The sequence below is a fragment of the Klebsiella sp. GG_Kp146 genome, assembly GCF_040061975.1.
Lineage (GTDB): Bacteria > Pseudomonadota > Gammaproteobacteria > Enterobacterales > Enterobacteriaceae > Klebsiella > Klebsiella quasipneumoniae.
This window is the reverse complement of record NZ_JBEAHA010000040.1, coordinates 55,049-111,898: the sequence shown is the minus strand read 5'-3', so window position 1 is coordinate 111,898 and position 56,850 is coordinate 55,049. Positions and strand designations below refer to the sequence as shown.

Annotated in this window: 54 protein-coding genes and 1 pseudogene (2 of these 55 only partly in view); 26 read left to right on the top strand and 29 right to left on the bottom strand. The window is 57.0% G+C overall.

Translation table 11 applies throughout. The annotated features are described in order from the left end of the window. The 9 genes and pseudogenes from dusB to msrP all read right to left on the bottom strand — a co-directional run. Positions 1-624: pseudogene (gene dusB, locus ABLU95_RS23450) on the bottom strand (tRNA dihydrouridine synthase DusB); it reaches 385 nt to the left of the window's first position. A 357-nt stretch (positions 625-981) separates the two neighbouring features. Further along, positions 982-1,863, bottom strand: a complete 882-nt coding sequence (gene prmA, locus ABLU95_RS23445; RefSeq protein WP_004144971.1) for a 50S ribosomal protein L11 methyltransferase — start codon at positions 1,861-1,863, stop codon at positions 982-984. Positions 1,864-1,874: 11 nt separating this feature from the next. Beyond that, on the bottom strand, positions 1,875-3,326 hold the full coding sequence (panF, locus tag ABLU95_RS23440; RefSeq protein ID WP_087777188.1) for a sodium/pantothenate symporter: 1,452 nt from the start codon (positions 3,324-3,326) through the stop codon (positions 1,875-1,877). Beyond that, the gene (locus tag ABLU95_RS23435) at positions 3,316-3,558 is read right to left on the bottom strand and encodes a DUF997 family protein (protein ID WP_004206253.1); all 243 of its coding nucleotides are present in this window, start codon (positions 3,556-3,558) and stop codon (positions 3,316-3,318) included. The genes panF and ABLU95_RS23435 overlap by 11 nt, the downstream gene beginning before the upstream one ends. Positions 3,559-3,668: 110 nt before the next feature. Then, positions 3,669-5,018 (bottom strand): acetyl-CoA carboxylase biotin carboxylase subunit, encoded by a 1,350-nt coding sequence (gene accC / locus ABLU95_RS23430; protein ID WP_218810550.1) that lies wholly within the window; start codon positions 5,016-5,018, stop codon positions 3,669-3,671. A 10-nt stretch (positions 5,019-5,028) separates the two neighbouring features. After that, positions 5,029-5,496 (bottom strand): acetyl-CoA carboxylase biotin carboxyl carrier protein, encoded by a 468-nt coding sequence (gene accB / locus ABLU95_RS23425; RefSeq protein WP_004206250.1) that lies wholly within the window; start codon positions 5,494-5,496, stop codon positions 5,029-5,031. Between the two features lie 22 nt (positions 5,497-5,518). Next, the gene (aroQ, locus tag ABLU95_RS23420; protein WP_023291159.1) at positions 5,519-5,971 is read right to left on the bottom strand and encodes a type II 3-dehydroquinate dehydratase; all 453 of its coding nucleotides are present in this window, start codon (positions 5,969-5,971) and stop codon (positions 5,519-5,521) included. A 232-nt stretch (positions 5,972-6,203) separates the two neighbouring features. Further along, complete coding sequence (gene msrQ / locus ABLU95_RS23415; protein WP_023291158.1) at positions 6,204-6,803, bottom strand: protein-methionine-sulfoxide reductase heme-binding subunit MsrQ; 600 nt, start codon at positions 6,801-6,803, stop codon at positions 6,204-6,206. Then, positions 6,803-7,804, bottom strand: coding sequence for a protein-methionine-sulfoxide reductase catalytic subunit MsrP (gene msrP / locus ABLU95_RS23410; protein ID WP_243805795.1), 1,002 nt, complete (start codon positions 7,802-7,804; stop codon positions 6,803-6,805). The genes msrQ and msrP overlap by 1 nt, the downstream gene beginning before the upstream one ends. Positions 7,805-8,034: 230 nt before the next feature. Here msrP and ABLU95_RS23405 point away from each other — a divergent pair, with 230 nt between their 5' ends. The 9 genes from ABLU95_RS23405 to tldD all read left to right on the top strand — a co-directional run bounded on the left by ABLU95_RS23405 (position 8,035) and on the right by tldD (position 20,576). Continuing rightward, entirely contained in the window at positions 8,035-8,226 is a 192-nt protein-coding gene (locus ABLU95_RS23405; protein WP_032429221.1) for a hypothetical protein, read from the top strand. A 79-nt stretch (positions 8,227-8,305) separates the two neighbouring features. After that, positions 8,306-10,246: an RNase E specificity factor CsrD gene (csrD, locus tag ABLU95_RS23400; protein WP_243805797.1), complete on the top strand. Its 1,941-nt coding sequence runs from the start codon at positions 8,306-8,308 to the stop codon at positions 10,244-10,246. Between the two features lie 305 nt (positions 10,247-10,551). Beyond that, on the top strand, positions 10,552-11,595 hold the full coding sequence (mreB, locus tag ABLU95_RS23395) for a rod shape-determining protein MreB (protein WP_002918653.1): 1,044 nt from the start codon (positions 10,552-10,554) through the stop codon (positions 11,593-11,595). A gap of 70 nt (positions 11,596-11,665) precedes the next feature. Continuing rightward, entirely contained in the window at positions 11,666-12,658 is a 993-nt protein-coding gene (gene mreC, locus ABLU95_RS23390; protein ID WP_004206242.1) for a rod shape-determining protein MreC, read from the top strand. Further along, a complete protein-coding gene (mreD, locus tag ABLU95_RS23385) occupies positions 12,658-13,146 on the top strand; it encodes a rod shape-determining protein MreD (RefSeq protein ID WP_002918648.1) in 489 nt (162 codons plus the stop codon). Before mreC ends, mreD begins: the two co-directional genes overlap by 1 nt. Before the next feature lie 7 nt (positions 13,147-13,153). Further along, positions 13,154-13,735, top strand: a complete 582-nt coding sequence (locus ABLU95_RS23380; protein WP_023291155.1) for a nucleoside triphosphate pyrophosphatase — start codon at positions 13,154-13,156, stop codon at positions 13,733-13,735. A gap of 2 nt (positions 13,736-13,737) precedes the next feature. Further along, positions 13,738-15,207 (top strand): ribonuclease G, encoded by a 1,470-nt coding sequence (gene rng, locus ABLU95_RS23375; RefSeq protein WP_004206239.1) that lies wholly within the window; start codon positions 13,738-13,740, stop codon positions 15,205-15,207. A gap of 37 nt (positions 15,208-15,244) precedes the next feature. Then, on the top strand, positions 15,245-19,042 hold the full coding sequence (gene yhdP, locus ABLU95_RS23370; RefSeq protein WP_348880433.1) for an AsmA2 domain-containing protein YhdP: 3,798 nt from the start codon (positions 15,245-15,247) through the stop codon (positions 19,040-19,042). An 88-nt stretch (positions 19,043-19,130) separates the two neighbouring features. Then, positions 19,131-20,576, top strand: coding sequence for a metalloprotease TldD (tldD, locus tag ABLU95_RS23365; protein WP_004206236.1), 1,446 nt, complete (start codon positions 19,131-19,133; stop codon positions 20,574-20,576). A gap of 35 nt (positions 20,577-20,611) precedes the next feature. Here the strand turns inward: tldD and aaeR are convergent, their stop codons facing one another. Next, positions 20,612-21,541, bottom strand: coding sequence for an HTH-type transcriptional activator AaeR (gene aaeR / locus ABLU95_RS23360; RefSeq protein WP_002918641.1), 930 nt, complete (start codon positions 21,539-21,541; stop codon positions 20,612-20,614). A 131-nt stretch (positions 21,542-21,672) separates the two neighbouring features. Here aaeR and aaeX point away from each other — a divergent pair, with 131 nt between their 5' ends. The 4 genes from aaeX (at position 21,673) to ABLU95_RS23340 (ending at position 25,144) form a co-directional block, all read left to right on the top strand. Further along, positions 21,673-21,876, top strand: a complete 204-nt coding sequence (gene aaeX, locus ABLU95_RS23355) for a p-hydroxybenzoic acid efflux pump operon protein AaeX (RefSeq protein ID WP_002918640.1) — start codon at positions 21,673-21,675, stop codon at positions 21,874-21,876. Between the two features lie 7 nt (positions 21,877-21,883). Then, positions 21,884-22,816, top strand: a complete 933-nt coding sequence (gene aaeA / locus ABLU95_RS23350; protein ID WP_023291152.1) for a p-hydroxybenzoic acid efflux pump subunit AaeA — start codon at positions 21,884-21,886, stop codon at positions 22,814-22,816. 5 nt (positions 22,817-22,821) lie between these two features. Further along, positions 22,822-24,789 (top strand): p-hydroxybenzoic acid efflux pump subunit AaeB, encoded by a 1,968-nt coding sequence (aaeB, locus tag ABLU95_RS23345; RefSeq protein WP_023291151.1) that lies wholly within the window; start codon positions 22,822-22,824, stop codon positions 24,787-24,789. Positions 24,790-24,868: 79 nt separating this feature from the next. Then, positions 24,869-25,144 carry a barstar family protein gene (locus ABLU95_RS23340; protein ID WP_002918629.1) on the top strand — a complete coding sequence of 92 codons (276 nt, stop codon included), beginning with the start codon at positions 24,869-24,871 and terminating at the stop codon, positions 25,142-25,144. 50 nt (positions 25,145-25,194) lie between these two features. Here the strand turns inward: ABLU95_RS23340 and yhcN-B are convergent, their stop codons facing one another. From yhcN-B to argR, 3 genes are all read right to left on the bottom strand, one after another. Next, positions 25,195-25,461, bottom strand: a complete 267-nt coding sequence (yhcN-B, locus tag ABLU95_RS23335) for a DUF1471 family stress response protein YhcN-B (protein ID WP_002918627.1) — start codon at positions 25,459-25,461, stop codon at positions 25,195-25,197. Between the two features lie 99 nt (positions 25,462-25,560). Continuing rightward, the gene (gene yhcN / locus ABLU95_RS23330) at positions 25,561-25,824 is read right to left on the bottom strand and encodes a peroxide/acid stress response protein YhcN (protein ID WP_017899932.1); all 264 of its coding nucleotides are present in this window, start codon (positions 25,822-25,824) and stop codon (positions 25,561-25,563) included. Positions 25,825-26,197: 373 nt separating this feature from the next. Next, a complete protein-coding gene (argR, locus tag ABLU95_RS23325) occupies positions 26,198-26,668 on the bottom strand; it encodes a transcriptional regulator ArgR (RefSeq protein ID WP_002918625.1) in 471 nt (156 codons plus the stop codon). Positions 26,669-27,082: 414 nt separating this feature from the next. Between argR and mdh the strand changes: the two genes are divergently transcribed. Beyond that, positions 27,083-28,021 carry a malate dehydrogenase gene (gene mdh / locus ABLU95_RS23320; protein ID WP_023291150.1) on the top strand — a complete coding sequence of 313 codons (939 nt, stop codon included), beginning with the start codon at positions 27,083-27,085 and terminating at the stop codon, positions 28,019-28,021. A 136-nt stretch (positions 28,022-28,157) separates the two neighbouring features. On the opposite strand, the gene degS is transcribed toward mdh, so the two are convergent. From degS to zapG, 3 genes are all read right to left on the bottom strand, one after another. Beyond that, positions 28,158-29,216 carry an outer membrane-stress sensor serine endopeptidase DegS gene (gene degS, locus ABLU95_RS23315; protein WP_002918568.1) on the bottom strand — a complete coding sequence of 353 codons (1,059 nt, stop codon included), beginning with the start codon at positions 29,214-29,216 and terminating at the stop codon, positions 28,158-28,160. Positions 29,217-29,303: 87 nt separating this feature from the next. After that, entirely contained in the window at positions 29,304-30,671 is a 1,368-nt protein-coding gene (degQ, locus tag ABLU95_RS23310; RefSeq protein WP_017899931.1) for a serine endoprotease DegQ, read from the bottom strand. Between the two features lie 174 nt (positions 30,672-30,845). Continuing rightward, on the bottom strand, positions 30,846-31,244 hold the full coding sequence (zapG, locus tag ABLU95_RS23305) for a Z-ring associated protein ZapG (RefSeq protein WP_012540461.1): 399 nt from the start codon (positions 31,242-31,244) through the stop codon (positions 30,846-30,848). A 190-nt stretch (positions 31,245-31,434) separates the two neighbouring features. On the opposite strand from zapG, the gene zapE reads away from it, so the two are divergent. From zapE to ABLU95_RS23270, 7 genes are all read left to right on the top strand, one after another. Then, positions 31,435-32,562 (top strand): cell division protein ZapE, encoded by a 1,128-nt coding sequence (gene zapE / locus ABLU95_RS23300; RefSeq protein WP_023291141.1) that lies wholly within the window; start codon positions 31,435-31,437, stop codon positions 32,560-32,562. A gap of 266 nt (positions 32,563-32,828) precedes the next feature. Continuing rightward, positions 32,829-33,257 carry a 50S ribosomal protein L13 gene (rplM, locus tag ABLU95_RS23295; RefSeq protein WP_002918559.1) on the top strand — a complete coding sequence of 143 codons (429 nt, stop codon included), beginning with the start codon at positions 32,829-32,831 and terminating at the stop codon, positions 33,255-33,257. A 15-nt stretch (positions 33,258-33,272) separates the two neighbouring features. After that, positions 33,273-33,665, top strand: coding sequence for a 30S ribosomal protein S9 (gene rpsI, locus ABLU95_RS23290; RefSeq protein ID WP_000829818.1), 393 nt, complete (start codon positions 33,273-33,275; stop codon positions 33,663-33,665). Between the two features lie 57 nt (positions 33,666-33,722). Next, positions 33,723-34,007: a hypothetical protein gene (locus ABLU95_RS23285; RefSeq protein WP_136070768.1), complete on the top strand. Its 285-nt coding sequence runs from the start codon at positions 33,723-33,725 to the stop codon at positions 34,005-34,007. After that, positions 33,977-34,615 carry a stringent starvation protein SspA gene (gene sspA, locus ABLU95_RS23280; protein ID WP_002918467.1) on the top strand — a complete coding sequence of 213 codons (639 nt, stop codon included), beginning with the start codon at positions 33,977-33,979 and terminating at the stop codon, positions 34,613-34,615. The genes ABLU95_RS23285 and sspA overlap by 31 nt, the downstream gene beginning before the upstream one ends. Before the next feature lie 3 nt (positions 34,616-34,618). Then, on the top strand, positions 34,619-35,113 hold the full coding sequence (sspB, locus tag ABLU95_RS23275) for a ClpXP protease specificity-enhancing factor (protein WP_102001677.1): 495 nt from the start codon (positions 34,619-34,621) through the stop codon (positions 35,111-35,113). A 124-nt stretch (positions 35,114-35,237) separates the two neighbouring features. Next, on the top strand, positions 35,238-35,942 hold the full coding sequence (locus tag ABLU95_RS23270; protein ID WP_348880432.1) for an N-acetylmannosamine-6-phosphate 2-epimerase: 705 nt from the start codon (positions 35,238-35,240) through the stop codon (positions 35,940-35,942). 55 nt (positions 35,943-35,997) lie between these two features. On the opposite strand, the gene gltD is transcribed toward ABLU95_RS23270, so the two are convergent. Next, positions 35,998-37,416 (bottom strand): glutamate synthase subunit GltD, encoded by a 1,419-nt coding sequence (gene gltD / locus ABLU95_RS23265; RefSeq protein ID WP_032454181.1) that lies wholly within the window; start codon positions 37,414-37,416, stop codon positions 35,998-36,000. Between the two features lie 9 nt (positions 37,417-37,425). Then, positions 37,426-41,886, bottom strand: coding sequence for a glutamate synthase large subunit (gene gltB / locus ABLU95_RS23260; RefSeq protein WP_023291138.1), 4,461 nt, complete (start codon positions 41,884-41,886; stop codon positions 37,426-37,428). A gap of 673 nt (positions 41,887-42,559) precedes the next feature. Between gltB and ABLU95_RS23255 the strand changes: the two genes are divergently transcribed. Further along, on the top strand, positions 42,560-43,495 hold the full coding sequence (locus ABLU95_RS23255) for a TIGR01212 family radical SAM protein (protein ID WP_348880431.1): 936 nt from the start codon (positions 42,560-42,562) through the stop codon (positions 43,493-43,495). A 52-nt stretch (positions 43,496-43,547) separates the two neighbouring features. On the opposite strand, the gene ABLU95_RS23250 is transcribed toward ABLU95_RS23255, so the two are convergent. Both ABLU95_RS23250 and ABLU95_RS23245 read right to left on the bottom strand, forming a co-directional pair. Further along, positions 43,548-44,831: an MFS transporter gene (locus tag ABLU95_RS23250; protein ID WP_023291136.1), complete on the bottom strand. Its 1,284-nt coding sequence runs from the start codon at positions 44,829-44,831 to the stop codon at positions 43,548-43,550. A gap of 76 nt (positions 44,832-44,907) precedes the next feature. After that, positions 44,908-45,924: a Zn-dependent oxidoreductase gene (locus ABLU95_RS23245; protein WP_023291135.1), complete on the bottom strand. Its 1,017-nt coding sequence runs from the start codon at positions 45,922-45,924 to the stop codon at positions 44,908-44,910. Positions 45,925-46,221: 297 nt separating this feature from the next. Here ABLU95_RS23245 and uxuA point away from each other — a divergent pair, with 297 nt between their 5' ends. The 4 genes from uxuA to mtgA all read left to right on the top strand — a co-directional run bounded on the left by uxuA (position 46,222) and on the right by mtgA (position 51,383). After that, complete coding sequence (uxuA, locus tag ABLU95_RS23240) at positions 46,222-47,286, top strand: mannonate dehydratase (protein WP_025999212.1); 1,065 nt, start codon at positions 46,222-46,224, stop codon at positions 47,284-47,286. Positions 47,287-47,434: 148 nt separating this feature from the next. After that, positions 47,435-49,774 carry an aerobic respiration two-component sensor histidine kinase ArcB gene (gene arcB / locus ABLU95_RS23235; RefSeq protein ID WP_032454177.1) on the top strand — a complete coding sequence of 780 codons (2,340 nt, stop codon included), beginning with the start codon at positions 47,435-47,437 and terminating at the stop codon, positions 49,772-49,774. A gap of 233 nt (positions 49,775-50,007) precedes the next feature. Continuing rightward, on the top strand, positions 50,008-50,661 hold the full coding sequence (gene elbB / locus ABLU95_RS23230) for an isoprenoid biosynthesis glyoxalase ElbB (protein WP_348880430.1): 654 nt from the start codon (positions 50,008-50,010) through the stop codon (positions 50,659-50,661). After that, the gene (gene mtgA / locus ABLU95_RS23225; protein ID WP_023291131.1) at positions 50,658-51,383 is read left to right on the top strand and encodes a monofunctional biosynthetic peptidoglycan transglycosylase; all 726 of its coding nucleotides are present in this window, start codon (positions 50,658-50,660) and stop codon (positions 51,381-51,383) included. Before elbB ends, mtgA begins: the two co-directional genes overlap by 4 nt. Positions 51,384-51,446: 63 nt before the next feature. Here mtgA and npr read toward each other — a convergent pair whose 3' ends face one another. From npr to kdsC, 9 genes are all read right to left on the bottom strand, one after another. Continuing rightward, positions 51,447-51,719, bottom strand: coding sequence for a PTS phosphocarrier protein NPr (npr, locus tag ABLU95_RS23220; protein ID WP_002918431.1), 273 nt, complete (start codon positions 51,717-51,719; stop codon positions 51,447-51,449). After that, positions 51,716-52,570 (bottom strand): RNase adapter RapZ, encoded by an 855-nt coding sequence (gene rapZ, locus ABLU95_RS23215; protein ID WP_004206208.1) that lies wholly within the window; start codon positions 52,568-52,570, stop codon positions 51,716-51,718. The genes npr and rapZ overlap by 4 nt, the downstream gene beginning before the upstream one ends. 45 nt (positions 52,571-52,615) lie before the next feature. Then, positions 52,616-53,104 (bottom strand): PTS IIA-like nitrogen regulatory protein PtsN, encoded by a 489-nt coding sequence (ptsN, locus tag ABLU95_RS23210; RefSeq protein ID WP_004144926.1) that lies wholly within the window; start codon positions 53,102-53,104, stop codon positions 52,616-52,618. A 70-nt stretch (positions 53,105-53,174) separates the two neighbouring features. Beyond that, positions 53,175-53,462 (bottom strand): ribosome hibernation promoting factor, encoded by a 288-nt coding sequence (gene hpf, locus ABLU95_RS23205; RefSeq protein ID WP_004206206.1) that lies wholly within the window; start codon positions 53,460-53,462, stop codon positions 53,175-53,177. Between the two features lie 22 nt (positions 53,463-53,484). Beyond that, complete coding sequence (gene rpoN, locus ABLU95_RS23200) at positions 53,485-54,918, bottom strand: RNA polymerase factor sigma-54 (protein WP_004206204.1); 1,434 nt, start codon at positions 54,916-54,918, stop codon at positions 53,485-53,487. A gap of 47 nt (positions 54,919-54,965) precedes the next feature. Further along, positions 54,966-55,691: an LPS export ABC transporter ATP-binding protein gene (lptB, locus tag ABLU95_RS23195; protein ID WP_004206203.1), complete on the bottom strand. Its 726-nt coding sequence runs from the start codon at positions 55,689-55,691 to the stop codon at positions 54,966-54,968. Positions 55,692-55,697: 6 nt separating this feature from the next. Continuing rightward, entirely contained in the window at positions 55,698-56,243 is a 546-nt protein-coding gene (gene lptA, locus ABLU95_RS23190) for a lipopolysaccharide ABC transporter substrate-binding protein LptA (RefSeq protein ID WP_002918415.1), read from the bottom strand. Next, positions 56,212-56,787: an LPS export ABC transporter periplasmic protein LptC gene (gene lptC, locus ABLU95_RS23185; RefSeq protein ID WP_002918413.1), complete on the bottom strand. Its 576-nt coding sequence runs from the start codon at positions 56,785-56,787 to the stop codon at positions 56,212-56,214. The genes lptA and lptC overlap by 32 nt, the downstream gene beginning before the upstream one ends. Next, positions 56,784-56,850, bottom strand: partial view of a 3-deoxy-manno-octulosonate-8-phosphatase KdsC gene (kdsC, locus tag ABLU95_RS23180; protein WP_023319211.1) — the 3' portion only. It continues 500 nt past the right edge of the window; the window shows 67 of its 567 coding nt (coding positions 501-567); its start codon lies off the right edge, out of view; its stop codon occupies positions 56,784-56,786. Before kdsC ends, lptC begins: the two co-directional genes overlap by 4 nt.

Below are 56,850 nucleotides of genomic sequence, written 5' to 3'. Positions count from 1 at the left end.
TTTAAGCGGGTCAGTAATGTCGCCATTCGCGATAATCGGAATGGAAACTTTCTGCTTAACTGCCCGAATACTGTCGTATTCAGCGTCTCCGTTAAACAAGCAGGCGCGGGTGCGTCCGTGAATAGTCAGAGCCTGAATGCCACACTCTTCGGCCAGTTGGGCAATCTCTACGCAGTTACGGTGTTCCGGTTCCCAACCGGTGCGAATCTTGAGAGTCACAGGAACGTCCACCGCATTCACGACCGCCGTCAGGATCGACTTCACCTGGTCGGGGTACTGCAAGAGGGCTGAACCTGCAAGCTTGCGATTCACCTTTTTCGCCGGGCATCCCATATTGATATCAATAATCTGGGCGCCGCTTTCCACGTTAATCCGCGCGGCGGCAGCCATCTCTTCCGGCACGCTACCGGCGATTTGCACGGTACGAATACCGGGCTCATCAATATGCACCATCCGTAAACGGGACTTGTCGCTCTCCCACACCTGTGGGTTAGAGGACATCATCTCGGAAACGGTTAAACCCGCTCCCATCTCGTAGCACAGCGTCCGGAATGGTCTGTCAGTAATGCCAGCCATGGGCGCTGCGATCAGGCGATTTCTGAGCTGGTGGTGTCCGATGCGCATGAGTTAAGAAATGACCATACTGTGACTGCAAGGCGGCGTATATTACGCATTTTTTGCACGAGATGAAAGGCCAAACTTTGAGCAATCCTCTGTTGCAGATCAATGAATCCGGGACTAACGTAAAAGGAATGAATAAATACTTATATTAATCATTGATTTAATGGCTGATGGATAATTTGTGTCCATTTATAAAATCATAAAACTTCTCGATTTTTCTTAGAAAAACTCGCTACCAGACGATATAAAACGCTGTTTTTATAGCCAAAAAAGTGCTCTGTAGTGCGATCTGCCTCTCATTTCCTGGCATTATTTGGTGGCTACTGGAAACAAAAATGCGGCCCACAGGCCGCATTGCGCTTAGTTTTTCCGGCCGGTGATCCGGCACCACTCCTCTTTCTCGACCACCGGGTCAAGGGTGAAGAGATCGGCGTAGGCTTCACAGACGCTCTCCGCCTGGCTGGCAAGGATACCGGAAAGCCCCAGCAAACCGCCTGAAACGGGCAGGACGCTGATTAACGGCGCCAGCTCACGTAACGGGCCAGCCAGGATATTGGCGACCACGACGTCGGCTTTCATCGACTCCGGCTGGTCCTGAGGAAGATAGAGCTCCAGACGCTCAGAGACGCCGTTACGCTGCGCGTTATCGCGGCTGGCCTGAATAGCCTGCGGGTCGATATCAATGCCGATCGCTTTTGCGGCCCCCAGCTTCAGCGCGGCAATCGCCAGGATGCCGGAACCGCAGCCAAAATCAATGACCGTTTTTCCGTTGAGGTCGAGTCCATCGAGCCACTGCAGGCACAGGGATGTCGTCGGGTGCGTGCCGGTACCGAAGGCCAGACCCGGATCGAGCATCACGTTGACGGCATTTTCATCCGGAACGTCGCGCCAGCTCGGGCAGATCCACAGCCGCTCACCGAAACGCATCGGATGGAAGTTATCCATCCATTCCCGCTCCCAGTCTTTATCTTCCAGCTGCTCGATCTTATGCGCGAAGCCGGCGCCCAGCAGCGGGTGCTGCTCCAGTTGGGCAACGACCGCTTTCATATCGGTTTCGGCATCGAACAGGCCGATCACGTCGGTATCGCCCCACAGCCGGGTTTCCCCGGGCAACGGCTCAAATACCGGCGTATCGTGCGTATCCTGGAAGGTGATCGAGACCGATCCGGCCTCCATCAGCGCATCGCTAAGATCTTCAGCGTTCGCGCCGGTGGTATTTAGTTTCAGTTGGATCCATGGCATAGCAAAACTCTTTATTTATCAGTAGTCAAAATAGGTGGCTGTGGTGCGGGACGGCCGAAACGGTTCCCTGCCACAAACGCCAGTAAACTCAGCAGCAGCGCGGGAACGATCGGGTGGAAGCCGAGAAACTGCACTTTCAGCGTGGCAAGTACGGCATACAGCACGCCGCCCACGATCATCGCGCTCAGCGCGCCAGCCGCGTTGGCACGTTCCCAATACAGGCCCAGTACCAGCGGCCACAGGAAGACGGCTTCCAGGCCGCCGAAGGCCAGCAGATTCAGCCAGATAATCATCTCCGGCGGTCGCCAGGCCGCGAGCAGCAGCAGAACACCCAACAGGAGCGTGATGCCGGCGGACATGCGTTTTAGCCGCTTTTCGTTTGTCGCCTGATCCGGACGCCAGTTCAGATACAGATCCTTGATGATCGTAGCGGAACTTTGCAGAAGCTGGGCATTGATCGTCGACATAATCGCCGCCATCGGCGCGGCCAGAAAGATCCCTGCCGCAAAGGGCGGGAGCACTTTGACCATCAGCGTCGGGATCACCAGATCCGGTACGGTTAAGTCGGGGATCACCGCCCGCCCTAACGCGCCGGCCAGGTGCATGCCAAACATCAGGATCGCCACTACGATAGTGCCGATAATGATGCCGCGATGCACGGCTTTGCTGTCTTTGTAGGAGATACAGCGTACGGCGGTATGCGGCAGGCCAATGACGCCGAAGCAGACCAGCACCCAAAACGAGGCCATAAAGGTTGGCGAGAGGATATCTTCCGCCCCCTGCGGGGACACCAGCTTGACGTCGATCGACTGCAGGGTCTCTACCGCATGGCTAATCCCGCCGGCGGCGTGGATCACCCCCACCAGCAGCACGATCGTGCCGATCAGCATCACCATGCCCTGCATGGTGTCGTTGAGCACGCTGGCGCGAAAGCCGCCATAGGCGGTATACAGCGCGATGCTGATGCCGAAGATCAGCAGACCGGTATCGTAGGGAATACCCGCAGCCGTCTCCAGCAGGCGGGCGCCGCCAATAAACTGGACGGTCATGGCGCCAACGAAGGCTACCAGCAGGCTCAGGCTGGCCAGCCAGACCAGCAGACGGCTCTGGTAGCGCGCAAACAGCATGTCATTGAGGGTGACGGCATTGTAACGACGCGCAAGGATGGCGAATTTTTTTCCCAGTACGCCCAGCGACAGCCAGATGGCGGGGAGCTGGATCATCGCCAGCAGCACCCAGCCCAGGCCGTATTTATAGGCGGCGCCGGGTCCGCCTATAAATGAGCTGGCGCTGATATAGGTGGCGGTTAGCGTCATGGCCAGCACGAAGCCGCCCATCGAGCGGCTGCCGAGAAAGTACTCATTAAGAAAGCTTCCTGAGGCGCGTTTTCTCATGGCGTAAAGGGATAAGCCGAACACCACCACCAGATAGGCGATCAGGGGAATAATGACCTCAAACTGCATCATCGTCCTCCAGAGGAATGTCGCGGAAAACCAGTTTGACCATCGCCCAGCACAGCAGAATAAACAGCAGCGGAACCAGCAGGCAGGCCATTTCAAACCAGTGGGGCAGGCCGGTAAAACCGATAGCCACCCCCGGCAGATAGGCGGCGGCCAGCCAGGCGGCAAGATAGAGAAGGGTCAGCCACAGCGCCCAGCGCGCTTCTTTGTGGGCCTGAACAAAGCGTTTGTCCATTTTTTGTCCCTTGAGGATAAAGAAAGCGGGGATTGTACCGCATGGTATAGATGAGGAGAGAGAAAAAGAAAAAAGGCCGGAAAATCCGGCCTTTTGCTGAGAGAGCAGAATTATTTATCCTGCAAGCCGAGTTTTTTCTCCAGATAGTGGATGTTGGTGCCACCATGCTGGAAGTTCTCGTCGCTCATAATGCGCATCTGCAGATCGACGTTGGTCTTGATGCCATCGATGATCAGCTCCTGCAGCGCATTCTTCATGCGGGCAATCGCCACGTCACGGCTTTCGCCGTAGCAGATCAGTTTGCCGATCATGGAGTCATAGTACGGCGGTACGGTGTAGCCGGCGTAAATATGGGACTCCCAGCGCACGCCAAAGCCGCCCGGCGCGTGGAAACGGGTAATTTTACCCGGGCTCGGCAGGAAGGTGTTCGGGTCTTCGGCGTTGATACGGCATTCCACCGCATGGCCGCGAACCACCACTTCATCCTGCTTGATGGACAGCGGCTGGCCGGCTGCGATACGCAGCTGCTCTTTGATCAGGTCAACGCCGGTGATCATTTCAGTTACCGGATGCTCTACCTGGATACGGGTGTTCATTTCAATGAAGTAGAACTCGCCGTTTTCGAACAGGAACTCAAAGGTACCCGCCCCGCGGTAGCCGATATCGACACAGGCTTTCGCGCAACGCTCGCCGATGTAGCGACGCAGTTCCGGAGTGATGCCCGGCGCCGGCGCTTCTTCGACCACTTTCTGGTGACGACGCTGCATGGAGCAGTCACGTTCAGCCAGATAGATAGCGTTGCCCTGACCGTCCGCCAGTACCTGAATTTCAATGTGACGTGGGTTTTCCAGGTATTTCTCCATGTAGACCATATCGTTGTTGAAAGCCGCTTTGGCTTCCGCTTTGGTCATGGAGATGGACTGGGCCAGTTCAGCGTCGCTGCGCACAACGCGCATACCGCGACCGCCGCCGCCGCCGGAGGCCTTGATGATCACCGGATAGCCGATGCGTTTTGCATGGGCGCGGTTAGCGTCCATGTCGTCGGTCAGCGGGCCGTCAGAACCGGGTACGGTCGGGACGCCGGCTTTTTTCATGGCGGTGATCGCGGACACTTTGTCGCCCATCAGGCGGATAGTGTCGGCTTTCGGGCCGATGAAGATAAAGCCGGAGCGCTCAACCTGCTCAGCAAAGTTGGCGTTCTCGGAGAGGAAGCCATACCCCGGGTGAATCGCTACCGCGCCGGTGATCTCAGCGGCGCTGATGATAGCCGGGATGTTCAGATAGCTTTTTACGGACGGAGCCGGACCGATACAGACCGTCTCATCCGCTAACAATACGTGTTTTAGATCGCGATCCGCGGTGGAATGCACAGCAACGGTCTTGATGCCCAGTTCTTTACAGGCACGCAGGATGCGCAGTGCGATCTCGCCACGGTTAGCGATGACAATTTTATCCAGCATGTTCGCCTCGTTACTCGATAACTACCAGCGGCTCGTCGAATTCTACCGGTTGGCCGCTTTCGATCAGAATGGCTTTCACCACGCCGGCTTTGTCGGCTTCGATCTGGTTCATCATTTTCATCGCTTCGACGATGCACAGGGTGTCGCCCACGTTAACTTTCTGGCCAACTTCCACAAACGCTTTCGCGTCCGGGCTTGGCGTACGATAGAAAGTACCAACCATCGGGGAACGTACGATGTGACCACTGATTTCCGCTTTTGCCGGCGCTTCTGCTGCTGCAGCTGGCGCGGCAGCCGCGGCGGCAGGTGCCTGAGGCTGCATCATCGGCGCAGCATAAGCCTGCTGCATAACCGGATAGCTTGCGGCCGGTGCAGAGCGGCTGATGCGAACAGACTCTTCGCCTTCAGAAATTTCCAGTTCGGAGATACCTGATTCTTCAACCAGCTCGATCAGTTTTTTAATCTTACGAATATCCATGAGTGGGTTCCGTACTCTTTGTTTAGTGTGATTGTGACAGGCGTTTTACCGCCGTCTGTAAAGCGTATGAATAGCCGTCCGCCCCCAGTCCGCAGATGACGCCAGCGGCGACATCTGACAGATACGAATGCTGGCGGAAGGGTTCGCGTGCATGCACATTGCTCAGGTGAATCTCGATAAACGGGATGTTCACGGCAAGCAAAGCGTCACGGATTGCTACGCTGGTATGCGTGAACGCGGCCGGATTAATCAGGATATAGTCCACGTTGTCTTTAGCCTGATGAATTCGGTCGATTAACGCATGCTCCGCGTTGGACTGCAGGTGATCCAGGCTCACATTCAGCGCCGCCGCTTCAGATGTTAAATGGTTAACAATCTCCGCCAGCGTGAGCGGACCATACTTCTCAGGCTCGCGGGTACCGAGCATGTTAATGTTTGGACCATTCAAAAGCAAAATGTGAAACTTCTTTGCCATCGTGTGGCGATCTCCTGCCATTTTCGGGTAAAAAACAACATATACCTTCAATGCGCCCTTGTCACCTTTTCAGGGTCAGAAAACCCCGTCAGGAAAGCCAAAGTCGCACATTATAACGATTTCGTAGCAATTGGCAGCTAAATACTGGTCTTATCAGGGAAGATTATCAACCGCTATCTTAAAAAGAGTCGCGGTTGATAAAGGATCTGCGGGAAACTGCACATTACGGGATTCAGCGCCACCACTGGCGGAACTTCTTGTAACGCCATGCCAGCAGCGCCACTGCCAGCAGGGCATAAATGATGGGCTGCGGCGAGAGGATCTTCACTGACCACAGGTAGTGAATCGGCGCGAGGATCGCCACCAGATAGACGAAGTTGTGTAAAAGTTGCCAGCGGCGGCCCAGTTTTCGCTGCATCGCCTGCGTCGACGTCACCGCCAGCGCCAGCAGGATCGCCCAGCTGACCATGCCTAACGTCAGATAGGGGCGGTTGATAATCTCCGAGCCCAGCAGCGCCAGATTGTTAATGCCCAGCTCCAGCAGGGTATAGCTGGTCAGGTGCAGCGTCGCCCAGGCGAAACACCATAAACCTAACAGGCGACGAACGCGAATCAATAATGGTTGTTTCGCATAGCGCGCCAGCGGGGAGACCAGCAGCGTCGCCAGCAGAAACTTCAGCGCCATCCTGCCGGTAAAATGCTGGATATCCTTGGCCGGATCGGCGCTAAAGTAGCCCTGATGTCCGGCCCAGAATAGCCAGACCAGCGGCAAAAAACCCGCCAGATGAAGTAAAACCTTCAGCCAGGCGATCTGTTTGACGGTGAAACGCACTAGAAGTTCTCCCGCAGATTCATGCCGCGATACAACGACGCCACTTCGTCGGCATAGCCGTTAAACAGCAGGGTTGGCTGACGCTTGACATCGAGTACGCCGCCGGCGCCGATAAACCGCTCGCTGGCCTGCGACCAGCGGGGGTGATCGACGTGCGGATTGACGTTGGCGAAGAAGCCGTATTCGTCCGGTGCCGCCAGGTTCCAGGTGGTCGGCGGCCGCTCGCGGGTCAGTTCAATGCTGACGATGGATTTAATGCCTTTGAAACCGTACTTCCACGGCACAGTAAGGCGGACCGGCGCGCCATTTTGCGGCGGCAGCGCTTTGCCATACACCCCGACGGTGAGCAGCGTCAGCGGATGCATCGCTTCATCCAGCCGCAGCCCCTCCACGTAAGGGTAAGCCAGCCCCCCGCCGATAAACCGATCTTTCTGCCCGGGCATTTGATCCGGAGCATAGAGGGTTTTGAAGGCCACATAGCGCGCATTGCTGGTGGGCTCCACCAGCGCCAACAGCTTATGCAGCGGGAAGCCGACCCAGGGGACCACCATCGACCAGGCTTCCACGCAGCGCATACGATAAATACGCTCTTCCAGCGGGAAGCGTTTGGTCAGATCGTCATGGTCGAGAGTCAGCGGCTTCGCCACCTCACCGCCGATGGTCAATGTCCAGGGATCGGTGCGCAGGCTACCCGCGTTCGCCGCCGGATCGGCTTTATCGAGGCCGAATTCATAAAAGTTATTGTAGCCGGAGACTTTATCTTCCGGGGTAAGCGTCAGCTTAGCCTGCCATTCAGCGGGTTTAGCAAAGTCCAGGGCTTTGCCCGCCGGGGCTGGTGGACGGTCATGGCCTTTAAACCAGTCCAGCAGGTCGGCCTGCGCGGCGGCGGGAAGCGAAAGGGCGGTCGCGCTGATGCCCAGCATTTTCAGCACCTGGCGCCGCTGGAGCATAAAAACGGTTTCGGCCGTGACGTCGGCTTCCGTCAATTTTTTTCTTTTCATGGTGTCCTCCGTCATGCGTTTCCTTAAGCATGACGGAGGCGGCGATGAATCGCGAATATGTCACGAAAAATTGCACATTAGGAGCATGAGCCGCCGCCGAAGCAGGGGCGCGGTCGTCCAGGAATCATCGGAAAGTGGCGCAAGACGTTTCCTTTACCGCGCCTGACCCGGCATCTTTAGCAGGGAAAAAAGCGGACGGGAGGCTGGCAGGACGGAAAATCGGCAATAATGTGCGCCGCTGGCGCGGGTTTGCCATCCAGCGTCTAAAATTAAAGCGCTTCTGGCGCAGGCCGCAGGCGGGCGGCGATTGGCAAATTTTTTCTGCCGACTATACTCGCTATCGGCATACTTTCGCCGATAATACGCATTCCATTGCCAGACTCGCCATCTTTGATAGTATGCGTCGCGCTTTAAAAGGTTAATGCTAGCGTCAAGGCGCGCGCCGGCACGGGAGCCTGATGGTTCATCGGGCAGTCATTCACTCGCGGAGTTAACACAGGGATGCGATTAACGACGAAGTTCTCAGCCTTTATCACGCTGCTAACTAGCCTGACCATCTTTGTCACGCTGATTGGCGCTTCGCTGAGTTTTTACAACGGCATTGAGAACAAGGTCGAAAACCGGGTTCAGGCGGTGGCGACCATGCTGGATAACCGGCTCATCACTACCTCTTTTGATATGCTTGAGCCGCAGCTGGATGAGCTGATGACGCCGATAGAGATCGTGCATATCGATTTCATGCTTAACGGTAAACCGCTCTACAGCCACTCCCGAACCGACAGCTATCGCCCGCTTGGCAGTCATGAGCAATTCCGTGAGATCACGGTCCCGTCGTTGAAACATCCCGGTCTCTCTCTGCATCTGGTCTACGTTGACCCGATGGTGAACTATTTCCGTTCGCTGTCGATTACCGCCCCGCTGTCGATCTCCATCGGCTTCATGGTGGTGATTATTTTCTTCGCCGTCCGCTGGATCCGCCGCCAGCTGGCGGGTCAGGAGCTGCTTGAGCTTCGTTCCACGCGTATCCTGAGCGGCGAGCGCGGGCCGCAGGTGCGCGGCTCAGTCTATGAATGGCCTGCCAGCACCAGTAGCGCGCTGGATATGCTGCTGTCGGAGCTGCAGTTTGCCAGCGATCAGCGCAGCCGGATGGATACGCTGATTCGCTCCTATGCGGCACAGGATTCTAAAACCGGGCTGAATAATCGCCTGTTTTTTGACAATCAGCTGGCCACACTGCTGGAAGATCAGGAGAAGGTGGGGGCGTACGGCATCGTGATGATGATCCGTCTACCGGAGTTTGATCTGCTACGGGACAACTGGGGGCGGGCGGCGGCCGAAGAACATTACTTCACGCTTATCAACCTGCTCTCTACCTTTATTATGCGTTACCCTGGCGCGCTGCTGGCGCGCTATCACCGTAGCGACTTCGCCGTGCTGCTGCCGCACCGCACGTTAAAAGAGGCGGATAGTATCGCCGGGCTGCTGCTGAAAGCCATGGACGCGCTGCCTCCGACGCGGATCCTCGATCGTGACGATATGATGCATATCGGCATCTGTTCTTTCCGCAGCGGACAATCGGCGGCGCAAGTGATGGAACATGCCGAAGCGGCAACGCGCAACGCGGTGCTGCAGGGCAGCAACAGCTGGTCGGTCTATGACGATACCCTTCCGGAGAAAGGCCGCGGCAACGTTCGCTGGCGGACGCTGATCGAACAGATGCTGAGCCGCGGCGGGCCGCGGTTGTACCAGAAGCCCGCCGTCACCCGCGACGGTCGGGTGCATCACCGTGAACTGATGTCGCGGATGTACGACGGTAAAGAAGAGGTGATTGCCGCCGAGTACATGCCGATGGTGCTGCAGTTTGGCCTGGCGGAGGAGTATGACCGCCTGCAGGTGACGCGCCTGCTGCCGTTTTTAGGCTTCTGGCCCGAGGAGAATCTGGCGCTGCAGCTGTCGGTGGAGTCGCTGATCCGTCCGCGTTTCCAGCGCTGGCTGCGCGATGCTCTGATGCAGTGTGAAAAATCGCAGCGTCAACGGATTATTTTTGAACTTGCTGAGGCAGATGTTTGTCAATATATCGGCCGTCTGCAGCCGGTTATGCGGTTGGTTAACGCGCTTGGCGTTCGGGTGGCGGTGGTTCAGGCAGGGTTAACCCTGGTGGGAACCAGCTGGATCAAGCAGCTGGATGCGGAGCTGATCAAACTGCATCCGGGCCTGGCGCGCAACATCGAAAAGCGCAGCGAGAACCAGCTGCTGGTGCAAAGCCTGGTGGAAGCCTGTAAAGGCATGCCTATGCAAGTTTTTGCGACGGGCGTACGCAGCCGCAGCGAGTGGCTGGTACTGTCCCAATGCGGTGTCACGGGCGGGCAGGGGGAATTTTTTGCCGCCTCACAGCCACTTGACACAAATGTGAAAAAATATTCGCAAAGATACTCGGTTTGATCTGCCGTTTAGCGTGATTTCACGTAGAATAACGCGCGCCATCGTGAAGGGGGTGTGCTTGTCTACCTGCCGGATCATCGCAATGTAAATGCCAGTGACCCTCCTTTGACAGGTTACAAATTCAGGCGTGGAGCGCTGCTGAAGATTTCAGCAATGAACGGAGTCGGAAAAATTTGTAACAAAGGAAATGAACTGCACTAATTTTCACCGCAGCAGGTGATTTTTGCGCCTTGTCGCTGCTGCGTGTGGTTGGTAAAGTAAGCGGATTTTGTTTTCCGCCCCAGCTTTCAGGATTATCCCTTAGTATGTTAAAAAAATTTCGTGGCATGTTTTCCAATGACCTGTCCATTGACCTGGGTACCGCGAATACCCTTATTTACGTAAAAGGACAAGGCATCGTATTGAATGAGCCTTCCGTGGTGGCCATTCGTCAGGATCGTGCCGGATCGCCGAAAAGCGTCGCCGCCGTGGGTCATGAAGCGAAGCAGATGCTCGGCCGTACCCCGGGTAATATCGCGGCGATTCGCCCGATGAAGGACGGCGTTATCGCTGACTTCTTCGTGACGGAAAAGATGCTGCAGCACTTTATCAAACAAGTGCACAGCAACAGCTTTATGCGCCCGAGCCCGCGCGTACTGGTCTGCGTGCCGGTTGGCGCCACCCAGGTTGAGCGTCGTGCTATCCGTGAATCCGCGCAGGGCGCTGGCGCTCGCGAAGTGTTCCTGATTGAAGAACCGATGGCGGCCGCGATCGGCGCTGGCCTGCCGGTTTCTGAAGCGACCGGTTCCATGGTGGTGGATATCGGCGGCGGTACCACTGAGGTAGCGGTTATCTCCCTGAACGGCGTGGTTTACTCTTCTTCCGTGCGTATCGGCGGCGACCGCTTCGACGAAGCCGTCATCAATTACGTGCGTCGTAACTACGGCTCCCTGATCGGTGAAGCGACCGCTGAGCGTATCAAACATGAAATCGGTTCGGCTTACCCGGGCGATGAAGTGCGTGAAATTGAAGTGCGCGGCCGTAACCTGGCGGAAGGCGTTCCACGCGGCTTCACCCTGAACTCAAACGAAATTCTTGAAGCGCTGCAGGAGCCGCTGACCGGCATCGTGAGCGCGGTCATGGTTGCCCTTGAGCAGTGCCCGCCGGAACTGGCGTCTGATATCTCCGAGCGCGGGATGGTTCTCACCGGCGGTGGTGCGCTGCTGCGCAACCTGGACCGTCTGTTAATGGAAGAAACCGGTATTCCAGTCGTGGTTGCTGAAGATCCGCTGACCTGCGTAGCGCGTGGCGGCGGCAAGGCGCTGGAAATGATCGACATGCACGGCGGCGACCTGTTTAGCGAAGAGTAGTCAGCCTGAAGGTCCGGGGTGGCTTCCGCGCTGCCCCTGGTCTTTACTGACACGAGAATACGCATAGCCTATGAAGCCAATTTTTAGCCGTGGCCCCTCGCTACAGATTCGCCTTATTCTGGCGGTGCTGGTGGCGCTTGGCGTGATTATCGCCGACAGCCGCCTGGGTACGTTCAGTCAAATCAGAACGTACATGGATACAGCCGTCAGCCCTTTCTACTTTGTCTCTAATGGTCCCCGGGAACTGCTCGACAGCGTATCGCAGACGCTGGCTACCCGTGACCAGCTCGAACTGGAAAACCGCGCGCTGCGTCAGGAGCTGTTGCTGAAAAACAGCGATCTGCTGATGCTGGGCCAGTACAAGCAGGAGAATGCGCGCCTGCGTGAACTGCTTGGCTCGCCGCTGCGCCAGGACGAGCAAAAAATGGTGACCCAGGTCATCTCAACGGTCAACGACCCCTACAGCGATCAGGTGGTTATCGATAAGGGCAGCGTCAACGGCGTCTACGAAGGCCAGCCGGTTATCAGTGATAAAGGCGTGGTGGGGCAGGTCGTAGCCGTGGCGAAAATGACCAGCCGGGTACTGCTGATCTGTGATGCCACCCATGCGTTGCCAATCCAGGTCCTGCGGAACGATATTCGCGTCATTGCCGCCGGTAACGGCTGCACCGACGACCTCCAGCTTGAGCATCTGCCGGCAAATACCGATATTCGCGTCGGCGATGTGCTGGTGACCTCCGGTCTGGGCGGTCGTTTCCCGGAAGGGTACCCGGTTGGGGTTGTCTCTTCAGTGAAACTGGACACCCAGCGCGCCTACACGGTGATCCAGGCGCGTCCGACGGCCGGTCTGCAGCGTTTGCGCTATCTGCTGCTGCTGTGGGGCGCCGATCGCAATGGCGCTAACCCGATGACCCCGGAAGAGGTCCATCGGGTGGCTAACGAACGCCTGATGCAGATGATGCCGCAGGTGTTGCCTGCGCCGGATGCGATGGGGCCGCAGATGCCGGCGCCCGCCACCGGGCTGACGCCGTCTCAGCCGTCGCAGCCTGCAGGGGGGCAATAGTGGCAAGTTACCGTAGCCAGGGACGCTGGGTTATCTGGCTCTCGTTTCTTATCGCGCTATTGCTGCAAATTATGCCCTGGCCGGCGGACATCAGCGTTTTCCGGCCCAACTGGGTATTATTGATCCTGCTGTACTGGATCCTCGCGCTGCCGCACCGGGTGAATGTGGGAACGGGCTTCGTGATGGGGGCTATTCTTGATCTCATCAGCGGCTCGACGCTGGGCGTTCGCGCGCTGTCCTTAAGCATCGTCGCCTATCTGGTGGCGCTGAAGTATCAGCTGTTCCGTAACCTGGCGCTGTGGCAACAGGCGCTGGTAGTCATGCTGTTATCCCTCGCCGTGGATATCATTGTTTTCTGGGCAGAGTTTTTAGTGATCAACGTCTCTTTCCGTCCGGAAGTATTCTGGAGTAGTGTAGTAAACGGTATCCTCTGGCCATGGCTCTTCCTGCTGATGCGTAAAGTGCGTCAGCAATTTGCAGTGCAATAAGGTTGATATGACAACTCTGTATCTTGCTTCTGGTTCCCCGCGTCGGCAGGAACTGCTGACTCAGCTTGGTCTCGCGTTCGAGCGTCTGGTTCCTGGTATCGAGGAGCAGCGCCAGCCGCAGGAGAGCGCGCAGCACTATGTCGTGCGCCTGGCGCGCGAAAAGGCGCAGGCCGGGGTGGCGCTGGCATCGCGGGATTTGCCGGTTTTGGGAGCGGATACGATTGTTATTTTGAACGGCGAAGTGCTGGAAAAACCGCGCGACGCCGAACACGCTGCAGCGATGCTGCGCCTGCTTTCCGGCCAAACCCATCAGGTCATGACCGCGGTGGCGCTGGCGGATAAGCAGCAGACGCTGGATTGTCTGGTGGTCACGGAAGTGACCTTCCGGCCGCTCAGCGAGCAGGATATCGCCGATTATGTGGCCAGCGGCGAGCCTTTAGATAAAGCAGGTGCATACGGTATTCAAGGGTTGGGTGGCTGTTTCGTCAGGAAGATTAATGGCAGCTATCACGCCGTAGTCGGCTTACCGCTGGTGGAAACGTATGAGTTGCTCAGTAACTTTAACTCACTGCGTAAAGAAAAGGGATAAAGATGACGGCTGAATTATTAGTGAACGTAACGCCATCCGAAACGCGCGTTGCGTATATTGATGGCGGTATTCTGCAGGAAATCCATATTGAGCGTGAAGCGCGACGCGGAATAGTAGGCAATATCTACAAAGGTCGTGTTAGCCGAGTGCTGCCGGGAATGCAGGCGGCTTTTGTAGATATTGGTCTGGATAAGGCGGCGTTCCTCCACGCCTCCGATATCATGCCGCATACCGAGTGCGTTGCCGGTGAGGAGCAAAAGCAGTTTACCGTGCGCGATATTTCGGAGCTGGTGCGCCAGGGCCAGGACCTGATGGTCCAGGTGGTTAAAGATCCGCTCGGTACCAAAGGCGCGCGTCTGACCACCGATATTACCCTGCCTTCCCGCTATCTGGTCTTTATGCCGGGCGCCTCCCACGTGGGGGTCTCTCAGCGCATTGAAAGCGAAGCCGAGCGCGAGCGGCTGAAAAAGGTCGTGGCAGAGTACTGCGACGAGCAGGGCGGATTTATCATTCGCACCGCCGCGGAAGGCGTTCACGAGCAAGAGATGGCCGCCGATGCCGCCTATCTTAAGCGCGTATGGACCAAGGTGATGGAGCGCAAAAAGCGCAACCAGACCCGCTATCAGCTGTACGGCGAGCTGGCCCTGGCTCAGCGCGTGCTGCGTGATTTTGCCGACGCGCATCTCGACCGGATTCGCGTCGATTCGCGGCTGACCTACGAGGCGCTGCTCGAATTTACCGCCGAATATATCCCGGAAATGACCAGCAAGCTGGAACACTACAGCGGCCGTCAGCCGATATTCGATCTCTTTGACGTTGAGAACGAAATTCAGCGCGCGCTGGAGCGTAAAGTCGAGCTCAAGTCCGGGGGGTATCTGATCATCGACCAGACCGAGGCAATGACCACCATCGATATCAACACCGGGGCGTTTGTTGGGCACCGCAATCTTGACGATACTATCTTCAATACCAATATCGAAGCCACCCAGGCGATAGCCCGCCAGCTGCGTTTGCGTAATCTCGGCGGCATTATCATCATTGATTTCATCGACATGAACAATGAAGACCATCGCCGGCGGGTGTTGCACTCCCTGGAGCAGGCCCTCAGTAAAGACCGGGTGAAGACCAGCATCAACGGTTTCTCCCAGTTGGGGCTGGTGGAGATGACCCGTAAACGCACCCGCGAAAGCGTGGAGCATGTGCTGTGCAACGAATGCCCGACCTGCCACGGACGCGGAACGGTAAAGTCCGTGGAAACGGTATGCTATGAGATTATGCGTGAGATCGTTCGCGTGCATCATGCTTATGATTCCGATCGCTTCCTGGTCTATGCTTCCCCTGCGGTGGCGGAAACCCTGAAAGGGGAAGAGTCGCATGCGCTGGCGGAAGTGGAGATCTTTGTCGGCAAGCAGGTGAAGGTACAAATTGAGCCGCTCTATAATCAAGAGCAGTTCGATGTGGTTATGATGTAAAACACTGCGTCATTGTGCGGCTGACAAGGAGAGAGGCGTGAGGCGACTGCCCGGGATTTTATTGCTCACCGTGGCAACACTGATTGTTATCGTCGCGCTGCTGGTGAGTGGCTTGCGTCTCGTGTTGCCGCAGCTCGATGCCTGGCGTCCGCAGCTGCTGGAGAAGATCTCCTCTCTCACCGGCACGCCGGTGGATGCCTCGCAGATCGCAGCCAGCTGGCAAACTTTTGGCCCAACATTAGATGTCCGCGATATTCATGTCGGGCTGAAAGATGGCGGGACAATGGCGGTCAAGCGCGTGACCCTGGCGCTGGACGTCTGGCAGAGTCTGTTGCATATGCGCTGGCAGTTTCGCGATCTCACCTTCTGGCAGCTGCAGATCCATACCAATACCCCTATTCAGACCAATGACGGCGGCGAAAGCCTGAAAACCGACCGCGTCAGCGATCTCTTTTTACGTCAGTTCGACCACTTTACTCTGCGCGACAGCCATCTGAGCTTCCTGACTATTTCCGGTCAGCGGGCGGAGCTGGCGGTCCCGCAGCTGACCTGGCTTAACGGCAGGAACCGTCACCGCGCCGAGGGGCAGCTCAGCCTTTCCAGTCTCACCGGCCAGCATGGCGTCATGCAGGTGCGGATGGATCTCCGCGACGAGGATGGCCTGCTGAACAAAGGCCGGGTCTGGCTGCAGGCTGACGATATTGACGTCAAGCCCTGGCTGGGCCGCTGGATGCAGGACAATATCGCCCTGAAAAGCGCCCGCTTCAGCCTCGAAGGCTGGATGACCATTGAAAAAGGCGATGTGGCCAGCGGCGACGTATGGCTGAAAAAAGGGGGCGCCAGCTGGCAGGGGGATAGCGAGGTTCATCACCTGTCAGTGGATAACCTGACGGCGCATCTCTCCCATGACAAGCAGAGCTGGGGCTTCTACATTCCCGATACGCGGATCGCGATCGACGATAAACCCTGGCCAAGCGGCGCGCTGGCGATGGCGTGGATCCCGGCGCAGGATGTCGGTGGCGACGGTCATCAGCGTAGCGATGAATTACGTATTCGCGCCAGCAACTTAGCCCTCAGCGGTCTGAGCGGACTGCAGCCGTTTGCCGATAAGCTGGCGCCTTCATTGGGCGAACTCTGGCGCACCACGCAGCCCAGCGGCAAAATCAACCTGCTGGCTCTCGATATTCCCCTGCAGGCGACGGAGAAAACGCGCTTTCAGGCGCAGTGGAGCGATCTGGCGTGGAAGCAGTGGAAACTCCTGCCGGGAGCGGAACACTTTTCCGGCAGCCTGAATGGCAGCGTTGAGCATGGGGAACTGCGCGCGCGCATGACGAAGGCGCTGATGCCGTATACCGGTGTTTTCCGGGCCCCGCTGGAGATCGCCGCTGGCGAAGCCACCCTCAGCTGGGTGAAAAATGACAAAGGCTTTATGCTTGATGGCCGCGATATTGACGTGCAGGCGACGGGGGTACGCGCCCGCGGCGGCTTCCGCTATCTGCAACCGCAGGGGGACGATCCCTGGTTGGGCATTCTGGCGGGGATCAGCACCAACGATGGCGGCCAGGCGTGGCGTTACTTCCCGGAAAACCTGATGGGCAAAGCGCTGGTGGACTATCTCAGCGGCGCGATTAAAGCCGGACAGGCACGCGATGCGACGCTGGTGTATGGCGGCAACCCACATTTGTTCCCGTATCCGCACAACGAAGGCCAGTTCCAGGTTTACGTCCCGCTGAAGAATGCCACTTTCGCTTTTCAACCGGACTGGCCGGCGCTGACCGGGTTGAATATCGACCTTAATTTTATCAACAGCGGCCTGTGGATGCGGGCGGAGAAAGCGATGCTCGGCAACGTGACCGCCAGCAATCTCGATGCCGCGATCCCGGATTACGCGCAGGAAAAACTGCTGATTGATGCCGATATCAAAGGCCCGGGGAAAGAGGTGGGACCTTATTTCAACACCACGCCGCTGAAAGAGACCCTGGGAGCGGCGCTGGATTCCCTGCAGCTGGATGGTGATGTAAGCGCTCGCTTACATCTGAACATTCCCCTCGATGGCGAAATGACCACCGCGAAAGGCGATGTGCATCTGCAGAATAACGATCTGTTTATCAAGCCGTTAGATACCACGCTGCAGAATCTGAGCGGTAATTTCAGCTTTGTGAATGGCGATCTTAATAGTCAAACGTTGAGCGCGACCTGGTTTAATCAGCCGCTGAACCTCAATTTTTCCACCCGCGAAGGCGAAAAAGCGTTTCTGGTGGATGTCGGGATGAACGCCAGCTGGCAGCCGTCGCGCACCGGGCTGCTGCCGAAAGCGGTTAATGAGGCGCTGAGCGGTAGCGTTCCGTGGGAGGGTAAAGTCGCTATCGAACTGCCGTACCATGGCAATGCCAGCTATAAGGTTGATATCAATGGCGATCTGAAGAATGTGAGCAGTCACTTACCTTCACCGGTCAACAAGTCCGCTGGCGAACCCCTGCCGGTCAAAATTAACGTTGCCGGCGGTCTGAGCAGCTTCGACCTGACCGGATCCGTTGGCGCGAAGAATCATATCAACAGCCGCTGGTTGCTGAACCGTAAGCTGACGCTGGACAGAGCGATCCTCACGACGGACAGCAAAGGCCCCTCTCCGCTGCCCGACCAGCCCGGCGTTGAGCTCAATCTGCCGCCGATGGATGGCGCGCAGTGGCTGGCGCTGTTCCAGAAGGGCGCGGCGAATGAAGTCAGCAGCAGCGTCCTCTTTCCACCGCGCATTGTGCTGCGTACGCCGTCGCTGGCGCTGGCCGGCCAGCAATGGAACAACGTGAGTCTGATGTCGCAGCCGGTCACCGGCGGTTCACAGGTTGAGGCGCAGGGGCGCGAGATCAACGCCACCCTGACGATGCGCGACAATGCCCCGTGGCTGGCAAATGTGCGTTATCTCTATTTCAACCCGGCCAGCGCCAGCGGCAAGGGCGGAACGGAGAACGTGGCCCCGCAGGCGGAGACGCGGCTGGATTTCCACGGTTGGCCCGATCTGCAGCTGCGCTGCGCGGAATGCTGGCTGTGGGGGCAAAAATATGGCCGTATCGACGGCGATGTGGCGATCAAGGGCGATACCTTAACGCTCTCCAACGGCCTGGTGGATACCGGGTTTGGCCGGCTGACGACCGACGGCGTGTGGGTTAACGCCCCTTCCGGGGTGCGCACCTCGCTGAAAGGCAGACTGCATGGCAATAAAACGAATGAATTTGCGGATTTCTTTGGCGTTTCCACACCGGTGAAGGATTCGCCGTTTGATATCGACTACGATCTGCACTGGCGCGCGCCACCCTGGTCACCCGATGTCGCGTCGCTCAATGGGATCATTAAAAGCCACCTCGGCAAGGGTCAGTTTACCGACCTGAGTACCGGACACGCAGGCCAGCTGCTGCGTTTGCTGAGCGTCGATGCCCTGCTGCGCAAACTGCGCTTCGACTTCAGCGATACCTTTAGCGAAGGATTTTACTTCGACTCGATTAACAGTACGGCCTGGATTAAGGATGGTGTACTGCATACCGATGATACGCTGGTGGATGGCCTGGAGGCGGACATTGCCATGAAAGGGTCGGTCGATCTGGTGCGTCGTCATCTGGACCTGCAGGCGGTGGTGGCGCCGGAGATCTCCGCGACCGTCGGCGTGGCGGCGGCCTTCGCCGTCAACCCAATTGTCGGCGCGGCGGTGTTTGCCGCCAGCAAGGTGCTGGGGCCGCTGTGGAACAAAGTCTCGATACTGCGCTATCGCATCACCGGCCCGATTGACCAGCCGCAGATCAATGAAGTGCTGCGCCAGGCGCGCAGCAACAAAAAGCAATGATTTGACGATTGCCGGGAATTGCCGCAATCTCAATAGATAGCCTTCTGTATTTCCGCCTGTCAGGCGGCAACAAACGAGTAGCATAACGATGAGTCTGAACCTGGTAAGTGAACAATTACTGTCGGCAAATGGCCTGAATCATCAGGACCTGTTTGCCATTCTTGGTCAACTGACCGAGCGCCGCCTCGATTACGGCGATCTCTATTTTCAGTCGAGCTATCACGAATCCTGGGTTCTGGAAGACAGCATCATTAAAGATGGGTCGTACAATATCGACCAGGGCGTAGGCGTGCGCGCCGTCAGCGGCGAAAAAACGGGCTTTGCCTACGCTGACCAGATCAGCAAGCTGGCGCTGGAGCAGAGCGCCCAGGCGGCGCGGACCATTGTGCGCGAGACTGGCAATGGCAAAGTACAGACCCTCGGTGCCGTAGAGCACAGCGCCCTCTATACCAGCATCGACCCGCTGCAGAGTATGAGCCGGGAAGAGAAGCTGGATATTCTCCGCCGGGTAGACAAAGTCGCCCGCGCGGCGGACCAGCGCGTGCAGGAGGTTTCGGCCAGCCTGAGCGGGGTCTATGAGCTGATTCTGGTGGCCGCCACCGACGGCACTCTGGCCGCCGACGTTCGTCCGCTGGTGCGCCTCTCGGTCAGCGTGCTGGTGGAAGAGGACGGCAAACGCGAGCGCGGCAGCAGCGGCGGCGGCGGGCGTTTTGGCTATGACTATTTCCTCGCCTCTCAGGAGGGCGAAGTACGGGCCGACGCCTGGGCGAAAGAAGCGGTGCGCATGGCGCTGGTTAACCTCTCGGCGGTCGCCGCCCCGGCGGGGATGCTGCCGGTGGTGCTCGGCGCCGGCTGGCCTGGCGTTCTGCTGCACGAAGCGGTCGGTCACGGCCTGGAAGGCGATTTCAACCGTCGCGGCACCTCGGTCTTTAGCGGCCATATGGGGGAATTAGTCGCCTCTGAGCTGTGCACCGTCGTGGACGACGGCACCATCGTCGACCGTCGTGGCTCGGTGGCCATCGATGACGAAGGCACGCCGGGTCAATACAATGTGCTGATCGAAAACGGCATCCTGAAAGGCTACATGCAGGATAAACTCAATGCGCGTCTGATGGGCGTCGCGCCGACCGGCAACGGCCGCCGTGAATCCTATGCCCATCTGCCGATGCCGCGTATGACCAACACCTATATGCTGGCGGGCCAGTCCACGCCGCAGGAGATTATCGAGTCGGTGGACTACGGTATCTTCGCGCCTAACTTCGGCGGCGGGCAGGTGGATATCACCTCCGGTAAGTTTGTCTTCTCCACCTCCGAGGCCTATCTGATCGAAAAAGGCAAGGTCACGAAGGCGGTGAAAGGCGCTACCCTGATCGGCTCCGGGATTGAGACTATGCAGCAGATTTCGATGGTGGGTAACGATCTGCGTCTGGATAACGGCGTCGGCGTCTGTGGCAAAGAGGGCCAGAGCGTGCCGGTGGGCGTTGGCCAGCCGACCCTGAAGGTCGATAACCTTACCGTCGGCGGCACTGCCTGATCCTGAGCGGGTTCCCGGCGTCGCCGGGAACCGCTTCAGCGGGCGATCCCTCTGCCGTGCATCCCCTGATAGATCTTCGCCACGTCGACAAAATACTCCGTCAGATAATTGATACAGACCTGCACTTTCAGCGGCAGTTTATCCTTTTCGGTGTACAGGGCGTAGACCGGACGCGGATCGGACTGGTAGCTCGGCAGCAGGATCTCAAGCTCACCGCGATTGATCTCTTCGATCGCCCACATCAACGGCACATAGGCGATACCCACCCCGGCGGTCAGCCAGCGCACCAGCGTCATGGGGTCATTGGTCACAAAGCGCCCCTGCGGGGTCAGGCGGGTTGAGATCCCTTCCGGCGCGATAATGACAAACTCATTGTCCGGCCGCACGCTATATTCCAGCCAGGCATGCCCGGCAAGATCGGCCGGTTTCTCAGGATTGCCAGCCTGCGCCAGATAGCTTTTCGCGGCGCATAACACCATCGGCATTGAGCCCAGACGGCGGGAAAAAAGACTGGAATCCTGCAGGGCGCCCACGCGGATCACCACGTCAAGACCGTCGGCGATCAGGTCCGGCGCAGGTATGCCGGTGACCAGATTGACGGAGAGCCCGGGGTATTCTTTCAGCATTTTCGCCGTTATGCGCGCCAGAACATTCTGTGCCATAGTTGAAGAGCAGCCGATACGCAGCGTTCCGATAGGGGTGTTGTTAAATGCGTATAATTGCTCATGGACATCCTGTGCTTCAAACAGCATCCTACGGCAGCCCTGATAGTAAATTTTACCCGCTTCCGTTAAGCCAAGGCTGCGGGTGCTGCGGTTGAGCAGCTTCACCTGCAGTTCATCTTCCAGTTTGGCGACGGTCTGACTGATCGAGGAAACGCTCATCTGAAGCTGGCGGGCCGCTGCGGTGAAGGAACCTAATTCGACCACTTTGGCGAAAACGGACATGCGCTTTAATCGTTCCATTATTCACTCTGGCTTAAAAGTGATTTAGATCACACATTGTAGATAATGCGGCAATCGTTACGTTAATATATTGTTAGCTACATAATAAACGCATCTGCTCACTACCTGTACGCTTCTTATTCAAGGTCATCATGAGTCTGTTTCCTGTCATCGTGATTTTCGGCTTATCGTTTCCGCCGATCTTCTTCGAGTTGCTTTTGTCGCTGGCCATCTTCTGGCTGGTGCACCGATTGCTGGTTCCGACCGGCATTTACGATTTTGTCTGGCACCCTGCACTGTTTAATACGGCGCTATATTGCTGCCTTTTTTATTTGATATCGCGCTTGTTCGTTTGAGGTTGATGTGAAAACACTAACAAGAAATATCCTCCGTACCGCTATTACCGTGATACTGGTCATTTTGGCCTTCGTGGCGATTTTCCGCGCCTGGGTTTACTACACCGCCTCGCCGTGGACGCGGGATGCGCGCTTTAGCGCCGACATTGTGGCCATTGCTCCCGACGTCTCCGGGCTGATTTCCCAGGTAAACGTCAAGGATAACCAACTGGTTAAGAAAGACCAGGTATTGTTCGTTATTGACCAACCTCGTTACCAAAAAGCGCTGGCGCAGGCGGAAGCCGATGTCGCCTACTATCAGACCTTAGCCCAGGAAAAACGTGTCGAAGCCGGTCGGCGTAATAAGCTTGGCGTCCAGGCGATGTCGCGGGAAGAGATTGACCAGGCGAACAACGTGCTGCAGACCGTTGAGCATCAGCTGGCGAAAGCGGTGGCCAGCCGCGACCTGGCCAGACTGGACCTGCAGCGCACGGAGATTCGCGCCCCCGCGGATGGCTGGGTGACCAACCTTAACGTCTATACCGGGGAATTTATCACCCGCGGCTCCACGGCGGTGGCGCTGGTCAAAGAGAATACATTTTACGTCATGGCCTATCTGGAAGAGACCAAACTGGAAGGCGTCCGCCCTGGATACCGGGCGGAAATTACCCCGCTTGGCAGCAGCAAAACCATTAAAGGCACGGTGGACAGTATCGCTGCGGGGGTAACCAACGCCAGCAGCAGCAGCGACTCGAAAGGGATGGCTTCGGTGGATTCCAACCTTGAATGGGTGCGTCTGGCGCAGCGTGTGCCGGTTCGTATTCGCCTTGACCACCAGCAGGGGAATCTGTGGCCATCGGGCACGACGGCGACGGTGGTGATCACCGGTAAAGAAGACCGTGATACCAGCCAGGCCAACTTCTTCCAGAAACTGGCTATGCGCCTGCGCGAATTCGGTTAATCGCTATGGGGACATATACTATTGCTCCCCAGCATCTCCGCTTTGCTATTAAGCTTGCATGCGCGGTGGTGTTGGCGCTGTTCGTCGGCTTCCATTTTCAGCTCGAAACGCCGCGCTGGGCGGTGCTGACCGCGGCGATTGTCGCCGCTGGCCCGGCCTTTGCCGCCGGGGGAGAGCCGTACTCCGGCGCGATCCGCTATCGCGGCATGTTGCGTATTGCCGGGACCTTTATTGGCTGTATTGCGGCGCTGGTCATCATCATCCTGATGATCCGCGCCCCTCTGCTGATGATGCTGGTCTGCTGCCTGTGGGCCGGGTTTTGTACCTGGGTTTCGTCGCTGGTCAAGGTCGAAAACTCCTATGCCTGGGGGCTGGCCGGATACACCGCGCTGATTATCATTATTACCATCCACACCGATCCAATGCTGGCGCCGCAGTTTGCCGTTGAGCGCTGCAGCGAAATCGTCATCGGGATTGTCAGCGCCATCGTCGCCGATCTGCTGTTCTCCCCGCGTTCGATTAAAAAAGAGATCGACCTTGAGCTGGATAACCTGCTGATTGCACAGTATAAGCTGATGCAGTTATGCGTTGCGCACGGCGAAAAAGATGAAGTGGATCAGGCCTGGGGAGCGCTGGTGCGTCGCACCACGGCGCTGGAAGGAATGCGCAGTAACCTGATTATGGAGTCCTCTCGCTGGGCTAAGGCGAATCAACGCCTGAAGGCGATCAATACCCTCTCGCTAACGCTTATCACCCAGGCTTGCGAAACCTACCTGATTCAGAACTCGCGCCCGGAAATGGTGACGGACGACTACCGCGAGCTGTTCGCTGAGCCGGTTGAGACGGTGCAGGATGTTCACCAGCAGCTGAAGCGTATGCGTCGCTTCCTGACCTGGAAAGGCGAGCATAATACGCCGGTCACCATCTACAGCTGGGTAGGCGCAGCCACCCGTTACCTGCTGCTTAAGCGTGGCGTGGTGGGCAACACCAAAATCAGCCGCATCGAAGACGGTGTATTGCGCGGCGAAACGGTGGTTAAAGTGGAGTCCGCCGAGCGTCACCACGCGATGGTGAACTTCTGGCGTACCTCTGTCTCCTGTATCCTTGGGACGCTGTTCTGGCTGTGGACGGGCTGGACCTCAGGCAGCGGCGCGATGGTGATGATTGCCGTGGTTACCGCGCTGGCGATGCGCTTGCCTAACCCGCGAATGGTGGCGATAGACTTCCTCTACGGTACTCTGGCGGCGTTACCGCTGGGTACCCTGTACTTTCTGGTGATCATGCCGGCGACGCAGCAGAGTATGCTGTTGCTTTGTATCAGCCTGGCGGCGATGGCGTTTTTTATCGGTATCGAAGTGCAGAAAAGGCGCCTCGGATCGCTGGGGGCGCTGGCGAGCACCATCAACATTCTGGTGCTGGATAACCCGATGCAGTTCCAGTTCAGTCAGTTCCTCGATAGCGCGCTGGGGCAGATCGTCGGTTGTTTCCTCGCCCTGATGGTTATTCTCATTGTCAGGGATAACTCCCGGGCAAGAACCGGTCGGGTGCTGCTGAACCAGTTTGTCTCCGCGGCGGTCTCTTCGCTGACCACCAACTCGGCGCGTCGCAAAGAGAATCATCTGCCCGCGCTCTATCAGCAGCTGTTTTTATTGCTCAACAAATTCCCTGGCGATGTCGCCCGTTTCCGTCTGGCGTTGACGTTAATCATTGCCCACCAGCGCCTGCGCGATGCGCCCGTGCCGGTGAATGAGGATCTGTCGGCGTTCCATCGCCAGCTGCGACGTACCGCGGATCATGTGATCTCCGCCGGGAGCGATGATAAGCGTCGGCGCTACTTTACCCGGCTGCTGGCGGAGCTTGATGTTTATCAGGAGAAGCTGCGGGTCTGGGAGGCTTCGCCGCAGGTGACCGAGCCGGTACGGCGACTGGTTGAGATGTTGCACAAGTACCAGCATGTGCTGACCAGCAGTTAACCCATAAACCGACGCCCAGGCGTCGGTTTTTTTATCGCTATACTTAACGGCGACAGGAAGAGAAGCGGGAGGGGCTGCCATGACCACCTATACGTTTGATTTTGACGAAATCGCCGAGCAACAGGATTTCTACCGGGAGTTTTCCCGCACCTTCGAGCTGGCACAGGATAAGGTCAACAACCTTGATTCGCTATGGGACGCGGTGACCGGTGGGCTGCTGCCGCTGCCGCTGGACATTGAGTTCATCCATTTAAATGACAAGCAGCGTCGGCGCTTTGGGGCGTTAATTTTATTATTTGATGAAGCAGAGGAAGAGCTGGAGGGGGAGTTACGTTTTAACGCCCGGCAGGCATAAAAAAGCCCCCGGCAGGCGGGGGCAAGTCGTCGAAATAAGACGACGAGGGTTTATTTGTACAGCTCAGCGGTGGCGTGCCAGCTATCGCCGGTACGTGCTTCAATAATACGGTAGCTGCTGGCGCCTTCTTTCTCGGCTTTAGCGGCCAGTTCCTGACGCATGTCCATTGGCGCACTACCTACCTGGGAAACCGAGATGGTGCCCATGGACTGCAGGTTCTGGGCTTGCTCAGCGTTCACTTGCTGAACGGCCGCGCTAGCGCCGAAAGAGAGAAGGGAAGCCAGGCCAAGGGATGCGATGATCATTGCGCGTTTCATAATCTTTACTCCAGTCTTTGTTTTGCCGCGGCGGGGCGATGAATGAGGCCGGGCCGCGGTAGAGAATTTTTGTCGGGTTAATCGTTGACGATCTAAAACTTATTTATACAGCTCAGCAGTGGCATGCCAGTGGTCGCCAGTGCGGGCTTCGATAATGCGGTAAGAAGAAGCCCCTTCTTCCTGCGCTTTTTTGTTCAGCATTTCATGCATATCCATCGGGGAAGAGGCTACCGCGCCGACGGAAACTGTACCGATGGCCTCGCGGCCCTGGGCTTGCTCGCTGTTGATAACATCAGCGGCGAAAGCGCCAAACGACATGACGGACAGGATGCTGAGAGCTGCTACAGTGGTTTTGATTTTCATGATGTTCACCTCGTCGAATCTTTTTGTTGAGGGTCTTTGTTTCGTGACCCTCATCACAAAAACAAGTATACACTAATCACCAAAAATATTAATACCATGCTAATTGTTTTGTGCGTTAATAGTTACAATAAATTGCGCTTTTTATAACCGATAAGAATTAAAAATGACGAGTCACAGACGGAGATAAGTTTTATTTCTAATAAAATCATAAAGGTATACGATTTTGATCTTTCGTGCGTTTTAGGCGTTTCCCTTACGTAAAAGAACGTATAGACAGGCTAAATCACACGAAATGTTAAATTTTTGTTGAGTTGAAAGGGGGGAGGGAGAGAAGAGGGGGAATCACCCTCTGACGGTTGCCAGAGGGGAATGCTCAGAGTTCCTGTTCGAACAGCACCAGGATAGCGTCGTGCAAATCTTTCACTGTGAAACCGCGCGCTGGCGTGGTGAAGATGGTGTCATCCCCGGCGATGCTGCCAAGAATACCTTCCGCCTTGCCCAGTGAGTCGAGAAGACGGGCGATCAGCTGCGCTGCCCCGGGGCTGGTGTGAATCACCACGACGGCATCGTTATAATCGATATCCAGCACCAGATTTTTCAGCGGGCTAGAAGTGGTCGGCACGCCAAGCTCGGCAGGCAGGCAATAGACCATTTCCATTTTGGCGTTACGGGTACGAACCGCGCCAAATTTGGTGAGCATGCGGGAAACCTTCGATTGGTTGATATTCTCGAAGCCTTCTTCCTGCAGCGCCTGGACGATCTCTCCTTGCGAGCTGAATTTCTCTTCTTTAAGCAGCGCTTTAAACGCTTTAACCAGTTCTTCTTGTTTTGCCGAACTTCGCATAAGTCACCCAGATTATGGTGGTAAAATCAACATCATTATGCATAACCGTGAATTTTTATGCAAATAATCCGCGAGGGGATAGGTCAATAATGTTATGAAGGGGGCATATTTTAGCAAAAAAACCGTATAAGGAACATGTTCTCATCACAACGCTTAAAGGCATGTAAAAGTAAATGAAATGTTATTGAGTTGGTGTTGTTTTGCGCAACTGGCTGGGTGTATTGTAACCAATAGTCGATCCGGTACTTCGCTTTGCTGGATGGTCAGTCAGGAAGCATAAAGTGCGCCGCTGTTCTATTGCTACGCACAATAATGCATTCTTCAGCCATAATCATTGTAATTGTTCATCTTGTGAATTAAGGTCCAGGCGACGGAATAACGAAAGACTAAATTAACCATAATAAGGAGTTTAGGATGAAAGTTGCAGTCCTTGGCGCTGCCGGTGGTATCGGCCAGGCGCTTGCCCTACTACTTAAGACCCAACTGCCTTCAGGTTCAGAGCTCTCGTTGTACGACATCGCTCCGGTTACGCCGGGCGTGGCGGTAGATCTAAGTCATATCCCCACAGATGTAAAAATTAAAGGATTTTCCGGTGAAGATGCTACCCCGGCGCTGGAAGGCGCTGATGTGGTGCTGATCTCCGCGGGCGTAGCGCGTAAGCCCGGCATGGATCGTTCCGACCTGTTTAATGTGAATGCGGGTATCGTTAAGAACCTCGTGCAGCAGATTGCCAAAACCTGCCCGCAGGCCTGCATCGGCATTATTACCAACCCGGTGAACACCACCGTGGCCATCGCCGCCGAAGTGCTGAAAAAAGCCGGCGTGTACGATAAAAACAAACTGTTCGGCGTGACTACGCTGGACATCATCCGCTCCAATACCTTTGTGGCGGAGCTGAAAGGTCAATCGGCAACCGAGGTGGAAGTCCCGGTTATTGGCGGTCACTCCGGGGTCACCATTCTGCCTTTACTGTCGCAGATCCCGGGCGTCAGCTTTAGCGATCAGGAAGTGGCCGATCTGACTAAACGCATTCAAAACGCCGGTACCGAGGTCGTGGAAGCGAAAGCGGGCGGCGGGTCGGCGACCTTGTCGATGGGTCAGGCGGCTGCGCGCTTTGGCCTTTCTCTGGTTCGCGCCATGCAGGGAGAAAAAGGCGTAGTGGAGTGCGCCTACGTGGAAGGCGACGGCCAGTATGCGCGTTTCTTCTCTCAGCCGCTCCTGCTGGGGAAAAACGGCGTAGAAGAGCGTCAGTCTATCGGCAAACTCAGCGCCTTTGAGCAGCAGGCGCTGGAAGGCATGCTGGACACCCTGAAGAAAGATATCGCGCTCGGCGAAGACTTCGTCAACAAGTAACCTCGCACGCTCAAAAAAGCCGGAACCGTTGTTCCGGCTTTTTATTGTCTTGCATTCATGATGACCGGGTTTCTGGTCAGATTCCCGGCCGGTCCGGTATTTAGCGATTAACGTGGCTCCCCAAACGGGGAGCCGCTTAGTTGGTGGCCGGGTATTCCTGGACGGCGATATGGAGCGTGATTTTCTTATCATCACGCATGATGACCACCGGTATTTCCGAACCCGGGCGGATCTCGGCCACCTGATCCATTGTCTCCAGCGCGGAGACTGCGGGTTTGTCATTCACGGAGATGATCACGTCGTTGGCGCGGATCCCCGCCTGCGCGGCCGGTCCGTCCGGCGCGACATCGTTAACGACGATCCCCTGGATCTGATCGATCCCGCCGCCCTGCGCGTGCAGCGGGGCGATCTCCCGGCCGCTAATGCCGATATAGCCGCGGATCACACGGCCATCCCGGATCAGCTTATCCATAATTTTGGTCGCTAACTGGAACGGGATCGCAAAGCCAATGCCTTCAGGCGTTTCGCCGTCGTTGCTCTTATCAAAGGAGAGGGTGTTAATCCCCATCAGCTCGCCGAGGGAGTTCACCAGCGCTCCGCCGGAGTTACCGTGGTTGATCGAGGCGTCAGTCTGCAGGAAATTCTGGCGGCCGGTGGGGTTGAGGCCAATGCGCCCTGTGGCGCTGATGATCCCCTGGGTGATGGTCTGTCCCAGGTTATAGGGGTTGCCAATCGCCAGCACCACATCGCCGATGTGCGGCGTGCGTTTCGGGTTGATCGGGATCACCGGCAGCCCGCCGGTAGCGTTGATCTTCAGCACCGCGAGGTCGGTCAGGGAATCGGAGCCTACCAGCAGCGCTTCGAAGACCCGGCCGTCCTGCAGAGCGACGATAATCTGGTCGGCATCGTTAATCACATGCTTGTTGGTCAGGATATAGCCGCGCTGGTCCATGATCACCCCGGAGCCAAGCGTCAGCTGATTATGGCTGGTGCTGTTCAGGGCGCGGTTATAGACGTTCACTACGGCGGGCGCGGCGCGGCGTACGGCGGCGTTATAGCTCGCCGGGGAGTCGTCTGCCGTATCGTTCTGGGTGGTCGGCGCTAGCTGCCACTGGCGCAGCGAGGGCATCAGGGCCAACAGCAGGCCCCCGACAAGCAAACCGATGAGTACTGAACGTAATAACTTTCCAGGCATGATGCAGATATCGTTAATGAATGGTCAGGCGCAGCATAGCATGAGTTGTCCGGACATCGCACATGGCGGCGATGTCCGGGGAGACAATCAGCGCAGCAGCAGATAGATGCTTTCGTTGCCGCGGATCACGTTCAGGGCGATGACCGGCGGTTTGCCTTCGAGCACTTTGCGTAATTCGGCAATCGAATGAATACGCTCGCGGTTAAGGCCAATGATAATGTCATCCTTATGCAGGCCGACCTGGGCGGCGGCGCTGCCTTTATCGACATTATCGATCACCACCCCTTTGGTGCCATCTTTCATCTGACCGTCGCTGAACGAGGCACCCTGCAGAGCCGGGATAATCAGCTCAGCGCTGGCGGTGGAGGAGGTGCTCTTATCCAGCGTCACTTCGACATCGACCGGTTTTCCATCGCGCAGCAGACCCAGTTTGACTTTGGTCCCCGGCTCGGTGGTGGCGATCCGCGAGCGCAGTTCGGCAAAACTATTCAGCGGTTTGCCGTTCAGGCTAACGATGACGTCGCCGGATTTGATCCCCGCTTTGGCGGACCCGGAGTTTGGCAGCACTTCACTGACGAAGGCGCCGCGCTGAACGTTGAGGTTCATCGCCTTGGCGATATCGGCGCTCATTTCCATGCCTTTAATGCCCAGCAGGCCGCGCTTGATTTCGCCAAACTGAATGAGCTGGTCGGCGAGGGTTTTCGCCATGTTGCTCGGGATGGCGAAGCCGATGCCGATGCTGCCGCCGCCCGGCGCCAGGATCGCGGTGTTGATCCCGATAAGCTCGCCGTTGAGGTTCAACAGCGCGCCGCCGGAGTTGCCGCGGTTGATGGAGGCATCGGTCTGGATGAAATTCTCCAGCCCTTCAAGGTTCAGGCCGCTGCGGCCAAGGGCAGAGATAATGCCGGAGGTGGCGGTCTGACCAAGGCCGAACGGGTTGCCGACGGCGACGGCGAAGTCGCCGACGCGGAGTTTATCGGAGTCAGCAATGGCGATTTGCGTCAGGTTCGACGGCTTAATCAGCTGCAGCAGAGCAATGTCGCTCTGTTCATCGCTGCCGACCAGTTTGGCATCAAATTCACGACCATCGTTCAGCTGGACGCTGATCTTCTGCGCCTGATTGATGACGTGGTTATTGGTCAGCACGTAGCCTTTCGCTGCGTCGATAATGACGCCGGAGCCAAGCCCTTCGAACGGCTGCGCCTGCTCTTGCGGGGCGTTATCGCCAAAATATTTCTTCAGCTCTTCCGGCATATTGAGCGTCGGCGAGGCAGTGCCTTCCACCTGGACGCTGACTACCGCCGGCAGGACCTTTTCCAGCATCGGCGCCAGGCTTGGTAACGCGCCCTGGCCGGGCACCTGAGTCGGTAAGGATGCTGCTGCCGGAGGCAGAACCGACAACGATAACCCAATGCTTAACGCTAACGCACTCAACAGCAAAGTCTGTTTCTTCATTAGATGCTGGCTCTCGTAACCTGAGGTGTATGGAAAAATGTCCTGAATAACCTGATGTTATTGAATTTTTGCGCAGGTAACAATGTGGGGACTGGTTTAAATTGTAGCCGGGAAGTGGGGGAAGGAGCGGGCGCGATGGGCGCGCCCGGAGAATATTTTATCAGAGGCGATTGTTTAATCGCGTTTTGCGCCACCGCGCAGTAATCCGGATGCGCCTTCGGAGTAGTCGCGCGGCATCTGGACCGGCGCCTGATCGTTGCTGGCTTCAGACTCTTCCAGGCGGTTCCGGAACGGGTTGGCGTCTGCCATGGAATCCGGCAGCAGGTTGTTAGAGCTTTTCGCCATATGCTGATACAGCTGACGGTAGTCGTGCGCCATGTTATCCAGCAGCTCGGCGCTACGCGCAAAATGGCTGACCAGCTCTTCACGGTACTCTTCAAGCTCGGCTTTATTCTTTTCCAGTTCGAACTGCAGCGCCTGCTGCTGGCGCAGTTTGCGGTTGCCGAAACGCATGGCGACGGCACCAATGATGATACCGACGACTAACCCAATTAGCGCGTATTCCCAGGTCATGAACATCTCCCGTTGTATTGTGGTTCCGTAGGGTGGCTCTTAGGCTCTCCGCCTGCGCCCGATAGTGCCACTATAACCGCTAATTCCACAGAAGTGGAATCCTGGCGTATCATCGCGTAGTGTAGAACGGCCTTTTTTTCGTCAATCGTGAGCTTCGACATCACGGTTTTCAAGGAATAACAATTAGATCATGCAAAGCCTGTCTCCAACATCGCGTTACCTTTCAGCCCTGAAAGAGGGCAGCCATCAACCCGACGACGTCCAGCAAGAAGCGGTGAGCCGCCTCGATACCATTTACCAGGAACTGCAGACTCAGCCCGCGCCCGTCGCGTCAGGCGGCGGTTTGCGCGCGAAATTCGGCAAACTGCTGGGTAAGCGCGAACCAGCAGCCGAGGCGGCGCCCGTCCGCGGCCTGTATATGTGGGGCGGCGTGGGGCGGGGGAAAACCTGGCTGATGGACCTGTTTTACCAGAGCTTGCCGGGCGAGCGTAAGCAGCGCCTGCATTTCCATCGCTTTATGCTGCGGGTGCACGAAGAGCTGACCACCCTGCAGGGCCATAGCGACCCGCTGGACATTGTCGCCGACCGCTTTAAAGCGGAAACCGACGTGCTCTGTTTCGACGAGTTTTTTGTCTCCGATATTACCGACGCCATGCTGTTGGGCGGGCTAATGAAGGCCCTGTTCGCCCGCGGCATCACGCTGGTGGCGACCTCCAATATTCCGCCGGATGAGCTCTATCGCAATGGCCTGCAGCGCGCCCGTTTTCTGCCCGCTATCGACGCCATCAAGCAGCATTGCGATATTATGAACGTCGATGCCGGCATCGATTATCGCTTGCGTACCCTGACCCAGGCGCACCTGTGGCTGTCGCCGCTGAATAACGACACCCGCGAACAGATGGATAAACTGTGGCTGGCGCTGGCCGGCGCGCCGCGCGCTGCCGGGCCGACGCTGGAGATCAACCATCGCGAGCTGCCGACCCTCGGCGTGGAAAACCAGACGCTGGCGGCGTCGTTCGCCACGCTGTGCGTGGATGCCCGTAGCCAGCATGACTATATCGCGCTCTCCCGCCTGTTCCACACCGTGATGCTGTTCGACGTGCCGGTGATGACCGCGCAGCTGGAGAGCGAAGCCCGGCGCTTTATCGCCCTGGTGGATGAGTTCTATGAGCGCCACGTGAAGCTGGTGGTCAGCGCGGCGGTGCCGCTGTACGACATTTATCAGGGAGAGCGGCTGAAGTTTGAGTTTCAGCGCTGTCTGTCGCGTCTGCAGGAGATGCAGAGCGAAGAGTACCTCAAGCGCCCGCATATGCCCTGACAGGATACTTTTTCCCGGCGAATTCAGGGCCGCAGGGCCGCCCCGGGAGCTGCCTGAAAAATCTCATAAAGGGGTCGATCTTTGACCCCGACTTCTCTATAATCTTGCGACCCCACGTTACGAGAAGGTTTTTTTCCCGAAACTTTCTATGTGCCGGCATAGGCTATTCGAAGGGGTAGGTTTGCTGGACAATGTCGTGTGAACCTCAACTGACTAAACGTTTGGGTGTTCACCAACGTGTAACTTATTATTTGGGTAAGCTTTTAATGAAAACTTTTACAGCTAAACCAGAAACCGTAAAACGCGACTGGTATGTTGTTGACGCGACCGGTAAAACTCTGGGCCGTCTGGCTACTGAACTGGCTCGTCGCCTGCGCGGTAAGCACAAAGCGGAATACACTCCGCACGTTGATACCGGTGATTACATCATCGTTCTGAACGCAGAAAAAGTTGCTGTTACCGGCAACAAGCGCGAAGACAAAATGTACTACCACCACACCGGCCACATCGGTGGTATCAAAGAAGCGACCTTTGAAGAGATGATTGCCCGCCGTCCTGAGCGTGTGATTGAAATCGCGGTTAAAGGCATGCTGCCAAAAGGCCCGCTGGGTCGTGCTATGTACCGTAAACTGAAAGTTTACGCGGGTAACGAGCACAACCACGCGGCACAGCAACCGCAAGTTCTTGACATCTAATCGGGATTATAGGCAATGGCTGAAAATCAATACTACGGCACTGGTCGCCGCAAAAGTTCCGCAGCTCGCGTTTTCATCAAACCGGGCAACGGCAAAATCGTTATCAACCAGCGTTCTCTGGAACAGTACTTCGGTCGTGAAACTGCCCGCATGGTAGTTCGTCAGCCGCTGGAACTGGTCGACATGGTTGAGAAACTGGATCTGTACATCACTGTTAAAGGTGGTGGTATCTCTGGTCAGGCTGGTGCGATCCGTCACGGTATCACCCGCGCTCTGATGGAGTACGACGAGTCCCTGCGTTCTGAACTGCGTAAAGCTGGCTTCGTCACTCGTGACGCTCGTCAGGTTGAACGTAAGAAAGTCGGTCTGCGTAAAGCACGTCGTCGTCCGCAGTTCTCCAAACGTTAATTGTTTTCTGCTCACGCAGAACAATTTGCGAAAAAACCCGCTCCGGCGGGTTTTTTTATGGATAAAACGGCTGTTATCCACAAGCTTACCGCCGGTTCTTGTCACTTTTTCAGCATTTCCAGAATCCCCTCACCACAACGTCTTCAAAATCTGGTAAACTATCATCCAATTTTCTGCCCAAATGCTGGTGATTGTTCATTTTTTGTTTTATTCGTGAACGAAGGTGACATCGCGCTACTGGGGTTTTTACATCTGGCCGGCCATGAGTGGCTGGCAGCAGTACAAAATTCTGAATATACCTGGAGGTTTTCATGGCTGTCGCTGCCAACAAACGTTCGGTAATGACGCTGTTTTCTGGTCCTACTGACATCTATAGCCATCAGGTCCGCATTGTGCTGGCCGAGAAGGGTGTCAGTTTTGAGATAGAGCACGTGGAGAAGGACAACCCGCCTCAGGATCTGATTGACCTCAACCCGAATCAAAGCGTACCGACGCTGGTGGATCGTGAGCTCACTCTGTGGGAATCCCGCATCATTATGGAATACCTGGATGAGCGTTTCCCGCACCCGCCGTTAATGCCGGTTTATCCGGTGGCGCGTGGCGAAAGCCGTCTGTATATGCAACGTATCGAGAAGGACTGGTATTCGCTGATGAACACCATCCAGAGCGGTACCGCAGCGCAAGCTGATGCTGCGCGTAAGCAACTGCGTGAAGAACTGCTGGCCATCGCGCCGGTGTTCACCCAGAAACCTTACTTCCTGAGCGATGAGTTCAGCCTGGTGGATTGCTACCTGGCGCCGCTGCTGTGGCGTCTGCCGGTTCTCGGTGTGGAGCTGGTTGGCGCAGGCGCGAAAGAGCTCAAAGGCTATATGACTCGCGTATTTGAGCGTGATTCCTTCCTCGCCTCTTTAACTGAAGCCGAGCGTGAAATGCGCCTCGGTCGGGGCTAAATAATGGATGTATCACAGCTGACGCCGCGTCGCCCGTATCTGCTGCGGGCGTTTTATGACTGGCTGCTGGATAACCAGCTGACGCCGCATCTTGTGGTGGATGTCACGCTGCCTGGCGTGCTCGTGCCGATGGAGTATGCGCGCGACGGGCAAATCGTTCTCAATATTGCCCCGCGTGCGGTAGGTAATCTTGAGCTGGCGAACGACGAAGTGCGCTTCAACGCGCGCTTTGGCGGCGTGCCGCGCAACGTATCTGTCCCGCTGGCTGCGGTACTCGCCATCTATGCCCGTGAGAACGGCGCCGGCACGATGTTTGAACCGGAAGCGGCCTATGACGAAGACGTCAGCAGCCTCAACGATGATGACGTCGCGCCTGAGAATGAAAGCGAAACGGTGATGTCGGTGATTGATGGCGATAAGCCCGATAATCACGACGACGATCCTGACGACACGCCGCCGCCGCGCGGCGGTCGCCCGGCGCTGCGCGTGGTGAAGTAAATCCCTTCTCTGACAGGCCCTGCGGGGCCTGTTTTTTTGTCTGTCCGCTTTGTTAACTCTGCCACAAACGAGGCGCCCCATGGCTGGTACTGTCATCGCCACAGGTAGCTTTCAGGGAGCCGACATGTCTTTACTCGCAAAACTGGACCAGCATATCCGTCACCATGGCGGATTAATTGTCTCCTGCCAGCCGGTGCCGGGCAGCCCGCTGGATAACCCCGCCATCGTCGCGGCGATGGGGCTGGCGGCGGAGCAGGCGGGGGCGGTGGCGCTGCGCATCGAAGGTCTGGCCAACCTGCAGGCCGTTCGTCCGTTAGTGACGGTGCCTGTTATCGCGCTGATTAAGCGCGATCTGCATGATAGCCCGGTGCGTATTACGCCGTGGCTTGAGGATGTGAATGCCCTGGCGCAGGCAGGGGCCGATATCATTGCGGTTGACGGCACGCGGCGTCAGCGTCCGGCCTCTGTCGCATCGTTGTTGGCGGCAATTCACCGCCAGGGGAAAAATGCGATGGCAGATTGTTCCTCTCTCGACGATGCCCTTGAATGCTGGCAATTGGGCTTCGATATGGTTGGCACCACCCTCTCAGGCTATACCGCAGAGGAGACACCGGTCGAGCCGGATCTGGCGCTGGTGAAAAGCCTGAGCGCCGCGGGCTGCAGAGTGGTCGCTGAGGGACGCTACAATACGCCTGCGCAGGCGGCTGAGGCAATGCGCTGCGGCGCGTGGGCGGTGACCGTCGGCTCGGCGATCACCCGCTTAGAACATATCTGCGGCTGGTATAATACGGCGCTGAAAGCGGCGGTCTGCCCGGCGAATGGGCAATAAAAAAGCCCGATGGCGTTAACCATCGGGCTTTTATGCGCTGAGACTCCGGGCCTAATTAGACTTCAAGGTAGTTGAGGATCCCGTCAGCCGCTTTACGTCCTTCCGCAATCGCGGTGACCACCAGGTCGGAACCGCGAACGATATCGCCGCCGGCGAAGATTTTCGGGTTGCTGGTCTGGAAGGCGTTCTCGCTGCCTTCCGGCGCAATGATGCGGCCCTGGGAGTCCAGCTCGACGCTGTGCTTCGCCAGCCACTCCATGCTGTGGGGACGGAAGCCAAACGCCATGACGACGGCGTCTGCCGGCACCACGTGCTCAGAGCCGGCGACGATCTCCGCGCGACGGCGGCCTTTCGCATCCGGCTGGCCCATCTCGGTGCGCGCCATCTTCACGCCGCACACTTTGCCGTTGGCATTCACTTCCACGCCCAGCGGCTGGACGTTGAACTGGAACTCAACGCCTTCCTCACGCGCGTTTTTCACTTCGCGTTTTGAACCCGGCATGTTCTCTTCGTCACGACGATAGGCGCAGATCACGTGCGCCGCATTCTGGCGGACGGAGGTACGTACGCAGTCCATCGCGGTATCGCCACCGCCGAGCACGACCACGCGTTTGCCTTCCATGCTGACGTAGGGCTCATCGGCGGTTTCGCCAAAGCCCATGATCTGCTTGGTGTTGGCGATCAGGAACGGCAGCGCGTCGTAGACGCCCGGGGCGTCTTCATTGTCCAGCCCACCGCGCATCGACTGATAGGTGCCGACGCCGAGGAACACGGCATCGTACTCTTTCAGCAGGTCGTCGAGCTGTACGTCGCGGCCCACTTCGGTATTGAGTTTGAACTCAATGCCCATGCCGGTGAAGATCTCCCGGCGGCGGGTCATCACCTCTTTTTCCAGCTTGAACGCCGGGATACCGAAGGTCAGCAGGCCGCCGATTTCCGGATGGCGGTCAAACACCACCGCCTTGACGCCGTTGCGGGTCAACACGTCGGCACAGGCGAGGCCCGCCGGGCCAGCGCCGATGATCGCGACGGTTTTACCGGTCGGTTTCACACCGGAGAGATCCGGACGCCAGCCCATCTCGAATGCCTTATCATTGATATAGCGTTCGATGTTGCCGATGGTCACCGCGCCGAACTCATCGTTCAGCGTACAGGAGCCTTCACACAGGCGGTCCTGCGGGCAGACGCGCCCGCAGACTTCCGGCAGGGTGTTGGTCTGGTGCGACAGCTCAGCCGCCTCAAAAATACGCCCCTCGTTGGCCAGCTTCAGCCAGTTCGGGATGTAGTTATGCACCGGGCACTTCCACTCGCAGTACGGGTTGCCGCAGGAGAGGCAGCGATCCGCCTGCGCCTTGGCCTGGCCTTCTGAAAACGGCTCGTAAATTTCCACAAATTCAATTTTACGGATCTTCAGCGGTTTCTTCGGCGGATCAACGCGCTGCAGGTCGATAAATTGATAAACGTTCTGACTCATCTTAACCCCTTACTGCGCCTGCACCCGCAGCTCAGCTGCGGAACGACTACGGTGACCCAACAGTGCTTTAACATCGCTGGACTTCGGTTTAACCAGCGCAAACTTCGCGGAGAAGGCCGGCCAGTTGGCGAGGATCTCTTCGCCGCGTTGCGAACCGGTAAGCTGCACGTGCTCGGTGATTAAACCGCGCAGGTGCTCTTCATGGATGGCCAGAGAGTCAACGTCCAGCACTTCCACCAGCTCCGGGTTCACGCGTTTACGGAAGTCGCCATCTTCATCCAGGACATAGGCAAAGCCGCCGGTCATCCCTGCGCCAAAGTTGACGCCGGTTTTACCGAGCACGCAGACGATACCGCCGGTCATGTATTCACAGCCGTTGTCGCCGATGCCTTCCACCACGGTGATGGCGCCGGAGTTACGCACCGCGAAACGCTCACCTGCGCGGCCTGCGGCGTACAGACGACCACCGGTCGCGCCGTACAGGCAGGTGTTGCCGATAATGCTGGCTTCGTGGCTGCGGAAAGCGGAGCCCACCGGCGGACGAATGGCCAGCAGACCGCCCGCCATGCCTTTGCCGACATAGTCGTTGGCGTCGCCCGTCAGATGCAGTTCCACGCCGCCGGCGTTCCACACGCCGAAGCTCTGGCCCGCGGTGCCGCTAAAGTGAGCGACGATCGGGTCGCCCGCCAGTCCCTGGTCGCCATGGGTCTGGGCGATATACCCGGACAGCGAGGCTCCCACGGAGCGGTCGGTATTGCGGATATCGAACCAGAACGTTTTGCTCTGCTTTTCATCCACGTACGGTTTCGCCTGCTGCAGCAGCTGGGCGTTGAGCACGCCGTTATCGAACGGCGGGTTATTTTCGGTGCAGTACAGCGCTTTGCCAGGATGCGGCTCTGCGGTCTCCAGCAGTTTACCCAGATCCAGTTTCTGCTGCTTGGCGGTGAACCCATCCAGCTCTTTGAGCAGATCGGTGCGGCCAATCAGATCCACCAGGCGCTTGACGCCCAGCTGGGCCATCAGCTCGCGGGTTTCACGGGCGATAAATTCAAAGTAGTTGGTCACTTTGAACGGCAGACCGTGATAGTGGTTCTTACGCAGTTTGTCATCCTGGGTCGCCACGCCGGTCGCGCAGTTGTTCAGGTGGCAAATACGCAGGTATTTACAGCCCAGCGCCACCATCGGGCCGGTACCGAAACCGAAGCTTTCCGCGCCGAGGATCGCCGCTTTGATGATATCGAGGCCGGTTTTCAGGCCGCCATCCACCTGCAGACGGATCTTATGACGCAGGCCGTTAGCGACCAGCGCCTGCTGGGTTTCCACCAGACCAAGCTCCCACGGACAGCCGGCATATTTCACGGAAGAGAGCGGGCTCGCCCCGGTGCCGCCGTCGTAGCCGGCGATGGTGATCAGGTCGGCATAAGCTTTGGCTACGCCGGTGGCGATGGTGCCCACGCCCGGTTCAGAAACCAGTTTGACCGAAATCATCGCTTTCGGGTTGACCTGCTTGAGGTCGAAAATCAGCTGCGCCAAATCCTCGATAGAGTAGATATCGTGGTGCGGCGGCGGGGAGATCAGCGTCACGCCCGGTACCGAATAGCGCAGTTTGGCGATGTACGGAGTGACTTTATCACCCGGCAGCTGGCCGCCTTCACCCGGCTTCGCGCCCTGGGCGACTTTGATCTGGATAACGTCGGCATTGACCAGATAGGCTGGGGTGACGCCGAAGCGGCCGGACGCCACCTGCTTGATGCGCGACACTTTATTGGTGCCGTATCGCGCCGGGTCTTCACCGCCTTCACCGGAGTTAGAGAAGCCGCCGATGCTGTTCATCGCTTCCGCCAGCGATTCGTGCGCTTCCGGACTCAGGGCGCCGATCGACATCGCTGCGGTATCGAAGCGTTTGAACAGCTCCTTCGCCGGCTCCACGTCGTCGATGCTGATGGCGTCTTCGCCCGGATTGAGCGCCAGCAGATCGCGCAGCGTGGCCGCCGGACGTTCGTTAACCAGCTTCGCGTATTGTTGATAATCGCTGTACTCGCCGCTCTGCACAGCCTGCTGCAGGGTACGCACCACGTCCGGGTTGTAGGCGTGATATTCGCCGCCGTGAACGTACTTCAGCAGACCGCCCTGAGCCAGCGGCTTGCGCGCCAGCCAGGCGCGTTTCGACAGATTCAGCAGGTCCTGCTGGAAATCGTCGAAGCCGGCGCCGCCGATGCGGCTGACCACGCCCTGGAAGCAGAGCTCGGAGACATCGCGATGCAGACCGACCGCTTCGAACAGCTTCGAGCAGCGGTAGGAGGCGATGGTCGAGATCCCCATCTTGGACATGATCTTATACAGACCTTTATTGATACCGTTGCGATAGTTCAGCATCACCGCACGGTACGGTTTATCGATAGCTTTGCTGTCGACCAGCTTCGCCAGCGTTTCATAGGCGAGGTACGGATAGATAGCTGTCGCGCCGAAGCCCAGCAGCACGGCGAAGTGATGCGGATCGCGGGCGCTGGCGGTTTCAACGATGATGTTGGCATCGCAGCGCAGACTTTTATCGACCAGACGGGTCTGGATCGCGCCAACGGCCATCGGCGCCGGCACCGGCAGGCGGTCTTTGGCGATGTTGCGGTCAGAAAGAACCAGCAGCACGGTACCATCGCGTACCATTTGCTCCGCTTTGTCGCACAGGGCCTTCACCGTCTCGCTGAGGGAAGCCTCTGCCGGGTTGAAGGTGATGTCGAGGACGTCGGCACGATAGTGCTCTTCTTCCATCGTCGTCAGCTGTTTGAAATCGGAGTACAGCAGGATCGGCGATTTGAAGCTCAGACGATGCGCCTGGCCTTCCGCTTCGCAGAAGACGTTCATTTCGCGACCGATGCTGGTGGCCAGCGACATGACGTGCGCTTCACGCAGCGGATCGATAGGCGGGTTCGTCACCTGGGCGAACTGCTGACGGAAATAATCGTAGATAATGCGCGGCTGGCTGGAAAGGACGGCGAAAGGCGTGTCATCGCCCATTGAGCCGACCGCTTCCTGGCCATTTTCGCCGAGCACGCGCAGCACCGAGTCCAGCTCTTCCGCGCTGTAGTTAAACTGTTTCTGGTAGCTGGCCAGCAGATCGTCGTCCAGCTGGCGGCTGCCAACCTCTTCGTCCGGCAGATCTTCAAATGGCACCAGGCGACGAACGTTTTTCTCCATCCACTCTTTATACGGATGGCGGCTCTTCAGATCGTCATCGGTTTCCGCTGAGTGCAGAATGCGTCCGGCACGGGTATCGATAACCATCAGCTCACCCGGACCCACGCGGCCTTTCTCAACCACTTCGTCCGGCTGGTAGTCCCAGATGCCGACTTCAGAGGCGCAGGTGATGAGCTTATCTTTGGTAATGACGTAGCGCGCCGGGCGCAGGCCATTACGGTCGAGGTTACAGGCCGCGTAGCGACCATCGGACATAACGATGCCCGCCGGGCCGTCCCATGGCTCCATATGCATGGAGTTAAAGTCGAAGAACGAACGCAGCTCCGGATCCATATCCGGGTTGTTCTGCCAGGCTGGCGGCACCAGCAGACGCATGGCGCGCACGATGTCCATCCCGCCGGCCAGCAGCAGCTCCAGCATGTTGTCCATTGAACTGGAGTCGGAGCCGGTTTCGTTAACGAACGGCGCGGCGTCGTGCAGGTCCGGGATCAGCGGGGTCTGGAATTTATAGGTACGGGCGCGAGCCCACTGGCGGTTGCCGGTGATGGTGTTGATTTCACCGTTGTGCGCCAGGTAGCGGAACGGCTGCGCCAGCGGCCAGCGTGGTACGGTGTTGGTGGAGAAGCGCTGGTGGAACAGGCAGATAGCCGACTCCAGGCGCAGGTCCGCGAGGTCCAGGTAGAAGCGCGGCAAATCCGCCGGCATACACAAACCTTTATAGATGTTGACCAGGTTGGACAAGCTACAAACGTAGAAATCTTTGTCTTCCTGCAGGCGTTTTTCAATGCGACGACGCGCAATAAACAGACGACGCTCCATATCGCGCGGGCGCCAGCCAGCCGGGGCGTTAACAAAGATTTGCTCAATACGGGGCAGCGAGGAGAGGGCGATTTCACCGAGCACGCCTTCGTTGGTCGGCACATCGCGCCAGCCAACAATCGACAGGGTCTCAAGCTGAAGTTCTTCTTCAACGATGCGGCGTGCCGCTTTCGCCAGTTCAGGATCTTTATTCAGGAACAGCATCCCAACGGCGTAGTTTTTGGCTAAACGCCAGCCGCGCTCTTCGGCAACGATGCGGAAGAAACGATCGGGTTTTTGCAGCAGCAGACCGCAACCGTCGCCGGTTTTACCATCGGCAAGGATTGCGCCACGGTGCTGCATGCGGGCCAGTGCGTGTATCGCGGTTCGCACTACCTTGTGGCTAGGTTCGCCTTCTATGTGGGCGATCAGGCCGAAACCACAGTTATCCCTCTCAAGGGATTTGTCGTACAACATATCAGTGAACCTCCCCAGGCTCTACGGACCCCCTCCGATACCGATTGCGCACAGGCACAGAAAGAGCATGGCGACGGGGTTTGCACCTCGCATTCGCCCTCTTTAAATCCTTTTTGCATCGGTACACAAGTTTGAGGACTTGCTGTTAAGAGGGAATCTCAATTACTGCATAAATATGATGAGCAGAGTGCTCATCCAGAAAGCTTCCAGCGGATTCCCAACTTATCGGGAATCCACACTTACGTCAAATGGCAATCTTATTAATACAAAAATGTGCTATACAGGTGTTAACTTTTTGTTTTTAAAATAGATAATGCCATTTTTTATGCTTTGGATACGTCTGCAGAGGGTAAGACTAGTGTGATCTGTCTCACTGTGCGCGCGGCTTTGCATTACCGATCTGCGCTGAAATATATTTCATTATTAGCATATTTGACTGCTATAAATTTATGTGGTGGATATTAATACTGTTTTTTACCATAAAGTAGATTAGGGCCGCGCGATGATGAAATATAAGGAAAACTCATTACCCTGTGGGTGAATGAAATTGCAGTAATCATGATTGTTTATGCAATGAAGCGGGGCGCCGCGCTGACGATTGATCCAGGTCATCGCCGTCGGTGACGAAAAGTGGCAGGCTTGGCCCCCTTTGTTGAGGCCGGTCTATCAGATTATGCAGTTACAGAAATTAGTCAATATGTTTGGTGGGGATCTTCTGCGCCGCTATGGCGAAAAGGTCCATAAGCTAACGCTGCACGGCGGTTTTAGCTGCCCGAACCGCGACGGTACGCTGGGCCGTGGCGGCTGCACTTTCTGTAACGTGGCCTCGTTTGCGGATGAAGCCCAGCAGCATCGATCCATCGCCGAACAGCTCGCCCATCAGGCGCAGCTCGTTAACCGGGCAAAGCGCTATCTGGCCTATTTTCAGGCCTATACCAGCACCTTTGCTGAAGTGCAGGTGCTCCGCTCGATGTATCGCCAGGCCGTCAGCGAGGCGAATATCGTTGGCCTCTGCGTCGGCACCCGCCCGGACTGCGTGCCGGAGGCGGTTCTCGACCTGCTCAGTGAATACCACCAGCAGGGGTATGAGGTATGGCTGGAGCTGGGGCTGCAGACCGCGCATGATAAGACCCTGCATCGCATTAACCGCGGGCATGATTTCGCCTGTTACCAGCGCACCGCGCGTCTGGCGCGTGAGCGCGGACTGAAGGTTTGCGCGCATCTCATTGTCGGCCTGCCCGGGGAGACCCAGGAGCACGGCCTCGAGACACTGGAGCGGGTCGTGACCACCGGCGTGGATGGCATCAAGCTGCACCCGCTGCATATCGTTAAAGGCAGCATTATGGCAAAAGCATGGCAGGCCGGTCGTCTCGATGGCATCGAACTGGAGGCGTATACCGTCATCGCCGGGGAGATGATCCGCCACACCCCGCCGGAGGTGATCTACCATCGCATATCGGCCAGCGCCCGTCGGCCCACGCTGCTCGCGCCGCTGTGGTGCGAAAATCGCTGGACCGGAATGGTTGAACTGGATCGCTATCTGAATGAGCAGGGCGCTCAGGGTTCGGCGCTGGGCCGCAGCTGGGTCGCGCCCCAGGCGGTGAAATAGTCTCAGAGGATGCCCGGCGTGATGACTGCGCCGGGCATGGTATTGCTGTCGACTATGCCTGACTGGCTTTCATTGTCACGCGTGGCGTTTTGATCACGAACAGTACCAGCAGGGCGCCGAGCGCGGCGATAGTGCCGGCGAGGACAAAGGCGCTGTCGAATTTACCGGTAGACTGCACGATATAGCCGGTGACAATCGGCCCCACGATGCCGGAGACGCTGCCGATAAGGTGGATAAAGCCGCTGGTGCCGCCGACGCGGGATTTATGCACCACGTCCTGGATAATCGCCCAGTAGATCGCGCCGGTGACATAGAGGAAAAAGATGGAGACCGACATCAGCAGAACGGCAGGAACGACGCTGCTGACGGTACCGGCAAGCCCCACACAGATGGCGGCCATCAGCAGACATACCACCAGCACAATTTTGCGCGACAGCAGCAGGCGTCCGGTGAGTTTAAAAATTTTATCAGAAATATAGCCTCCCAGCGCCAGGCCGACAAAGCCGACTATCCATGGGATCATGGTGGTGAGGCTCATCTGTTTAATATCCAGATGGTGCTGCTGAACCAGATAGGACGGGAACCAGCTGAGGAAGAAAAACAAAATATAGTTGTAGCAGAAGAACGCAAAGGCCGTTACCAGAATAATAGGCTGCTTGAGATAATAACCCAGTGAGTGAGCGGTTTGATTTTCTACGGTTTCCAGGGCGTCCTCCTCTTGCTTCATTTTATTAATGAGCATGAGCTCTTCCTGACTGACATGCTTATGTTTGTCAGGCGAGTTGGCGGCAATAAAAAACCACACGACCATCCACACAATACCGATGGCGAAAATAATCATAAACGCCGGGCGCCAGCCGAATGCGAGGGCCAGATAACCGACGATGGGGCCGGCAACCGCGCCGCCCAGCGGAGAGCCGGCGCTGAGCAGCCCTACGGCGGTAGCCGCTTGCTTCTTAGGAAACCAGCCGTTGATCATCTTGTTCGCCGACGCGCAAATCGGGCCTTCAGCCATCCCGAAGAGGACGCGCAGCATCAGCATGGAATAAAAGCCGGTGGCAAAGGCGGTTAAGCCGCAAAATAGCGACCACATCCCCACCGCCAGCCCCAGGACCAGCGTTGCGCCAAACTTATCCACGGCCAGACCGCCAATAAAATTAAATACCGCGTAGCCGAAGAAAAAACTGCCGAAAATAATACCAAACTGTTCGGCGTTTAGCGCCAGATCCTTTTCAATCATCGGTACCGTAATGGATAACGCCACCCGGTCCAGATAATTAATCATATATACTAAAAATAATAACAGGACGATAATCCAGCGGATATTTTTTCCCATGATGACACCGTGATGAGTATGTTATTGAGCTCTGGCGCGACGGATATCAATATTCACGTCGCCCGTTATTTAGCATTTACCCCAGCTGCAGCAATACCTTGCAGCAGGTTTTCCGATCGTTGGCAAAAATCTCCATAGCCTCTTTTACCTGCTCCAGCGGCATGCAGTGGGTGATTAACGCCTCAGGCTGGATAAGGCCTTTCTCCATCCAGTCGATGACCAGCGGAAAACGTCCGCTGTTCAGCCGGGAGGAGAAAATGGAGATCTCTTTACTGGTGATGCTTTGCTGGGTGAGGGTGGACGCCTCGCCGGAGAAGCCGAGTATGCCGATGCGTGCGGCGGGAGAGGCGAGGAGAATGGCCTCCTGAAGGATCGCCGGGTGGCAGGCGGCATCGATGACCAGCGTGGGGGCTATCTGCCGCTGCGCCAGCTGTTCCGCCAGCGGCTGGTGAGTGTTATCCAGCGTCAGATCGGCGCCATTGTCCCGCGCCATCTGCAGACGTTCGGCAATGCGGTCCACAACGATCACCTGCTTAACGCCATACACCCCCTTCAGCGCCTGGATCACCGTCAGACCCATCGGACCTGCGCCGTAGATCAGGGCGATATCCTGCGCCATGGGCTGCAGCTGGGCGGTAATGTTTGCCGCAATGGTAAAAGGCTCAACCATCGTCGCCTGACGATCGCTGATGGCTTCCGGAATGCGCCAGGCGTTTTTCGCCGGCACGCAGGCGTAGTCGCTGAATCCGCCGTCGCGGTGAACCCCGATGACCTGGAGCTGCGCACAGACATTCGGCCGCCCCACCGAACAGGGATAACACTGGCCGCAGCTGACGACAGGGTCGACTGCGACGCGCTCGCCGATGCGTGCCGGAGAGACCTGTTCGCCGACGGCATCGATGATGCCGAAGAATTCATGGCCGATCACGCGGGGATATTTCGCGAAGGGGTTGTGGCCCTGATAGATATGCACATCGGAACCGCAGATCCCGGCAAAGGCGATTTTCACCCGGACTTCGTGGGCGCCCGGAGCGGGAACCGGACGTGATTCGATGTTCAGTTGGCCTGGCTCTTTGACAACGACGCTTCTCATTTTTGTTCCTTCCCTTGTCTGTTTTCTGAACAAATATCGTGACTTTTATTACCATACAAGTATGCAATTGATCATAACTAGCTCTGGATCACATTTGGCGAAGGTCGTCAGAAAAAGCCCGGCAATGATTAATCTATTGAAATAAATTGAGAAAAATTATGAATGTAGCGAAAGCGACCTCACCGGCGAGCCGGTCAGCAGGAATGTGATCGCCATCACGACAGTTAAGGCTCAATCAATTATGATTACTGGTATGGTAGTAGGGTGAAATTAAACTATGTTGAGCAGGTGATGACGATGCAGATGACAATGCGCTGGTTTGGACCAGAGGAAGATAAGGTTTCATTAGAGCATATACGCCAGGTCCCCGGCGTGGAGGGGGTGGTCGGCGCGCTCTATGACGTCGCGGTGGGCGAGGTATGGCCGGAGGATAAAATTGAGCGTCTGGTCAGCCAGGCCCATGCCGCAGGCCTGAAAATGGAGGTAATAGAGAGCGTCAACATCCATGACGATATCAAAATCGGCCTCCCTTCTCGTGACCGCTATATTGCCAACTATCAGCAGACCATTCGCCACCTTGCCCGCTTCGGCGTCAAAGTCATCTGCTATAACTTCATGCCGGTGTTCGACTGGATGAAGACGGATATGAACTACGTCCTGCCGGATGGCTCGTTGACGATGGCTTTTGAGAAGAAAGATATCGATAAGCGGCTGGAAGACGTGGTGAAGGAGGTGCTTGAGAATTCAAACGGCTTCGCGTTGCCGGGCTGGGAGCCGGAACGGCTGGCGGAAGTGCAGACCCTGTTTGCCAAATATAGCGCGGTGGATGACCATAAGCTGCGGGAGAACCTGGTCTATTTTCTGCAGGCGGTGATCCCGGTTTGCGAAGAGGTGGGCGTGAAAATGGCGATCCACCCTGACGATCCGCCGTACTCGATATTTGGCCTGCCGCGGGTGGTCAAAAACCGCGACGATCTGGACTGGATCTGCCGGGCTGTCGATTCACCCGCCAACGGCATCACCCTCTGCACCGGCTCGATTGCCGAAGATCCGGATAACGACGTATACGCTATTCTGGCTGAGTTTACCCGCCGCAAGCGGATCCATTTTGCCCACGTCCGCAATATTAAACTGATGCAGGATAAAGACTTTTACGAGTGCGCCCATCCGTCAGAATACGGCTCCCTGGATATGTACAAGGTGATGCAAGCGTTGCACGACAACGGCTTCGACGGCTATATACGTCCGGATCATGGCCGCTTTATCTGGGGAGAGACCGGACGCCCGGGCTATGGTTTATACGATCGCGCACTCGGGGTGACCTACCTCAAAGGTCTCTGGGAGGCGCTAAGCAAGCGCTAACCCCTTCCTGACCATGCCTCTTTTTCGCGGCTGGTTCGCCTCGGCGGCCAGCCGTCATATCGGCTCCTTCCCGCATTTTTTGCACAACTTACAGCGCATTGCTCAGAATTGAGTATTATTGTGCGGAGTTGTCGTGAAGGAATCCCCTATGAAGCAAATTCGTATGCTGGCGCAGTATTATGTCGACCTGATGATGAAGCTGGGTCTGGTCCGCTTTTCAATGCTGTTGGCACTTGCGCTGGTGGTGCTGGCCATCGTGGTACAGATGGCGGTCACCATGGTGCTGCATGGCCAGGTTGAAAGCATCGACGTTATCCGCTCTATCTTCTTCGGTCTGCTGATCACCCCGTGGGCGGTCTATTTTCTCTCGGTGGTGGTGGAGCAGCTTGAAGAGTCCCGCCAGCGTCTTTCGCGGCTGGTGGAGAAACTGGAGGAGATGCGTGAGCGCGATCTGAAGCTGAACGTGCAGCTGAAAGACAATATCGCGCAGTTGAATCAGGAGATTGGCGAACGTGAAAAGGCGGAAGCCGAGCGTGAGACCACCCTCGAGCAGCTGAAGATCGAGATGAAAGAGCGTGAAGAGACGCAGATCCAGCTCGAACAGCAATCCTCCTTTCTGCGCTCTTTCCTCGATGCCTCCCCGGACCTGGTCTTCTACCGCAATGAGGATAAAGAGTTTTCCGGCTGTAACCGGGCGATGGAGCTGCTGACCGGCAAAAGCGAGAAACAGCTGATCCACCTCAAACCGCAGGATGTCTATAGCGAAGAGGCGGCGGAAAAGGTGTTGGAAACCGATGAGAAGGTGTTCCGCCACAATGTATCGCTGACCTATGAGCAGTGGCTGGACTATCCCGATGGTCGTAAAGCGTGCTTCGAAATCCGCAAGGTCCCGTACTACGATCGCGTCGGTAAGCGTCGTGGTCTGATGGGCTTCGGACGCGATATCACCGAACGAAAACGCTATCAGGACGCCCTCGAACGCGCCAGCCGGGATAAAACCACCTTCATCTCCACCATCAGCCATGAGCTGCGTACCCCGCTGAACGGGATTGTCGGGCTGAGCCGAATTTTGCTGGATACCGAACTGACCAGCGAGCAGGAAAAATACCTGAAAACCATCCATGTCTCAGCGGTGACGCTGGGGAATATCTTCAATGATATTATCGACATGGATAAAATGGAGCGCCGTAAGGTGCAGCTCGATAACCAGCCGGTGGACTTCACCAGCTTCCTTGCCGACCTGGAAAACCTTTCCGGTCTGCAGGCGCAGCAGAAGGGACTGCGCTTTGTGCTGGAGCCGAGCCTGCCGCTGCCGCACAAGGTGATCACCGATGGCACCCGCCTGCGGCAAATCCTGTGGAATCTTATCAGCAACGCCGTGAAGTTTACCCCACAGGGCGGAGGGGTGAACGTCCGCGTGCGCTATGACGAAGGCGATATCCTGCACTTCGAAGTGGAAGACTCCGGGATTGGTATTCCTGAAGCGGAGCAGGACAAAATATTCGCCATGTATTACCAGGTCAAAGACAGCCACGGCGGCAAACCCGCCACCGGCACCGGGATTGGCCTCGCCGTATCGCGTCGCCTGGCGCGCAATATGGGCGGCGATATCAGCGTCACCAGCCAGCCGGGTAAAGGGGCGACCTTTACGCTCACCGTCCATGCGCCTGCCATTGCGGAAGAAGTGGAAGATACGCTGGCGGAAGACGACATGCCATTACCGGCGCTCAACGTGCTGCTGGTGGAAGATATTGAGCTCAACGTCATTGTGGCGCGCTCGGTGCTGGAAAAGCTGGGCAACAGCGTGGATGTCGCGATGACCGGCAAAGCCGCGCTGGAGATGTTTGAGCCTGGCGAGTACGACCTGGTGCTGCTGGATATCCAGCTGCCGGATATGACGGGACTGGATATTTCTCGTCAGCTAAAACAAAATTTTGCCGCGGATGAGCTGCCGCCGCTGGTGGCCCTGACCGCCAACGTGCTGAAGAATAAGAAAGAGTATCTGGATGCCGGCATGGACGATGTGCTGAGCAAGCCGCTATCGGTGCCGGCACTGACGGCCATGATTAAAAAATTCTGGGATGCGCCGGAAGAGGAGGCGCAGGAAGCGCCGGCGGCCGATCGGCATAAAGCCGATGCGGTGCTGGATACCGATATGCTTGAGCAATATATCGAACTGGTGGGACCGAAGCTTATCAACGATGGCCTCGCGGTGTTTGAGAAGATGATGCCGGGCTATATGTCCGTCCTTGAGTCTAATCTCACCGCCCGGGATCAAAAAGGGATCGTTGAAGAGGGGCATAAGATCAAAGGGGCTGCGGGCTCTATTGGCCTGCGCCACATCCAGCAGCTGGGTCAGCAGATCCAGACGCCGGACCTGCCTGCCTGGTCTGATAATGTCGCTGAATGGGTTGAAGAGATGAAATCCGAGTGGCAAAACGACGTGGCGGTTCTGAAGGCGTGGGTGGCGAAGGCCGGGAAAAAATGACCCCGGACAGACCGGGGTGCGCGAATACTGCGCCAACACCAGGGAACTGGTGGTTGAGCCAGTGTGATTTGAGTGATGTTGTTACGTGGCGCAACCTGAGAAGTGGATTGCTCGCTCATTAAGATAGCAAAGCTTAACTAATTTGTTACATGAATCAGTAAAATATGTGAAGCATAGCGAGTAAATCGACATTTTTGACTGGTTTCAGCGAGTTGCATGGAGGAGCGAAGGCGATGAAAAAAATTGGTGTGGTACTGAGCGGCTGCGGCGTGTACGACGGCAGTGAAATTCATGAGGCAGTGATTACCCTGCTGGCGATCGCGCGCAACGGCGCGCAGGCGGTCTGCTTTGCGCCCGATAAACCGCAGCGCGACGTCATCAACCATCTGACGGGCGAACCGTTGACCGAGCAACGCAACGTGCTGGTTGAAGCGGCGCGCATCGCCCGCGGCGACATCCTGCCGCTGGCGCAGGCGCGTGAGGAGACGCTGGACGCGCTGATCGTCCCCGGCGGCTTCGGCGCGGCGAAAAACTTAAGCAGCTTCGCCGCCGAGGGCAGCGAATGCGAGGTGGACCGCGACCTGCGGGCCCTGACGCTGGCGATGCATCAGGCCGGCAAGCCGCTGGGCTTTATGTGCATCGCTCCGGCGCTGCTGCCGAAGATCTTTGCGTTTCCGCTGCGGATGACTATCGGGACCGATCTCGACACCGCCGATGTGGTGGAGGAGATGGGGGCGGAGCATGTGCCTTGCCCGGTCGACGACATCGTGGTGGATGAAGAGAACAAAGTGGTTACCACTCCGGCGTATATGCTGGCGGAGAATATTGCGCAAGCCGCTACCGGGATCGAAAAACTGGTCGCCCGCGTGCTGGCGCTGAGCTCATGAAGCTCCGCATTGCGCCCTTCGCGCTGCTTAAACGACTGGCGCTGCGTCTGCTGCTGATCGCCGCCGTCTTCTGGGGCGGGGGGATTGCGCTGTTTAGCGTGCTGCCGGTGCCCTTTTCGGCGGTCATGCTTGAGCGGCAGGTTAGCGCCTGGCTGTCCGGAGATGTCCACTATCTGGCGCACTCCGACTGGGTCGCCATGGATAACATCTCCCCGTGGATGGGGCTGGCGGTGATTGCCGCCGAAGATCAGAAGTTCCCGGAACACTGGGGGTTTGACGTCCCGGCGATAGAAAAGGCGCTGGCGCACAATGAGCGTCACGATACCCGCATTCGCGGCGCATCAACGCTGTCGCAGCAGACGGCGAAAAACCTGTTTCTGTGGGATGGACGTAGCTGGCTGCGCAAGGGGCTGGAAGCCGGGTTGACCGTCGGCATGGAAACCGTGTGGAGTAAAAAGCGGATCCTGACCGTCTACCTGAATATTGCTGAGTTTGGCGATGGGATTTTTGGCGTGGAAGCGGCCGCCCAGCGCTATTTTCATAAGCCCGCCAGCCAGTTGACGCCGGGGGAAGCGGCTCTGCTGGCCGCGGTGCTGCCAAACCCGATCCGCTATCGCGCCGACGCGCCTTCGGGCTATGTGCGCAACCGCCAGGCCTGGATCTTACGTCAGATGCGACAGCTGGGTGGGGAAGGGTTCATGCGTGAGCATAAGCTCTATTAGCGGGTTAATCCGGCGCCGGGGCTGGTACAGTCGCCAGTCGTCCGTCGCCGGGAAGCTTCACGTTTAATCTTCGTCAAACCCGGCATTAAACAGGGCAATCACCGCGGCGAGGGCTTCCACTTCCTGCGGACCGCTGGCCTCCACCTCTATCTGCCGTCCTTTCGCCGAGTCCAGCATCAGCAGGGCAATCACGCTGTTGGCTTCCGCCTCCGTGCCTTCATCGTTGCGCAGCAACACCTCGGCATCGAAATTCTGCATTAGTTCGAACAGCTTCATCGCCGGGCGGGCGTGCATGCCCAGCTTATTGGTGATTTCAACGGTCTGCTTTACGGTCATGATTTACGTTTTTCCAGCGTCCGATGACGAGACTGTACGTTTTTGCCGCGCGAGCGGAAGTAGTCAGCCAGTTGTTCAGCAATATAAACCGAACGATGTTTACCGCCGGTACAGCCAATGGCCACCGTCAGATAGCTGCGATTGTTGGTCTCCAGCATCGGTAACCATAGCTCAAGATAGCTCCGGGTCTGGTAAATAAAGTTGTGCACTTCGGTGTGCCGATCGAGGAAGGCGGCCACCGGTTTATCCAGACCGGTCATAGGACGCAGCTTCGGATCCCAGTGCGGGTTTGGCAGAAAGCGCACGTCAAAGACGTAATCGGCATCGATCGGGATACCGTGCTTAAAGCCGAAGGATTCGAAGACCATGGTCAGTTCGCGTTCACGTTTACCCAGCAGCCGGGTGCGCAACATTTCCGCCAGCTCGTGAACCGACATCTCCGAGGTATCGACAATCAGGTCGGCCCGCGAGCGCAGGGGCTCCAGCAGATCGCTCTCTTCGTCGATGGCGCTTTCCAGCGACAAATTCTTGCTCGACAGCGGATGCAGGCGACGGGTGTCGCTGTATCGACGGATCAGCGTGTTGCGATCGGCATCGAGAAACAGCAGCTGCGGCGAAAAGCACTCCGGCAGGTTTTTCATGGCCTGCTCGAAGATCTCCGGTGATTCCGGCATGTTCCGCACGTCGATGCTGACGGCCGCCGAAATATTGCGGTCAGCCAGCGACCGTGCCAGATCGGGCAGCAGCACGACCGGCAGGTTATCCACGCAGTAAAAGCCCATATCTTCCAGCGCTCGCAGAGCGACGGATTTACCCGAGCCCGAGCGGCCGCTGACGATCATCAGTACCATGTACCGTTTCTCCTCAGTACGATAAAGGATAAGGTGCGACTGCCGTTATGCGTCATCGCTGCTTCCTGCTTCGGTGATGATCTCATACAACTCTTCATCGCTCTGCGCCGCGCGCAGGCGACGACAAATAGCTTTGTCGGCCAGCCGTTTGGCCACCAGGGAGAGCGTATGCAGGTGGGTTTTTGTCTGATCGGCCGGCACCAGCAGCGCGAACAGCAGGTCGACAGGCTGATTGTCGATCGCGTCGAAGGCGATGGGGGTTTCCAGCTGGACAAAAACGCCGACAGCACGCAGCGTATCCTCTTCCAGTTTTCCGTGGGGAATGGCGATACCATTGCCAATCCCGGTACTGCCCATTTTTTCGCGGGTGAGGATCGCTTCGAACACCACCTGCGGCGGCAAACTTAACTGTTTGGCGGCCAGTTCGCTAATGATTTCCAGAGCACGCTTCTTGCTCTGGCAGTGAACCTGGCTACGGGTACATTCCTGGTTCAGGACGTTGCTCAGTTGTAGAGCCGAATCGTTGTTCATCATAATTTCACCTGAGCGCCCCCGCGCCCGTCGCCGATGTTAACTGACGGCGGACGCAGGGGGGCCCGGACAATTAGTGTTGTTTTAGTTTATCTTTATGCTTCGTTAACTGCCTTGCCAGCTTGTCGATAAGACCATCGACAGCCGCATACATATCCTGCCCTTCCGCACTGGCATGGATTTCGCCACCGTTGACATGCAGATTCGCGTCCGCAATTTGCGTCACTTTCTCTACTTTTAACACAATATAGACCTGATTGATCCGGTCGAAAAATTGTTCCAGCTTGCTGAACTTCGCCGTGACGAAGTCGCGCATCGCGGGAGTGATCTCGACGTTGTGTCCTGTAATGTTGAGCTGCATAGTGTCTTCCTTATCGGTTGTGTCAGACCAGTTGTTTACGCTGGTTTGACGGCGGGATGGATAAAGACTCTCTGTACTTCGCGACAGTGCGGCGCGCGACCATGATACCCTGCTCGGACAACATGGAGGTGAGCTTACTGTCGCTCAACGGCTTCGCGGGGTTTTCCGCGGCGATGAGTTTCTTCACCAGCGCGCGAATCGCCGTCGACGAGGCTTCGCCGCCGCCTTCGGTATTAACATGGCTGGAGAAGAAATACTTCAGTTCAAAAATACCGCGCGGACTGTGCAGATATTTTTGCGTGGTGACACGGGAAATTGTCGATTCATGCATCTCGACGGCCTGGGCGATATCGGCCAGCACCATCGGCTTCATATACTCTTCACCCTGTTCGAAAAAAGCCTGCTGCTGTTCTACGATGCAGCGGCTGACGCGAAGCAGGGTGTCGTTGCGGCTTTCAAGACTTTTGATCAGCCAGCGGGCTTCCTGAAGATTGCTGCGAATGAACTGGCCGTCGGCGTCATTGCGGGCGCTGTTGCCCATTGCCGCATACTGCTGATTAATTTTCAGCCGTGGAATGCTGTCGGCGTTGAGCTCCACGGTCCAGCGGCCGCTGACCTTGCGCACCAGCACGTCGGGAATGACATATTCCGGTTCGCTGGTTTGAATGGACTGGCCAGGACGGGGATCCAGGGACTGGATCAGATTTACCGCCTCTTTCAGCACCTCTTCTTTCAGGCGGGTCACCCGCATCAGGGTGCGGAAATCATGGTTGGCCAGAAGATCGAGATGATCGCTGATAATCAGCCGGGCCTCTTCCAGCCATGGCGTCTCTTTGGCGAACTGCGAGAGCTGGATCAGCAGGCAGTCGCGCAGATCTTTCGCCGCGACGCCCACCGGATCGAAACGCTGGATGCGCTTCAGGACGGCTTCCACTTCTTCGAGGCCGATCTCCTCATCGCCGATGCTGTCGACGATATCTTCAATCTGAACGGTGAGGTAGCCCGTATCGTCAACGGCGTCGACAATGGAGGTGGCGATGGCGCGGTCGGTATCGGTGAAGGGCGTCAGCTCGACCTGCCACATCAGGTAATCCTGCAGCGTCTGGGTGGTCTCGCCTTGATAAACGGGGAGTTCGTCGTCCTGGTAGTCCACGCCGTTGCCTGACGGCGTACCGGCGGTATAGATTTCATCCCAGCTGGCATCGAGAGGAAGCTCGTCGGGCATCTCTTTTTGCTCAAGCGCGTCGACGGTATCGAGAGACTCGCGGTCCTCCACCTCTTTCGCCTCTACCTCGTCGTGAAGATCGGTTTGCTCAAGCAACGGGTTACTTTCCAGCGCTTGCTGGAGCTCTTGCTGGAGTTCTAACGTGGACAACTGCAGCAAACGAATCGCCTGCTGCAGCTGCGGCGTCATGGCAAGCTGTTGGCTAAGCCTTAATTGCAAACCTTGCTTCATGTTCAGGGTAAATATCTCCGGCTAAAACGTCTGTAACCTCTACCCTATCAGAGTCTGAAGTCTTCCCCAAGATACACGCGCTTAACCTGCTCATCTTCGAGGATCTGCTGCGGTGTACCATGAGCGATAAGGTGTCCCTGACTGACAATATACGCGCGTTCGCAGACGGCGAGCGTCTCTCTGACGTTATGATCGGTAATCAGTACGCCGAGGCCGCTGTCGCGCAAATGCTCAATGATGCGTTTGATATCGATAACCGAGATCGGATCCACGCCGGCAAAGGGTTCATCCAGAAGAATAAATTTCGGGTTTGCCGCCAGCGCGCGAGCGATTTCGACGCGGCGGCGTTCGCCACCGGAGAGCGCCTGACCGAGGCTGTCACGCAGGTGCTCAATATGAAACTCTTCCATCAGCTCTTTGGCGCGATCTTCCCGCTGTTCGCTGCTCAAATCGTCACGGATCTGCAGGACCGCCATCAGGTTGTCATAGACGCTCAGGCGACGGAAAATCGAGGCTTCCTGCGGCAGATAGCCGATCCCCCGGCGCGCGCGCGCGTGCAGCGGCAGCAGGCTGATGTCTTCGTCATCAATGATGATATTGCCCGCGTCGCGCGGCACAATCCCGACCACCATGTAGAAGGTGGTGGTTTTACCGGCGCCGTTGGGGCCGAGCAAGCCGACAATCTCCCCCGAGTTAACGGTGAGACTGACATCTTCCACCACGCGGCGGCCTTTATACGCTTTAGCGAGATTCTTCGCAGTTAAGGTTGCCATAACGGATTAGTTACTCTTCTTTTGCTGGTTGCCGCTTTTGTCCTGCAGCTCGGACGGCACCAGAACGGTGGTGACGCGTCGACCTTTGTCGCTGAAGGCCTGCATTTTTTGCTCTTTCACCAGATAGGTGATCTTGTCGCCCTTGATGTTGCTGTCGAGCTGTTCAAGGTACGCGTTGCCGGTCAGCACGACGTAATCGTTCTGCAGCTCATAGCGCATTTTCGACGCCCGGCCTTTTACCGGTTTGCCGTTATCCTGCATCTGGTAGAAGGTGGCCGGGTTACCGAAACCTTCGATCACCTCTTTGCCTTTTTCATTGCCCGGACGGGTGACTACCACTTTATCAGCGTTAATCTTGATCGTCCCCTGAGTCACGACCACGTTACCGGTGAAGGTGACGACGTTGCCCTGCATATCCAGCGACTGCTGATCGGATTCGATATGGATCGGCTGATCGGTATCGCCCGTCTTGGCGAGGGCCGGCAGGCTGGCGGCCAGTAACGCGCCGGCGAGCGCAATCTTAAGGCTGAGTTTGTTTGTTCTGAATTTCATAAGAGGTTCTCACCTTTTCAATCAGCTCGGCATTTTTGCTGCGAAGGTTTCCACGCATTTTCAGGCCGCTGGAATTAAATGTGGTGCCGTATAACGTCACCATGTCATCGGAGGTAACGTCCTGCGTTACCAGATTTATCTGGGCGTTATCCGTCGTAATTTTGCGCAGTTGAGAGTCTGGCGCGAGCGCATTCACCTCAACGTGCCCGTAAAGATAGAGCATCCGGTCATTTGTCAGCTTCGCTTTATCAGCCCTGACTGACCAGGTCGGCACCTTATTGGTATCAAAGGTAGTCATCACCGGTTTGGTAAACCAGGAGACCTCCTGATCGGAAAAATACTCCACGTGCTCGGCGATCAGCCGATAGCTCAGGGCGCCTTCCGGACTGTACACCACGGTGTCAGTGTGTTCGCTTTTATACGTCGGGTCGTTGGGATTGACCTCCGGCTGGGCCGTGTCGTCCGTATTCGCCAGATTCAGTCCGATGAGGATCAGCGCAAGCAGCGACAGTAAAATGATAACCCAACGTCTGGTTTTACTCATATTGATTGCCCTTTGGCCTCATCCAGCTTGCCCTGCGCCAATAGTAACAAATCGCAGACTTCG

What these genes read in the sequence shown, in the direction of transcription:
- ABLU95_RS23285 (WP_136070768.1), top strand. Translation starts at nt 33,723, where the DNA reads ATGGATAAAACGGCTGTTATCCACAAGCTTACCGCCGGTTCTTGTCAC.
- npr (WP_002918431.1), bottom strand. Translation starts at nt 51,719, where the DNA reads ATGACCGTAAAGCAGACCGTTGAAATCACCAATAAGCTGGGCATGCAC.
- zapE (WP_023291141.1), top strand. Translation starts at nt 31,435, where the DNA reads ATGCAAAGCCTGTCTCCAACATCGCGTTACCTTTCAGCCCTGAAAGAG.
- rapZ (WP_004206208.1), bottom strand. Translation starts at nt 52,570, where the DNA reads ATGGTACTGATGATCGTCAGCGGCCGCTCGGGCTCGGGTAAATCCGTC.
- ABLU95_RS23245 (WP_023291135.1), bottom strand. Translation starts at nt 45,924, where the DNA reads ATGAGAAGCGTCGTTGTCAAAGAGCCAGGCCAACTGAACATCGAATCA.
- aaeR (WP_002918641.1), bottom strand. Translation starts at nt 21,541, where the DNA reads ATGGAACGATTAAAGCGCATGTCCGTTTTCGCCAAAGTGGTCGAATTA.
- yhcN-B (WP_002918627.1), bottom strand. Translation starts at nt 25,461, where the DNA reads ATGAAACGCGCAATGATCATCGCATCCCTTGGCCTGGCTTCCCTTCTC.
- degQ (WP_017899931.1), bottom strand. Translation starts at nt 30,671, where the DNA reads ATGAAGAAACAGACTTTGCTGTTGAGTGCGTTAGCGTTAAGCATTGGG.
- ABLU95_RS23435 (WP_004206253.1), bottom strand. Translation starts at nt 3,558, where the DNA reads ATGGACAAACGCTTTGTTCAGGCCCACAAAGAAGCGCGCTGGGCGCTG.
- rplM (WP_002918559.1), top strand. Translation starts at nt 32,829, where the DNA reads ATGAAAACTTTTACAGCTAAACCAGAAACCGTAAAACGCGACTGGTAT.
- ptsN (WP_004144926.1), bottom strand. Translation starts at nt 53,104, where the DNA reads ATGATGAACAACGATTCGGCTCTACAACTGAGCAACGTCCTGAACCAG.
- tldD (WP_004206236.1), top strand. Translation starts at nt 19,131, where the DNA reads ATGAGTCTGAACCTGGTAAGTGAACAATTACTGTCGGCAAATGGCCTG.
- rpsI (WP_000829818.1), top strand. Translation starts at nt 33,273, where the DNA reads ATGGCTGAAAATCAATACTACGGCACTGGTCGCCGCAAAAGTTCCGCA.
- uxuA (WP_025999212.1), top strand. Translation starts at nt 46,222, where the DNA reads ATGCAGATGACAATGCGCTGGTTTGGACCAGAGGAAGATAAGGTTTCA.
- mreB (WP_002918653.1), top strand. Translation starts at nt 10,552, where the DNA reads ATGTTAAAAAAATTTCGTGGCATGTTTTCCAATGACCTGTCCATTGAC.
- msrP (WP_243805795.1), bottom strand. Translation starts at nt 7,804, where the DNA reads ATGAAAAGAAAAAAATTGACGGAAGCCGACGTCACGGCCGAAACCGTT.
- ABLU95_RS23340 (WP_002918629.1), top strand. Translation starts at nt 24,869, where the DNA reads ATGACCACCTATACGTTTGATTTTGACGAAATCGCCGAGCAACAGGAT.
- aaeB (WP_023291151.1), top strand. Translation starts at nt 22,822, where the DNA reads ATGGGGACATATACTATTGCTCCCCAGCATCTCCGCTTTGCTATTAAG.
- mtgA (WP_023291131.1), top strand. Translation starts at nt 50,658, where the DNA reads ATGAAGCTCCGCATTGCGCCCTTCGCGCTGCTTAAACGACTGGCGCTG.
- aroQ (WP_023291159.1), bottom strand. Translation starts at nt 5,971, where the DNA reads ATGGCAAAGAAGTTTCACATTTTGCTTTTGAATGGTCCAAACATTAAC.
- accC (WP_218810550.1), bottom strand. Translation starts at nt 5,018, where the DNA reads ATGCTGGATAAAATTGTCATCGCTAACCGTGGCGAGATCGCACTGCGC.
- ABLU95_RS23380 (WP_023291155.1), top strand. Translation starts at nt 13,154, where the DNA reads ATGACAACTCTGTATCTTGCTTCTGGTTCCCCGCGTCGGCAGGAACTG.
- zapG (WP_012540461.1), bottom strand. Translation starts at nt 31,244, where the DNA reads ATGACCTGGGAATACGCGCTAATTGGGTTAGTCGTCGGTATCATCATT.
- sspA (WP_002918467.1), top strand. Translation starts at nt 33,977, where the DNA reads ATGGCTGTCGCTGCCAACAAACGTTCGGTAATGACGCTGTTTTCTGGT.
- hpf (WP_004206206.1), bottom strand. Translation starts at nt 53,462, where the DNA reads ATGCAGCTCAACATTACAGGACACAACGTCGAGATCACTCCCGCGATG.
- lptC (WP_002918413.1), bottom strand. Translation starts at nt 56,787, where the DNA reads ATGAGTAAAACCAGACGTTGGGTTATCATTTTACTGTCGCTGCTTGCG.
- lptA (WP_002918415.1), bottom strand. Translation starts at nt 56,243, where the DNA reads ATGAAATTCAGAACAAACAAACTCAGCCTTAAGATTGCGCTCGCCGGC.
- csrD (WP_243805797.1), top strand. Translation starts at nt 8,306, where the DNA reads ATGCGATTAACGACGAAGTTCTCAGCCTTTATCACGCTGCTAACTAGC.
- sspB (WP_102001677.1), top strand. Translation starts at nt 34,619, where the DNA reads ATGGATGTATCACAGCTGACGCCGCGTCGCCCGTATCTGCTGCGGGCG.
- mreC (WP_004206242.1), top strand. Translation starts at nt 11,666, where the DNA reads ATGAAGCCAATTTTTAGCCGTGGCCCCTCGCTACAGATTCGCCTTATT.
- gltD (WP_032454181.1), bottom strand. Translation starts at nt 37,416, where the DNA reads ATGAGTCAGAACGTTTATCAATTTATCGACCTGCAGCGCGTTGATCCG.
- mdh (WP_023291150.1), top strand. Translation starts at nt 27,083, where the DNA reads ATGAAAGTTGCAGTCCTTGGCGCTGCCGGTGGTATCGGCCAGGCGCTT.
- aaeX (WP_002918640.1), top strand. Translation starts at nt 21,673, where the DNA reads ATGAGTCTGTTTCCTGTCATCGTGATTTTCGGCTTATCGTTTCCGCCG.
- rng (WP_004206239.1), top strand. Translation starts at nt 13,738, where the DNA reads ATGACGGCTGAATTATTAGTGAACGTAACGCCATCCGAAACGCGCGTT.
- ABLU95_RS23270 (WP_348880432.1), top strand. Translation starts at nt 35,238, where the DNA reads ATGTCTTTACTCGCAAAACTGGACCAGCATATCCGTCACCATGGCGGA.
- prmA (WP_004144971.1), bottom strand. Translation starts at nt 1,863, where the DNA reads ATGCCATGGATCCAACTGAAACTAAATACCACCGGCGCGAACGCTGAA.
- argR (WP_002918625.1), bottom strand. Translation starts at nt 26,668, where the DNA reads ATGCGAAGTTCGGCAAAACAAGAAGAACTGGTTAAAGCGTTTAAAGCG.
- lptB (WP_004206203.1), bottom strand. Translation starts at nt 55,691, where the DNA reads ATGGCAACCTTAACTGCGAAGAATCTCGCTAAAGCGTATAAAGGCCGC.
- ABLU95_RS23255 (WP_348880431.1), top strand. Translation starts at nt 42,560, where the DNA reads ATGCAGTTACAGAAATTAGTCAATATGTTTGGTGGGGATCTTCTGCGC.
- rpoN (WP_004206204.1), bottom strand. Translation starts at nt 54,918, where the DNA reads ATGAAGCAAGGTTTGCAATTAAGGCTTAGCCAACAGCTTGCCATGACG.
- degS (WP_002918568.1), bottom strand. Translation starts at nt 29,216, where the DNA reads ATGCCTGGAAAGTTATTACGTTCAGTACTCATCGGTTTGCTTGTCGGG.
- accB (WP_004206250.1), bottom strand. Translation starts at nt 5,496, where the DNA reads ATGGATATTCGTAAGATTAAAAAACTGATCGAGCTGGTTGAAGAATCA.
- ABLU95_RS23250 (WP_023291136.1), bottom strand. Translation starts at nt 44,831, where the DNA reads ATGGGAAAAAATATCCGCTGGATTATCGTCCTGTTATTATTTTTAGTA.
- panF (WP_087777188.1), bottom strand. Translation starts at nt 3,326, where the DNA reads ATGCAGTTTGAGGTCATTATTCCCCTGATCGCCTATCTGGTGGTGGTG.
- yhcN (WP_017899932.1), bottom strand. Translation starts at nt 25,824, where the DNA reads ATGAAAATCAAAACCACTGTAGCAGCTCTCAGCATCCTGTCCGTCATG.
- gltB (WP_023291138.1), bottom strand. Translation starts at nt 41,886, where the DNA reads ATGTTGTACGACAAATCCCTTGAGAGGGATAACTGTGGTTTCGGCCTG.
- elbB (WP_348880430.1), top strand. Translation starts at nt 50,008, where the DNA reads ATGAAAAAAATTGGTGTGGTACTGAGCGGCTGCGGCGTGTACGACGGC.
- arcB (WP_032454177.1), top strand. Translation starts at nt 47,435, where the DNA reads ATGAAGCAAATTCGTATGCTGGCGCAGTATTATGTCGACCTGATGATG.